Annotated in this window: 52 protein-coding genes and 1 other RNA gene (1 of these 53 running past the window's edge); 34 read left to right on the top strand and 19 right to left on the bottom strand. The window is 35.2% G+C overall.

The features are described from left to right. Both tilS and VK161_RS09145 read left to right on the top strand, forming a co-directional pair. On the top strand, positions 1 to 10 hold the final stretch of the coding sequence (gene tilS / locus VK161_RS09150; protein ID WP_324214470.1) for a tRNA lysidine(34) synthetase TilS. 1,298 nt of this gene lie to the left of the window's left edge; the window shows 10 of its 1,308 coding nt (coding positions 1,299–1,308); the start codon falls outside the window, past its left edge; its stop codon occupies positions 8 to 10. Continuing rightward, positions 11 to 2,032 (top strand): protein-disulfide reductase DsbD family protein, encoded by a 2,022-nt coding sequence (locus tag VK161_RS09145; RefSeq protein WP_324214469.1) that lies wholly within the window; start codon positions 11 to 13, stop codon positions 2,030 to 2,032. Positions 2,033 to 2,063: 31 nt separating this feature from the next. Here the strand turns inward: VK161_RS09145 and VK161_RS09140 are convergent, their stop codons facing one another. After that, positions 2,064 to 3,251, bottom strand: a complete 1,188-nt coding sequence (locus tag VK161_RS09140) for a sensor histidine kinase (protein WP_324214468.1) — start codon at positions 3,249 to 3,251, stop codon at positions 2,064 to 2,066. Positions 3,252 to 3,382: 131 nt separating this feature from the next. Here VK161_RS09140 and VK161_RS09135 point away from each other — a divergent pair, with 131 nt between their 5' ends. Then, positions 3,383 to 4,918 (top strand): YifB family Mg chelatase-like AAA ATPase, encoded by a 1,536-nt coding sequence (locus tag VK161_RS09135; protein WP_324214467.1) that lies wholly within the window; start codon positions 3,383 to 3,385, stop codon positions 4,916 to 4,918. Positions 4,919 to 4,949: 31 nt separating this feature from the next. Here VK161_RS09135 and VK161_RS09130 read toward each other — a convergent pair whose 3' ends face one another. From VK161_RS09130 to panB, 9 genes are all read right to left on the bottom strand, one after another. Further along, entirely contained in the window at positions 4,950 to 6,281 is a 1,332-nt protein-coding gene (locus tag VK161_RS09130; protein ID WP_324214466.1) for a hydroxymethylglutaryl-CoA synthase family protein, read from the bottom strand. A 339-nt stretch (positions 6,282 to 6,620) separates the two neighbouring features. Beyond that, on the bottom strand, positions 6,621 to 7,478 hold the full coding sequence (gene ypfJ, locus VK161_RS09125) for a KPN_02809 family neutral zinc metallopeptidase (protein ID WP_324214465.1): 858 nt from the start codon (positions 7,476 to 7,478) through the stop codon (positions 6,621 to 6,623). Positions 7,479 to 7,521: 43 nt separating this feature from the next. Further along, positions 7,522 to 11,562: a PAS domain S-box protein gene (locus VK161_RS09120; protein WP_324214464.1), complete on the bottom strand. Its 4,041-nt coding sequence runs from the start codon at positions 11,560 to 11,562 to the stop codon at positions 7,522 to 7,524. Then, entirely contained in the window at positions 11,562 to 12,344 is a 783-nt protein-coding gene (locus VK161_RS09115) for a hypothetical protein (protein ID WP_324214463.1), read from the bottom strand. The genes VK161_RS09120 and VK161_RS09115 overlap by 1 nt, the downstream gene beginning before the upstream one ends. A 21-nt stretch (positions 12,345 to 12,365) precedes the next feature. Next, on the bottom strand, positions 12,366 to 13,694 hold the full coding sequence (locus tag VK161_RS09110; protein WP_324214462.1) for an aldehyde dehydrogenase: 1,329 nt from the start codon (positions 13,692 to 13,694) through the stop codon (positions 12,366 to 12,368). 3 nt (positions 13,695 to 13,697) lie between these two features. Beyond that, on the bottom strand, positions 13,698 to 15,077 hold the full coding sequence (locus VK161_RS09105) for a hypothetical protein (protein ID WP_324214461.1): 1,380 nt from the start codon (positions 15,075 to 15,077) through the stop codon (positions 13,698 to 13,700). A 78-nt stretch (positions 15,078 to 15,155) separates the two neighbouring features. Next, positions 15,156 to 15,851, bottom strand: a complete 696-nt coding sequence (locus VK161_RS09100; protein WP_324214460.1) for an RNA pseudouridine synthase — start codon at positions 15,849 to 15,851, stop codon at positions 15,156 to 15,158. A gap of 78 nt (positions 15,852 to 15,929) precedes the next feature. Beyond that, a complete protein-coding gene (locus tag VK161_RS09095) occupies positions 15,930 to 16,280 on the bottom strand; it encodes a four helix bundle protein (RefSeq protein ID WP_324214459.1) in 351 nt (116 codons plus the stop codon). Positions 16,281 to 16,384: 104 nt separating this feature from the next. Next, positions 16,385 to 17,203: a 3-methyl-2-oxobutanoate hydroxymethyltransferase gene (gene panB / locus VK161_RS09090; RefSeq protein WP_324214458.1), complete on the bottom strand. Its 819-nt coding sequence runs from the start codon at positions 17,201 to 17,203 to the stop codon at positions 16,385 to 16,387. Between the two features lie 151 nt (positions 17,204 to 17,354). Between panB and VK161_RS09085 the strand changes: the two genes are divergently transcribed. Further along, a complete protein-coding gene (locus tag VK161_RS09085; protein WP_324214457.1) occupies positions 17,355 to 17,786 on the top strand; it encodes a nuclear transport factor 2 family protein in 432 nt (143 codons plus the stop codon). A 152-nt stretch (positions 17,787 to 17,938) separates the two neighbouring features. On the opposite strand, the gene VK161_RS09080 is transcribed toward VK161_RS09085, so the two are convergent. Then, positions 17,939 to 18,334, bottom strand: a complete 396-nt coding sequence (locus VK161_RS09080; RefSeq protein ID WP_414655424.1) for a ferritin-like domain-containing protein — start codon at positions 18,332 to 18,334, stop codon at positions 17,939 to 17,941. Between the two features lie 227 nt (positions 18,335 to 18,561). On the opposite strand from VK161_RS09080, the gene VK161_RS09075 reads away from it, so the two are divergent. The 11 genes from VK161_RS09075 (at position 18,562) to VK161_RS09030 (ending at position 30,715) form a co-directional block, all read left to right on the top strand. Beyond that, on the top strand, positions 18,562 to 19,902 hold the full coding sequence (locus VK161_RS09075) for a sigma-54 dependent transcriptional regulator (protein ID WP_324214767.1): 1,341 nt from the start codon (positions 18,562 to 18,564) through the stop codon (positions 19,900 to 19,902). Between the two features lie 18 nt (positions 19,903 to 19,920). Continuing rightward, positions 19,921 to 20,970 (top strand): DUF389 domain-containing protein, encoded by a 1,050-nt coding sequence (locus tag VK161_RS09070; protein ID WP_324214456.1) that lies wholly within the window; start codon positions 19,921 to 19,923, stop codon positions 20,968 to 20,970. Positions 20,971 to 21,130: 160 nt separating this feature from the next. Further along, positions 21,131 to 21,412, top strand: a complete 282-nt coding sequence (locus tag VK161_RS09065) for a DUF7674 family protein (protein WP_324214455.1) — start codon at positions 21,131 to 21,133, stop codon at positions 21,410 to 21,412. Positions 21,413 to 21,495: 83 nt separating this feature from the next. Then, entirely contained in the window at positions 21,496 to 21,573 is a 78-nt protein-coding gene (locus tag VK161_RS15395; RefSeq protein ID WP_414655423.1) for a potassium-transporting ATPase subunit F, read from the top strand. A gap of 3 nt (positions 21,574 to 21,576) precedes the next feature. Further along, positions 21,577 to 23,277: a potassium-transporting ATPase subunit KdpA gene (gene kdpA / locus VK161_RS09060; RefSeq protein ID WP_324214454.1), complete on the top strand. Its 1,701-nt coding sequence runs from the start codon at positions 21,577 to 21,579 to the stop codon at positions 23,275 to 23,277. 10 nt (positions 23,278 to 23,287) lie between these two features. Next, positions 23,288 to 25,306 (top strand): potassium-transporting ATPase subunit KdpB, encoded by a 2,019-nt coding sequence (kdpB, locus tag VK161_RS09055; RefSeq protein ID WP_324214453.1) that lies wholly within the window; start codon positions 23,288 to 23,290, stop codon positions 25,304 to 25,306. A gap of 72 nt (positions 25,307 to 25,378) precedes the next feature. After that, on the top strand, positions 25,379 to 25,939 hold the full coding sequence (locus VK161_RS09050; protein ID WP_324214452.1) for a K(+)-transporting ATPase subunit C: 561 nt from the start codon (positions 25,379 to 25,381) through the stop codon (positions 25,937 to 25,939). A 151-nt stretch (positions 25,940 to 26,090) separates the two neighbouring features. Next, positions 26,091 to 27,173 carry a porin gene (locus VK161_RS09045; protein WP_324214451.1) on the top strand — a complete coding sequence of 361 codons (1,083 nt, stop codon included), beginning with the start codon at positions 26,091 to 26,093 and terminating at the stop codon, positions 27,171 to 27,173. 50 nt (positions 27,174 to 27,223) lie between these two features. Next, on the top strand, positions 27,224 to 28,351 hold the full coding sequence (locus VK161_RS09040) for a sensor protein KdpD (RefSeq protein WP_324214450.1): 1,128 nt from the start codon (positions 27,224 to 27,226) through the stop codon (positions 28,349 to 28,351). A gap of 118 nt (positions 28,352 to 28,469) precedes the next feature. Further along, on the top strand, positions 28,470 to 30,179 hold the full coding sequence (locus VK161_RS09035; RefSeq protein ID WP_324214449.1) for a HAMP domain-containing sensor histidine kinase: 1,710 nt from the start codon (positions 28,470 to 28,472) through the stop codon (positions 30,177 to 30,179). Between the two features lie 101 nt (positions 30,180 to 30,280). Beyond that, the gene (locus tag VK161_RS09030) at positions 30,281 to 30,715 is read left to right on the top strand and encodes a hypothetical protein (protein ID WP_324214448.1); all 435 of its coding nucleotides are present in this window, start codon (positions 30,281 to 30,283) and stop codon (positions 30,713 to 30,715) included. Between the two features lie 102 nt (positions 30,716 to 30,817). On the opposite strand, the gene VK161_RS09025 is transcribed toward VK161_RS09030, so the two are convergent. Next, positions 30,818 to 32,242 (bottom strand): L-serine ammonia-lyase, encoded by a 1,425-nt coding sequence (locus VK161_RS09025; protein ID WP_324214447.1) that lies wholly within the window; start codon positions 32,240 to 32,242, stop codon positions 30,818 to 30,820. Between the two features lie 190 nt (positions 32,243 to 32,432). Here VK161_RS09025 and VK161_RS09020 point away from each other — a divergent pair, with 190 nt between their 5' ends. The 3 genes from VK161_RS09020 (at position 32,433) to dnaK (ending at position 36,270) form a co-directional block, all read left to right on the top strand. After that, entirely contained in the window at positions 32,433 to 33,062 is a 630-nt protein-coding gene (locus VK161_RS09020) for a hypothetical protein (RefSeq protein WP_324214446.1), read from the top strand. A gap of 39 nt (positions 33,063 to 33,101) precedes the next feature. Beyond that, entirely contained in the window at positions 33,102 to 34,016 is a 915-nt protein-coding gene (locus VK161_RS09015; protein WP_324214445.1) for an EamA family transporter, read from the top strand. 361 nt (positions 34,017 to 34,377) lie between these two features. Further along, positions 34,378 to 36,270, top strand: coding sequence for a molecular chaperone DnaK (gene dnaK, locus VK161_RS09010; RefSeq protein WP_324214444.1), 1,893 nt, complete (start codon positions 34,378 to 34,380; stop codon positions 36,268 to 36,270). Positions 36,271 to 36,426: 156 nt separating this feature from the next. On the opposite strand, the gene VK161_RS09005 is transcribed toward dnaK, so the two are convergent. Beyond that, complete coding sequence (locus VK161_RS09005) at positions 36,427 to 37,311, bottom strand: Brp/Blh family beta-carotene 15,15'-dioxygenase (RefSeq protein ID WP_324214443.1); 885 nt, start codon at positions 37,309 to 37,311, stop codon at positions 36,427 to 36,429. Between the two features lie 107 nt (positions 37,312 to 37,418). Between VK161_RS09005 and VK161_RS09000 the strand changes: the two genes are divergently transcribed. Together VK161_RS09000 and VK161_RS08995 are read left to right on the top strand one after the other, a co-directional pair. Next, entirely contained in the window at positions 37,419 to 38,141 is a 723-nt protein-coding gene (locus tag VK161_RS09000) for a bacteriorhodopsin-like (RefSeq protein ID WP_324214442.1), read from the top strand. Positions 38,142 to 38,257: 116 nt separating this feature from the next. Then, complete coding sequence (locus VK161_RS08995; RefSeq protein WP_324214441.1) at positions 38,258 to 38,863, top strand: hypothetical protein; 606 nt, start codon at positions 38,258 to 38,260, stop codon at positions 38,861 to 38,863. A gap of 57 nt (positions 38,864 to 38,920) precedes the next feature. Here VK161_RS08995 and VK161_RS08990 read toward each other — a convergent pair whose 3' ends face one another. From VK161_RS08990 to VK161_RS08980, 3 genes are all read right to left on the bottom strand, one after another. Further along, the gene (locus VK161_RS08990; RefSeq protein WP_324214440.1) at positions 38,921 to 39,640 is read right to left on the bottom strand and encodes a hypothetical protein; all 720 of its coding nucleotides are present in this window, start codon (positions 39,638 to 39,640) and stop codon (positions 38,921 to 38,923) included. Positions 39,641 to 39,702: 62 nt separating this feature from the next. Continuing rightward, positions 39,703 to 40,398, bottom strand: a complete 696-nt coding sequence (locus VK161_RS08985; RefSeq protein ID WP_324214439.1) for a carboxypeptidase-like regulatory domain-containing protein — start codon at positions 40,396 to 40,398, stop codon at positions 39,703 to 39,705. A 6-nt stretch (positions 40,399 to 40,404) separates the two neighbouring features. Further along, positions 40,405 to 41,445: a glutaminyl-peptide cyclotransferase gene (locus tag VK161_RS08980; RefSeq protein WP_324214438.1), complete on the bottom strand. Its 1,041-nt coding sequence runs from the start codon at positions 41,443 to 41,445 to the stop codon at positions 40,405 to 40,407. A gap of 87 nt (positions 41,446 to 41,532) precedes the next feature. On the opposite strand from VK161_RS08980, the gene ffs reads away from it, so the two are divergent. From ffs to fsa, 6 genes are all read left to right on the top strand, one after another. Beyond that, an RNA gene (gene ffs, locus VK161_RS08975) (signal recognition particle sRNA small type) lies at positions 41,533 to 41,631 on the top strand. Between the two features lie 49 nt (positions 41,632 to 41,680). Further along, positions 41,681 to 42,679, top strand: a complete 999-nt coding sequence (locus VK161_RS08970) for an enolase C-terminal domain-like protein (RefSeq protein WP_324214437.1) — start codon at positions 41,681 to 41,683, stop codon at positions 42,677 to 42,679. Positions 42,680 to 42,713: 34 nt separating this feature from the next. After that, complete coding sequence (locus tag VK161_RS08965; protein WP_324214436.1) at positions 42,714 to 43,079, top strand: VOC family protein; 366 nt, start codon at positions 42,714 to 42,716, stop codon at positions 43,077 to 43,079. Positions 43,080 to 43,158: 79 nt separating this feature from the next. Next, positions 43,159 to 43,962, top strand: a complete 804-nt coding sequence (locus VK161_RS08960; protein WP_324214435.1) for an SDR family oxidoreductase — start codon at positions 43,159 to 43,161, stop codon at positions 43,960 to 43,962. 10 nt (positions 43,963 to 43,972) lie between these two features. After that, a complete protein-coding gene (locus VK161_RS08955; RefSeq protein WP_324214434.1) occupies positions 43,973 to 44,650 on the top strand; it encodes a hypothetical protein in 678 nt (225 codons plus the stop codon). A gap of 231 nt (positions 44,651 to 44,881) precedes the next feature. Then, entirely contained in the window at positions 44,882 to 45,538 is a 657-nt protein-coding gene (gene fsa, locus VK161_RS08950; RefSeq protein WP_324214433.1) for a fructose-6-phosphate aldolase, read from the top strand. Between the two features lie 109 nt (positions 45,539 to 45,647). Here the strand turns inward: fsa and VK161_RS08945 are convergent, their stop codons facing one another. Together VK161_RS08945 and VK161_RS08940 are read right to left on the bottom strand one after the other, a co-directional pair. Beyond that, complete coding sequence (locus tag VK161_RS08945) at positions 45,648 to 47,054, bottom strand: thioredoxin-like domain-containing protein (RefSeq protein ID WP_324214432.1); 1,407 nt, start codon at positions 47,052 to 47,054, stop codon at positions 45,648 to 45,650. Between the two features lie 102 nt (positions 47,055 to 47,156). Next, complete coding sequence (locus tag VK161_RS08940) at positions 47,157 to 48,707, bottom strand: SulP family inorganic anion transporter (RefSeq protein ID WP_324214431.1); 1,551 nt, start codon at positions 48,705 to 48,707, stop codon at positions 47,157 to 47,159. 157 nt (positions 48,708 to 48,864) lie between these two features. On the opposite strand from VK161_RS08940, the gene VK161_RS08935 reads away from it, so the two are divergent. Beyond that, positions 48,865 to 50,484 carry an ABC-F family ATP-binding cassette domain-containing protein gene (locus VK161_RS08935; RefSeq protein WP_324214430.1) on the top strand — a complete coding sequence of 540 codons (1,620 nt, stop codon included), beginning with the start codon at positions 48,865 to 48,867 and terminating at the stop codon, positions 50,482 to 50,484. A 31-nt stretch (positions 50,485 to 50,515) separates the two neighbouring features. On the opposite strand, the gene VK161_RS08930 is transcribed toward VK161_RS08935, so the two are convergent. Then, complete coding sequence (locus VK161_RS08930) at positions 50,516 to 52,501, bottom strand: gliding motility-associated C-terminal domain-containing protein (protein WP_324214429.1); 1,986 nt, start codon at positions 52,499 to 52,501, stop codon at positions 50,516 to 50,518. A 134-nt stretch (positions 52,502 to 52,635) separates the two neighbouring features. Between VK161_RS08930 and pyrR the strand changes: the two genes are divergently transcribed. From pyrR to VK161_RS08895, 7 genes are all read left to right on the top strand, one after another. Beyond that, on the top strand, positions 52,636 to 53,175 hold the full coding sequence (pyrR, locus tag VK161_RS08925) for a bifunctional pyr operon transcriptional regulator/uracil phosphoribosyltransferase PyrR (RefSeq protein ID WP_324214428.1): 540 nt from the start codon (positions 52,636 to 52,638) through the stop codon (positions 53,173 to 53,175). A gap of 103 nt (positions 53,176 to 53,278) precedes the next feature. Continuing rightward, positions 53,279 to 54,205, top strand: coding sequence for an aspartate carbamoyltransferase catalytic subunit (locus VK161_RS08920; protein WP_324214427.1), 927 nt, complete (start codon positions 53,279 to 53,281; stop codon positions 54,203 to 54,205). 61 nt (positions 54,206 to 54,266) lie between these two features. Beyond that, positions 54,267 to 54,599, top strand: coding sequence for a ribonuclease Z (locus VK161_RS08915; RefSeq protein WP_324214426.1), 333 nt, complete (start codon positions 54,267 to 54,269; stop codon positions 54,597 to 54,599). A 3-nt stretch (positions 54,600 to 54,602) separates the two neighbouring features. After that, the gene (locus tag VK161_RS08910) at positions 54,603 to 54,806 is read left to right on the top strand and encodes a hypothetical protein (protein ID WP_324214425.1); all 204 of its coding nucleotides are present in this window, start codon (positions 54,603 to 54,605) and stop codon (positions 54,804 to 54,806) included. A 39-nt stretch (positions 54,807 to 54,845) separates the two neighbouring features. Further along, complete coding sequence (locus tag VK161_RS08905) at positions 54,846 to 55,754, top strand: ribonuclease Z (protein WP_324214424.1); 909 nt, start codon at positions 54,846 to 54,848, stop codon at positions 55,752 to 55,754. 328 nt (positions 55,755 to 56,082) lie between these two features. Further along, a complete protein-coding gene (gene pdxH, locus VK161_RS08900) occupies positions 56,083 to 56,727 on the top strand; it encodes a pyridoxamine 5'-phosphate oxidase (protein ID WP_324214423.1) in 645 nt (214 codons plus the stop codon). A gap of 181 nt (positions 56,728 to 56,908) precedes the next feature. After that, a complete protein-coding gene (locus VK161_RS08895; RefSeq protein WP_324214422.1) occupies positions 56,909 to 57,403 on the top strand; it encodes a CAP domain-containing protein in 495 nt (164 codons plus the stop codon). The last annotated feature ends 268 nt before the right edge of the window (positions 57,404 to 57,671 follow it).

Below are 57,671 nucleotides of genomic sequence, written 5' to 3'. Positions count from 1 at the left end.
GCTTCAATAAATGAGAAAGTTAATTTTCAGCTTATTTGCCTTTTTAGTGCTTACTACTGTAAATGCACAAGTCTTAGATCCAGTGAAATGGAAAACCAGAGTAGAAAAGAAATCAGATACCGAATTGGTATTGATTATGGATGCAAAAATCGATAACGGTTGGCATTTTTATTCCCAATATACTCCCGATGGTGGTGCACTTCCAGCGGTTTTTACTTTTAAAGATTCTAAAGGAAACTATCAGTTAGTAGGTAAAACTACTGAAGGAAAATACGAGAAACATTACAATGATGTTTTTGAAGTAGACGAGTACTTTTTTACCAAATCAGCACAATTTAAGCAAACTATTAAGGTACTAAATCCGAAGCTTAAAACAATCAAAGCCGAACTCGACGGGCAAACGTGTATTGACGGAAAATGCATTCAAGAATTTGAAGCTTTCACCTTTACTTTACCCGAAATAAAAGTGGAGGAAGCTGCCATTGGTGAAGATACTACAACTGTCGCTCCAACCACGGTTGATACTATAAAAAATACCATCGAAACTGTAAAAACAGAAACTACTTCAACTGAATCAACAGAACCTGTAAAGAAAGAAGAAAAAGGGTTTTGGACCATCTTTTTGTTGTCGTTTTTTGGAGGTTTATTGGCTACATTTACTCCTTGTGTATTCCCAATGATTCCTATGACAGTGAGCTTTTTCCTAAAGCAATCGGCCAATAAATCAAAAGGTAAATTCAATGCGTTGTTTTATGGATTGTGCATCGTTTTAATCTGTTTATTTTTCACATTACCATTCCATTTACTAGAAGGTGTCAACCGTGATATATTTTCAGAAATATCAACTAATGTATATTTGAACACTTTCTTCTTTATCATATTTGTAACTTTCGCTATTTCATTTTTCGGAGCTTTCGAAATTACTATGCCAAGCAAACTGTCCAATAAAGTGGATAATGCTTCGAATTCGGGTGGATTACTCGGAATCTTTTTCATGGCATTAACTTTAATAATAGTATCCTTTTCGTGTATTGGTCCGGCTTTAGGATTTGTATTTGGAACGTCTTTAAATTCAGACGGTGGAGCTTCAATTTTGTCTATGGCAATGCTCGGGTTTGGTTTGGGATTGGCGTTACCATTTATGTTCTTTGCTTTAGCACCAAGTTTGTTAGGAAATCTTCCTAAATCGGGCGGTTGGTTGAATACAGTTAAAGTGGTTTTCGGATTTATTGAATTAGCTCTTGCTTTCAAGTTTTTATCAAATGCCGATATCGGAATGGATTTACATTGGCTGGAAAGAGAAGTGTTTATCGCCTTTTGGATAGCTATTTTTGGAGCATTATCATTGTATTTATTCGGAAAAATCACCTTGCCGCATGATAGTCCAATGAGTCATATTTCGGTGGGAAGAATGTTATTAGGATTAGTGAGTTTAACGTTTACGGTGTATTTAATTCCCGGACTTTGGGGCGCGCCATTAAAATTGATTTCTGCTTTTCCACCACCAATGACCTACAGTGAAAGTCCGCAAGGGTTTGGGAAATCAATAACCACAACTACAAACGAAAGTTTGCCAAAAGGTGCTGTTTATACCGTTCACAATTTAGTGTCTTTCGAAGATTATGAAGAAGGTTTGGCTTATGCAAAAGAGGTAAATAAACCTATTTTAATTGATTTTACAGGAAAACAATGTGTGAACTGTCGATTAATGGAAAACAACGTTTGGTCGGATCCAAAAGTGTTGGAAATCTTGAAAAAGGATGTGGTTTTGATTTCGTTGTATGGAGATGATAAAAAAGAATTGCCAAAAGATGAATGGTATATTTCTAAGGAAAACGGAAAAGAAGTGAACACAGTTGGTGAAAAATGGAGTGAATTTCAAATCCAAAAATACAACAACAATGCCCGACCATATTATGTTTTACTCGACCCAAAAGACGATAAAAACACATTGAATACTCCGGTTCCATACACGCCCGATATTGAAGAATACAAAGCGTGGTTATTGGACGGAATTTCAAAGTTTAAATAATAAAAAAGCCATCTCAAACGGATGGCTTTTTTTATTTCTTAAGCTGAACAGTAAATGTAGTTCCTTTGGTTAATTCGGATTCAATTTCGATGCGACCGCCTAATTTATCTACAATTTTTTTTACAGTTGATAAACCCATCCCTGTACCGTAATTACCAAATCGGTCTTTAATGTTCAAGTTTTTGAACGATTGATAAATTTCCTCAAAATGCTCCGATTTCATCCCGATTCCGTTATCCGAGACTTTGATGATGTAATCATTTGAGTTTTCTTCAAATCGGATACTAACTTCTGCATTTTCTTTGTCGTTGTATTTAATTCCGTTGCCAACTAAATTCATTAATATTTGAATTAGTGCGTATTTACTAATTACTAAAGATGAATATGCAGTGTGATAACTAATGGAAACTTTCGAATTCAGATTGATCATCGACTTAATTTCATCAATTAAATCATTCACTTTAATATCACTTTTGACAGAAAGATCCATGCTGTCTAACTTATAGTAATTCAAAACGCCATCAATGTAATTTTTCAATTGAAATGAGCATTCTTCTATCATATTTAAATATTCAAAATCTTCTTCTTTAAAGGCCGTTTCGGAGTTTTCTTTGATTAATCCTATCAATGAAATAATGCTGTTTAAAGGCGATTTGATATCGTGCGAAATCACTCCAGCAAACTTCTCCAACTCCGAATATTTTAAATGCAAAGTCTCATTATTATCGGATAATGATTTAAATCTTCTTCTCAGTTCAAACAATTTAGAAGTTTGTTCGGCCAAAATCTCTAACGATTTGATTTGTTGCTCAGTCAATGTCTTATTTACATAATCAATAACACACAAGGTTCCTAATGTCAGACCCGAAGTTTTGTCTTTTATAGGAACTCCAGCATAGAAGCCAGAATCGGTCAATCCGTTGAGTAATCCAATTTTTCTGAAATCTTCATCTTCCATCAGTCGTTCAATAACTACAGTTTCTTCTGATTTTTCAATGGCCAAAGAGCAAAATGAATATTCTCGTGGACTTTCAGAATTGGTTAAACCGATTTTTGATTTAAACCACTGTCGGTACTGATCAATTATTGTAATTGTTGAGATTGGAGTATTGCATAGTGTTGATGCTAAAAAAGTGATGTTGTCAAATTCACTCTCTGGTTGAGAGTCTAGAATGTCGTACTGATGCACTACCTCTAGCCGTAGGTTTTCGTTTGTCATTAGTATGTTTTTTGTTTGATTGATTTACGAATTCTGTTAACATTTGGTTTTAAAGAATGAAAAAAAGATATAGGTTTCAAAACTTTTTTATATTTGTAACAGTATTAGCCATTTAATTTAAAGTACAAGCCATGTTAGTAAAAGTCTTTGGAAGCGCCGTCTTTGGCGTTGAAGCTACAACAATCACTGTTGAAGTAAATATTGATAAAGGAGTTGGTTATCATTTGGTCGGTTTGCCTGATAACGCCATAAAAGAAAGCAGTTACCGAATTGCAGCTGCTCTCAAAAATAACGGTTACCAACTTCCCGTTAAAAAAATTACAATCAACATGGCGCCAGCCGATTTACGAAAAGAAGGTTCTGCCTATGATTTGACTTTGGCGATTGGAGTTCTCATTGCATCGGGACAAATTGCAGCCGATGAAGTTGAAAAATACATCATTATGGGCGAATTGTCTCTTGATGGAGGTTTGCAACCCATAAAAGGAGCATTATCCATTGCTATTAAAGCAAAGGAAGAAGGTTTTAAAGGATTTTTTCTTCCGATTCAAAATGTAAAAGAAGCAGCAATTGTGGATGGTTTGGAAGTGTACGGAATTGAAAATGTTACCCAAGTCATTGATTTTTTCTGCGGAAAAGCCACTTTAGAACCTTTTGTCATCGATACTCAACTCGAATTCAATAAAACACTCGATTTTCCAGAGTTTGATTTTGCCGATGTAAAAGGACAGGAAAGCATCAAAAGGTGTATGGAAATTGCCGCAGCTGGCGGACATAACATTATTTTAATCGGACCACCAGGTTCAGGAAAAACCATGCTCGCCAAGCGATTACCAAGTATTTTACCGCCAATGACGTTGAAAGAAGCTTTGGAAACAACCAAAATTCACAGTGTAGCTGGAAAAATAAAAGAAGCTGGTTTGATGAGTCAACGGCCTTTTCGTTCGCCACACCATACAGCATCGAGTGTTTCATTAGTTGGTGGTGGAAGTTACCCACAACCAGGTGAAATTTCGCTTTCGCACAACGGAGTGCTTTTTTTAGATGAGTTACCCGAATTCAAGCGGGAAGTACTCGAAGTCATGCGTCAACCTTTAGAAGATAGAGAAGTGACCATTTCGAGAGCCAAATTTACCATTACGTATCCATCTTCGTTCATGCTAGTAGCAAGTATGAATCCGAGTCCGGGCGGTTATTTTAATGATCCCAATGCGCCCGTTGGTTCGTCACCAGCCGAAATGCAACGGTATTTGAGCAAAATTTCTGGACCATTGTTGGATCGAATTGATATTCACATCGAAGTGACTCCAGTTCCTTTTGAAAAATTGACCGAAACAAGAAAAGCCGAAAGTAGTGTCGAAATTCGGAAACGTGTTATTTTGGCACGTGAAATCCAATCGAAGCGATTCGAAGATTTTGATTCAATTCACTACAATGCCCAAATGGGAACCAAGCTTATTCGGGAGTTTTGTGCTTTGGATGATAATTCCTTGCAACTACTGAAAAATGCTATGGAACGACTCAATTTATCAGCTCGAGCGTACGACAGAATTTTAAAAGTGGCCCGAACCATAGCCGATTTGGAAGCATCAGAAAAAGTATATTCCCCTCACATTGCCGAAGCCATTCAATACCGCAGTTTGGATAGAGATGGTTGGTTGGGTTAGTTTTAGGACTCAGTGTTCAGTGACAATTTTATTATTCACTAAATTTGTAGTACCGCGCGCCCAATAAAACCGGACTTTCTTTTTCAATGTGGGTTAAAGCAAATTCACTTTGGGGTTGTAGAACCGATTCTTTACGCTCTTTTTTGTGAAGTGCAATGTACGTTCCAAAGTCGATTTCGTGGCTTTCGCTTAATGTTTGAAATAATTGAACCTTTTCGATTACAGATTGCCAACCGTTTTCTACTTCAGCCTCAAAAACTTTTGATTTGGAACCGCTACCGTACGCTATGAATCCGAATTTTTTGTTTTGTAAATTGGTTTCGTTTTGATAATGAAAGCACAAAGTAGAAAGCAATCCTAAGAAAATAGAACCAGTATACATATTTCCGACTTGTCCTGAGGCAATTTCAGAAGGAAAGATTTTTTGGTTTACAAATTCTAAATATTCGGCGCTTTTTGAAAGTGTTTTAATGTCAACCTCTTCGTTTTTGAACAGTTCGGAAGCATAGATTTCTATAAATGTTCGGCGTGCTTGAAAGCAATAGGGAAGATGCATTAGAATATTTTCCCAGTTGTGGAATAACACTCCATTTTGATGGGTGATTTCTTTGTAATGTGAATACGCTTCAGTAGTTCGGTTGATGTAGCATTGATTGGAATACTGACCATCAAAAACAGGCTGTTCTTTGTAAAAAGCGACTTCGTTTTCTAGAATTCCGAACCATTCTGGGTTGTCAGTTGTATTTAGAATTTCGTTTTTTGATACGTAACGACGCGGTTTAAAAAAATCAAAAACACCTTGAGAAGAAACTCCGACTTCATTTGTAAACGATAACACTCTTGGATTCGACGTAATTAGCATAGCAATAGCGCCTGCACCTTGAGTATATTCGCCTGTTGATGCTAAATCGTATTTGGCGTTATCACTGGCAACAACAATCGCTTTTTTAGTTGGATTGAGTCGGATGAAATCGAGTGTGTTGTGCAATGCATCGACAGCTCCAATACAGGCAAAAGTCATGTCGAGTGTGTCGCAATACCGAAAACTTCCTTCTCCGTAGTGTTGTTCTAAAAGAGCTGAAACGTAGGATGCAACGGGTTTTGATGCATCAATTCCGCTTTCTGTTCCAATATAAATTCGCGCAATTTCATTCGGATTTAAATTTTCTTGCTGTATTAATTTGAATACGGCATTGGCTGCAAAAGTAACTACATCTTGATGCACATCGGGAAATGTCATTTTGTGTAAACCGAGACCTTTTATGAGTTTATCGGGATCGATATTGCGGTTTTCGGCCAAGGTTTTTATAGGAAGATGTAGTTTAGGTACATCAAAAGAGATGCTGTCAATTCCGACTTTCATGGTGCAGTATTTTTAACAAAATTAAGGATAGAAAATAAGAATTTAAGCGAACCAAAAATAAATTTTAAGCAATCGTTTTCGTATTGTGAATGTGGTAAAAACTAAGATTGTTTTTTTTGAATTATTGAATTTATTGGTGATTTTTTTGTTTTCTCCAGCTAAAGCTGGAGGGAATTCAGACTTCGTCAATGAAGATTAACCCAGACCGAAGTGGAAAGCAAAACGCTGCAACCCGACTAATTTTTAATAAAAAAAAGAGCGACTGTTAAGAAGCTCCTTTTTTTTATATAAAAATGTTGGGTTGTGGTGTTTTCTTGAAACGTAGTGCTGGATTGGTTTCTAATCTAACAAAGCAGCAAAAGTATCACCTTGTTTCATATCGCCTGATTCGTAGCCTTTTTTGAACCAATAAATACGTTGTTCTGAAGTTCCGTGAGTGAACGTATCCGGTTGAACATGTCCTTGCATTTTGCTTTGAATGGCATCGTCACCAACCGCGTGAGCAGCGCTTAATGCTTCTTCAATATCGCCTACTTCTAAATACTGTTGGTTATAATGCGCCCAAACTCCGGCGTAAAAATCAGCTTGTAACTCAAGGCAAACCGACAGTTTATTGGCTTCAGTTTGGCTTTTGCCTTCTTGTAATTGACGTACTTTTCCGGAAGTTCCTAAAATGGTTTGAATGTGATGACCTACTTCGTGAGCGATTACATAAGCAATGGCAAAATCACCACCTTTAGCTCCGAAACGTGTTTTTAATTCTTCAAAAAAGCGCAAATCCATGTATACTTTTTTATCGCCCGGACAGTAAAAAGGTCCGGATGCAGAAGTTGCCGAACCACAAGCAGTTTCTACAGCATCGGAGAACAAAACCATTTTTGGTTGTTCGTATTCTCTTCCATTTTCTTGAAATATTTGTCCGAACGTATCTTCAGTATACGCAAAAACAGTTTTAGCAAAATCGCCAATTTCTTTTTCTTCGGGTGTTAATTCGCGTTGTTCAACAGTTTCAGTTGTCTGACCTTGGTTCATTTGTTCGAGCATTGGAGTAATCATTTTGGCGTTTTCACCTCCAAAAACATTCAGAAGTAAAATTACAATACCGATTAAACCACCACCAACGATTGCTTTTCCGCCGCCCGACATTCCTCTGCGGTCTTCTACATTGTCACTTTGACGATTTCCTCTCCATCTCATGGTTTGATATATTTTAGGTTAGTACAAATTAAAATATTTTTTTTTAATGATTGAGCCACTTTGTCACTTTTGTTTGTAGAATTTCTTTGATGATGGGTTTTGAAAGGTAATCATCCATTCCGGCTTCAAGGCATTTTTCTTTTTCACCTACAATCGTTCCAGCGGTCAAAGCAATAATGGGTACAAATTTGCCTTTGGTTTTGTTTCGTATGGCTTCGGTGGCTTCATAACCATTCATTATTGGCATTTGAACGTCCATCAAAATTAAATCGGGTTTGATAATGTCGAATTTTTCGACTGCAAGTTTACCGTTTTCTGCTTCATAAATAGTAGCGTTAGGAACGATTTGTTTGACGAGTGTTTTTGCCAGAAGCATGTTGATTTTATTATCTTCAATGATGAAAATTTTGTAGTTTTTGATGCCCGAAAGTTTGTTCTCTTTTTTGACAACTTCTACTTTTTTGTTTTCGATGATGTGAACTACCGAATCATTAATGGTTTCGTCGGATGCTTGTATAGTAATTTCAAAGAAGAATTCGCTTCCCAAATCGGGTTGACTTTTCAAATTAAGTTTACTATTCATAAGGTTCAACAGATTGTTAGAAATGGACAAACCTAAACCTGTTCCACCAAATCGACGAGTAGTAGATGAATCTCCTTGTGAAAAGGCTTCGAATATTTTTTGTTGATGTTCTTTTTCAATACCAATTCCAGAATCAAGTACAGAAAAATGGAATGTAGCAGAGTTGTCGGTTTTATTATTGGCCGCAATTTTAAGTTCGACTGTACCTTTTTCAGTAAATTTTACAGCGTTGCTTAATAAGTTCACGAGTACTTGTTTCAAACGTAAGGCATCGACCCAAATGTACTTCGGTATATTGTTTTCGATGGTTAATTTGAGTTCGATTTCTTTCGATTCGGTGTTGTATCCAAACAAATCGATGACTTCTTTGGCAAGCGGAATGAGTTCGTATTTCTTAATTTCCAATTCTAATTTACCCGATTCAATTTTGGAAAAATCGAGAATATCGTTTACAATTTCCATCAACGATTTTGCCGATTGATTGATGGTATTCATGTACTTGAGTTGAATTTCTTCTAGGTGAGTGTTTTTCAACAAATCGGTAAATCCGATGATTCCGTTGAGAGGAGTTCTGATTTCGTGACTCATATTGGCCAAGAAATCGGATTTTGCTTTGCTGGCAGCTTCGGCGTATTCTTTTGCTTTTATAGCATCTTCAGCTTCTTTTTGTTTGGTAATGTCAATGTAAATTCCACCTACAAACTCAATTTCATTGTCTTTCTTAATAGCATCGGCAAACTCTTCAATCCAAATGTAGTTTCCGTTTTTATGTTGAATACGGTAGCGCGAATGAATTTGTTTTCCGCTATTGATATTGGCAACTTGCTCATTGATGATGCTTTCTTTTTCATCGGGATGCATGAGCGATATAAAGCTGATTTTGCCTTGTAAAAAATCCTCTTTTGCATAACCCGTAAGTTCTTCAATTTCATCATTGAGGTATACTTTTGTCCCTTGTTCATCAAATTTTGACAGGTAAACTGTTCCAGGAATATTGTTAGCGATTAATCGGAATTTTTCTTCACTTTCGTAGATAATAGACTCGTTCAAATTACGTTCAATTGCCGATGAAATATTGTTGGTTAAGGTTTGAAGACTGGTAATTTCTTCAACAGACCATTCTCTTTCATACGTTGTATGATCAAAAACGATAAAACCATAGAAACTTTTTTTGACACGAATGGGTAAAAACAAAATGGATTTTGTATTGAGCTTTTCTAAAAATTCACGAGTAGTACCATCTTTTATATTTTTAACTAAAGCTTGATAGGGTTTGTTGGTTTTTAAAACTTTAATCACTTCGGGTACAGATGCATGTTGAACTGTTGCAAGAGTTGGATTTATAGGCGTAATTGACCTTTTCTCATTGGTCCAACGGTGTTTTTGCTCGATGGTTTTTTCTTCTTCATTATTAATGAAAAAAGACATCCGTTCGGTTTTTGTTACTCTACCAATGGCATCGATTATACCTTCGAATATATCAGTGTTGTTTTTACTGATGAGAACTTTATCGGTTATTTGAGTGATTACGCTTAAAATTTCAGTTTTGTAGGCGAGTTTCTTTTCGGCTTCGAGACGTTTTTGCGTTTCGATTGAAATGGCAATAAAATCGCAAATGGTACGTGAGAAGTTGATGTCTTCAATGTCCCAATTTTTGATTTTTGTTGTCGATTCAAAGCATAAAATCCCCATCAATTCACCATTAGAATAAATTGGAGAATCCAGCATCGATTGAATATGGTTTTTCGGAAAATACTCTGGCCAAAACTCTTTGGTGTCATTATTTTCAAAAACATTACTGGCTACAATTTGATTTTCTTTTTCAATAGCCTCGAAGTAAATTGGAAAATCTTTTTTGTACAGTACAAAACCTTTTTCGTAAGAGTTTTTGTTGGCTAAATACAATTCCGCACAAACAATTTTATCTTTATGGTAGTTCCAGAAACTGACTCTGTTGATGTCTACTTTTTCGGCAACTGTTTTTAATAAGTAGCACAAAAAATCATCAAATTTTTCTTGGTTGGAGAAACTTTTTATGGTCAGTTGTTTGATGACTTCATTGTATTTTCTGATTTTCTTTTCGCGTCGAAGGGTTTCAATTTCGATGTTTTTGATGAGAGTGATGTCGCGCGCAATAACAGTAAAACCGATTACTTTTTTACCAAATTCGTCTTTTTTGATGGATACATTTTGCGATAACCAAATGGTTTCACCTTTCTTATTCAATACCGGAAAAATAAAAGTCGGAAAATCTTTAATGTCTTTTAGTGACACATTATAAAATTCATGAACTTTTTCTTTGAAGTCTTTTCGGACAAAAAAAGTAAAATGTTTTTGATACATTTCCTCCAAAGTATAGCCCATTATTTTTTCTGCATACTTATTAATGAAAGTGTAATTTCCTTCGGTGTCCGTTTCATAAATAATATCAGTAGCGCTTTCTATTAAATTGCGGTGTTGATTTTGAATATGAATTTGTTCGGTAACATCTTGACCAATTCCTATTATTAAATCATCTGAAAATTTTTTATCTTTCCATTGAATGTATTTAAACTGACCGTTTTTACACTTTAACCGTCTGACGTATAAACGGTTGTCTACGTAATTTTCATGATATTGTTCTCCAATGAATTCAGCATCTTCGGTTAATTCCCAAAATCGCATTCCCATTACTTCATCTGGCGCATATCCTAAAAAATCTTTTACTTGTTCACTACAATAGGAAACTTCACCTTTTTTATTGGTTGCAATGGTAATTGAATTTCCTTTATTCACAATTTCATTAGCAAACAGAAATTTATTTTTAGTTTCAAGCAAAGCAAAGTGTCTTGCCAAGTGTATTCCGGATGAAATCAAAAAGGAATTAAAAAGTATGATGGATAAATTTTTTGTAAGAAACTCAAAATAGTAAAAAACAAAGCAAAGTGTCAATGCATACGCTAGGAATATCAAATAATGAGTAAACCGTTTGAAAAGGAAATACGAGATGAAAAATGCAATGATTAGACTAACGTACGACACTAATTCAAAGGGTTTAAAAGCGATGTTGAACGCAATAAAATGAAAATACCCAATAAAAATACTTAAGAAGATATAATTGATGTTTTTATTGAACCATTTGTTTTTTAATGTTAAAATGTAAATTAGAATGAGTACAATACCAACACTAACGTTGATCTTCAGTAAACTTATAGAGCGAACATTATTGATCTCGTAAATGATTTCCATTACTGGAATTATAATTCCCATTGCAAGAAAGTACATTCTGAATTGTCTTTCTTTGGGTTCGAGCTCAGAGTAATTTGTTTTGATGTTGAATTTTGTTTTTGAGAAACGATACATCAGCAATGATACTACTAAAAGCAATACTAAAACAATGCTCGTTTTTAAAAGGTTAGAACCCATAAAACCTATGCTAAAACGATTCAAATGCAATAAGTAGTTCACATCTTTTTGTAAAAGAGATGTCCAATTATTGATTATTTGAATAAAAGCAATCATTATTCTTCGGTTGTACCAATTTCGTCTATAATATTAGTTTCTCTTATTGGTAAAATCTCATTGTATATACAAAAAATGGTTGAATATATTAGAGGTAAAGTGAAGAAAATACCAATACACAATCCAACAAGACCAAGCATGGATAAAATAAAGGCAACAATTACTAAACCTAGAATGATTAGAAAATTATTTGCAATTAGTTTGAGGCTTAAGGTAATAGCGTCAATGGCTTTTAAATTAGAAAAAATGATAATTGGAATTGTCAACATGGTAAAAAAGGTGATTGTGTAGGTAACAATCACACCGATTAATTCCGTATTTAAATATTGAAACAATAAAGTTAAACAACCCGTAATTACTGCTATAATAACACCAGACAAAAATAATTCTTTAAAATACTTGGTTTTAAAATAGTAAAAAAGTGTACCAACTTCGTATTGTTTATTACTATTGGCAGCATAAGCCATTTGGTAAATTCCAGCAGTAAAATTGGCAGATATACCAGAGAAAATAGCCATAAAGAGTAAATATCCTATAATTATAGTAATGGAATAATCCGTTATTTTAAAAGTAGTCATTGCTTCGTTAAAACCTACAAATCCAAAGGCAGCTGCAATTAAACCGAAAACTAGTGCAAAATAGATGATTACCAAAATTAATATGGAAACTCCAGCAATTCCTACTATTTTTTTATAATTATTGAATGATTTTTCAAGTATAATTCCAAAATCCAATTCGTTTGAATAATTATTGTTTTTTTGAGGTTCTTTGTAATTGTTCATTATGTTTGAGTTAGTGTTAATTTAAAACCAATTTAGTAATTTTTTTAATAGGTTAATTTTATTTTTATAGGGTGCATAACGAAAAGGTAAATCAAGCCAATTGGCTTTTTTTACTATTGATTTTCTGTGCGAAAAAGTATCAAAACTCAATTGACCGTGATAAGCTCCAATTCCGCTATTTCCAACTCCTCCAAAGGGTAACCGTTTGTTTGAAAAATGAATTACCGTATCGTTAATGCATCCACCACCAAATGAATAGGTGTTCATTATTTTTTTTGTCCAAGCTGTATTGTTTGAAAAAACGTACAATGAAAGTGGCTTTTCGTAATGTGAAATTATTGATTCTATTTCTTGTTCGTTATCATAACTCAAAATAGGTAGAATTGGCCCGAAAATCTCCTCTTTCATAACACCGCTTTCTAACTTTGGTTCATCCAAAAGTGTAGGAGCAATGTAGTTGTCATTTTCGTTGGTTTGACCTCCGTAAAGAATGGTTTCATTTTTCAATAATTCAACCAAACGCAACCAATTTTTGTTGTTTATAATTCGAGGAAAATCGCCTGATAATTCTGGATTTTCGCCATAGGCTAACTGAATTTCGTCAATCAAAGCAGCCACAATTTTCGGTTTAATTTTTGAATCCACCAAAAGATAATCAGGAGCGATACAAGTTTGTCCAGCATTTAGGAATTTTCCCCAAATGATTCGTTTAGCGGTTAATTTTACATTGCAGTCAGCACTAATGATACACGGATTTTTTCCGCCCAACTCTAAAGTCACAGGCGTCATGAATTCGGCAGCTGCTTTAGCTACAATTTTTCCAACAGCAACGCTTCCGGTGAAGAAAATATAATCCCAGCGTTGATGTAAAAGTTGTTGTGCGATTTCAATTCCGCCTTCTCGAACTTCAACATGGTTTGTATCAAAAACTTCAGCAACAATTTTTGAAATGATTTTTGAAGTATTCGGAGTTAATTCGGATGGTTTTAGCACAACCTGATTTCCAGCAGCAACCGCAGCAATCAAAGGGCAAAAGGCAAGTTGAAACGGGTAATTCCAAGGAGCAATAATTAAAACTTTTCCGTAAGGTTCATTTATAATGTAATCACTCGATGGAAAGTTCAACAAAGAAGGAAAAACTCGTTTAGGTCGTGACCACTTATTGATGTTTTTTAGGGTATGTTTTAAATCAGAAATAACAAAACTAGTTTCTGTGACGATGGCTTCAAATTCTGGCTTTTTGAAATCATCATACAAAGCCGACACGATTTCGTTTTCGTACTTATTGATGCACTGTAAAAGCTGTTTTAACTTTTTTTTTCTATACCTAATACTTGTTTTGTACTCCATATTTTATAAAAATGCCCATCGGAAGCCCGTATAAACATCAGCTTGTTTGCTATCGTTTATCAAAGCAGTAAGAATTGAACCTGAGCCTAAGTAAAATCCACCCAAGCGAAAGCCAACTCCAGTATTGAATCCCGAAATTTCACTATTTGAAAATGGAACATATGCTTCAAAAAAGCCTAAATTTACTCGCGGCGTAATGGTGAAAATATTTTGAACGGTAATTTGATCATTATCGTTGTCATCTTTCATTTTTTGTTGCAAATAACCCGAAACAAACAAACTTGGAATGATTTTTAAATCGGCATACAAAGTAATTGTAGTAGGTAAATTTACCTTAAAATCTTTGTTGGAGGTTTCTTTGGTCAAATAACCGCTGTTCAAGAGTATCGTTTCAATTTCTTGCAAACTATCTACATTTTCAAACTGATTCAAGTTCAAACTTTCACTTCCTTGAATTACTAAACTGTAATTTGTAGACTGATTGTTATCGTCTTTGAAGGTCATTGAGCCTAAGTTTCGAATGGAAAACCCTGCGTTTAATTTGTATGTGTTTTTATTGCTTTTCCCTTTATCAATGGCATTATCCAATGCTTTGGTATCTTTTAATTGGTAGTTAAAACCAATATCACCAGCAAACCCGTTTAAACCACCAAAAATCGATTTTGTATAATCGTCAAAATTTGAAAAACTATCGGCTAAACTTCCCGAATAGGAAAAATTTACTATTGCGTTGGTTTGTGTCAGTGAAGCTTGTCCTGCCGTCTGAACAATTGTTCCAGTGAATTGATCAGCACCTAAATTGGCATACGAACCTGGGAAAAGTAGTTTTAAAGTTACAGCAGCATTTATTTTGTGCTTGGTATTATCGATCAAAGTTCGGCCTGCAACCAAGTTGAATTCGCCCCAAGTGGTTCCGTTGATTCTTTGATTATAGTCGTTACTTATTGTTGTAGTTGATAAAAGGCTACTCAAGCCCGAATTATTGATTGCATCACCTAATTTTGTGTCAACGTCAACGATATCCAGTTTAGCATTGGCTTTAGTGTAAAAACCAAATGCCCACTTATTGTGTTTTAGGGCCAAACCCGGACCATAAATTTCGGCATCAATACGCATGTTTACAGGTTCATCTCCAACAAAAATCAAATCTTCAATATCTTTATCAGAAGTAATGTCACTAAAACCAATTTTATTATTTGCGACATTAAAGCTGAGTCCTAAAATATTGGTTTCGAATTTGTTGGACATGTTAAGCAATTCGGCTGGATTCATTCCAGCTGTAATAATTCCGACACGATTCGAAGTGTTTAAACCCGAAAAATGTTCCTGTGAATAGGATTGGATAGCAAATAAAGCAGCGGAAATTAAAAAAAAATTTTTCATAGTAATGTTTGTAGATTTGGATACATAACAGTTGAATTGCTTGAAACCCTAAGCAATTACGTAGTAAAAGTACACTTTTTATAGAGAATTCCAAATTGCATCGCTTGGAGTAGGAGCGACTAAAGTCAGTTCTTCTTTCGAAACAGGATGAATGAAAACTAATTTTCGAGCATGGAGATGAATGCCTCCATCAGGATTACTTCGATCAAAACCGTACTTCAAATCGCCTTTTATCGGACAACCAATGGCTGATAATTGTGCTCTAATTTGATGGTGTCTTCCGGTGTGAAGGTTAATTTCTAATGCAAAATAATTGTTTAGCTCTTTGATGATTTTGTAATCTAAAGACGCTTTTTTACTGTTCGGAACTTCTTTTGAATGTGCTTTTGAAGTATTGTTTTTTTCATTGCGAACGAGAAAATGAACAAGATTGTCTTCGTCTTTCGCAGGACGATTTTTCACTACTGCCCAATAGGTTTTTTGAGTTTCTCTTTCGCTGAACATTTTATTGAGTCGTTCCAATGCCTTGCTTGTTCGAGCAAAAACCACAATTCCGGTTGTAGGCCGATCCAAACGATGCACCACACCCAAAAAAACGTCTCCCGGCTTGTTGTATTTTTCCTTGATGTACTCTTTTACCACTTCGGAAAGCGGTTTGTCACCCGTTTTGTCGCCTTGTACAATGTCGCCCACGCGTTTGTTAATCACAATAATATGATTGTCTTCGTGAAGAATCTGGAGGTTGGTTTTGTTGGATACTATTTTGTCTGCCATTTGGTTGGACTTCTTAGATTTTAAGACTATAAGATTGTAGGACTGTAAGACTGTAAGACTGTATGACTATATGATTGTTTACTTTAATGTTACTTGAAAATTATACATCATCTTTGTCATTATATCAATTTTTGATAGTAGCGGATTTAAATTTTCCTCTGTAATAAATCCAAGATCATTAGAAATCAATAATTGTGTTTCAATTTCGTAGGCTGAACCAATTGCTATTTCAAGAAATCGAGCAAAATCTTTGTTTGACTTTCTCGATGATCCTTCAGCTATATTGGAAGGAATTGAAACCGATGATCGTCTCAATTGCGTTGTTAAACCAAACCTTTCCTCACTCGGAAAATGGTAAGTAACTAAATAAATTTGTGTACAAAATTGTCGACTTTGTTTCCAAATCTCTAATTGTTTGAATCTGTGCATGTAATTAATTTTTAGGCGTTTATAATTGTTTAAACAAGCTTTTCAATCTAATCGTATAATAACATCAAATCATACAGTCTTAAAATCTTACTGTCCAAAAAACACTAATACTGCTCATTCGCATTCGGAAAATCCTTACTCTTCACATCCTCAACGTATTTCCCGATAGCTGAAGTCATTTGTTCATATAAATTGAGGTATCTTCTAAGAAAACGCGGACTGAATTCATTATTCATTCCCAACATATCGTGGATGACTAAAACCTGACCGTCAACACCACCACCAGCACCAATTCCGATTACTGGAATTGATATGCTTTGCGCTACTTTTTCAGCCAAAGCCGCTGGAATTTTTTCTAAAACCAAGGCAAAACAACCAATTCGCTCGAGCATTTTGGCATCTTCCATTAACTTTTCAGCTTCAGCTTCTTCTTTGGCGCGAACAGTGTAGGTTCCGAATTTGTAGATCGATTGCGGAGTCAAACCCAAATGTCCCATCACTGGAATTCCGGCGTTTAGTATTTTTTTTATAGAGTCTTTAATTTCGCTTCCGCCTTCCAATTTTACCGCATGACCACCACTTTCTTTCATAATTCTGATAGAAGAGCGCAACGCTTCTTTGGAATCCGATTGATAACTCCCAAAAGGCAAATCCACTACAACCAAAGCACGGTCAATCGCACGAACCACACTCGATGCATGATAAATCATCTGATCTAAGGTTATGGGTAAAGTCGTTTCGTGTCCGGCCATAACATTACTAGCCGAATCACCAACTAATATTACGTCAACGCCAGCAGTGTCTACTATTTTGGCCATGGTGTAATCGTAAGCGGTTAGCATCGAAATTTTCTCACCATTGGCTTTCATTTCGATTAATGATTTGGTCGTGATTCTTTTGTAATCTTTTTTGGCAACTGACATAGTTATTTTAGATTTCAGAAATTAGATTTCAGATTGTGTAAATAATCGTTTCAACTTAATTCTTGTTAATAAGCCGTAAAAGTACTAAAATCGATTAGTTTTGTAATAAATTGAGTGAAAATTATACTAATTCAGAAAATAATTTCAACAGATGAAGAATACCGTTTTGACTTTAATTTTCTTTTTTACGACTTTCATCCAAGCGCAAAACAAAGAAGTGCAACAAACCATTGAAACTTTTTTTGAAGGATTTCATCAAAGAGATTCTATTAAAATAAAGTCGGTTTGTGCTGATGCAATGATTTTGCAATCTATATCAGAAGGAAAAAAAGGAACAAAATTAGAAAATGAAAAACCTTCAGAGTTCTATAAATCCATAGCCACAATTCCGAGTAGCATGCAATTTCAAGAGAAGATTTTGAGTTTCAATATTCAAGTTGATGGTACAATGGCACATGTTTGGACGCCTTATGAATTCTACGTTAATGGGAAACTCAGTCATTTGGGAGTTAACGCTTTTACACTTTTTAAAGAGGATAACGTTTGGAAGATTATCCATTTAATTGATACAAGACGGAAATAAATCGCAGTTATTTTCTTTTAGCTAAAAAAAAAAATCTACAAAATGGATGTTTTTTGTAGATTTTTAAATTCATCTAAAGCTATTTAATTAACCAGAAATTAAAAACATTAGGTTCTTCTCTTAAATAAAAGAAAAAGACAATTTTTTGATTACTAATTGGCCATTGCATCACGCAACTGTTTTACTTTGTCGTGATCTGATTTCAATAATGCATACTGTTTGTTTAGCATAGCTTGTTCACTAAAATTAGTATCTTGGTGATCATGAATTAATGTTTTTTTGTAGGTTTCGAGTATCACATCTTCTCCATATTCACAAGAATCAAGTATGGTTTTTCTGTCGTTGCCCGTAAAAGCTGCTTTTACATCCATCCAAACTCTAAAGAACTTTCCAGTCACTCTTGTACCTTCATCAGGTGTTCCACCAAGGTTTTTAACTTCTTCCACCAATTCTTTTCGATTTTGTACACTTGTTTCCATCATATCTGAAAAAAGCATTTTTAAATCGGTTTCTTGAGCTTCAGCTTCTGCAGTTTTGTATCCTTCAATTCGGTCATTATTGATTACAATTAATGAGTTGAATACTTCAATTTTTTTTTTCGTTGTCCATTGTACTTAATTTTTGTGTTTTTACTGTATGTAAAATTCACTGTTTTCTTCATTCAAAGTGTTATACATACTTTACGATAAGTTGTAATATTCATACATGGCTGTTGAGTACTTTTTTTCTGAAACTAATTTTTAGCTACTTTTACACTTTAATTCTATAGCAATCAATCTTGAAAAATATTCTCATTATAGACGACGAAGAAAAACTCCGTGGACTCTTAGCACGCATTGTCAAATCAGAAGGTTTTGATGTTCTTGAAGCTGGCGATTTAAAATCGGGTTTCAAAAAATTAGAGCACAATGAGGTTGATGTTGTTTTGTGCGATGTAAAATTGCCCGACGGAAATGGAGTTGATTTTGTTGAAACAATTAAATCCAGTTTTCCTTTGACCGAAGTGATTTTACTAACGGCTTTCGGAAAAATATCGGATGGTGTTACAGCCATGAAAAACGGCGCTTTTGACTATATTGTTAAAGGCGATGATAATGATAAAATCATTCCACTCCTATACAAAGCCATTGAAAAAGTTCAGTTGCAAAAAAAGGTAAAACACCTCGAAAAACGCATTTCGGATAAGTATTCGTTTGAAACCATTATAGGAAAATCCAAATCAATTGATCAAGTAATTGAATTAGCTAAGAAAGTCGCCAAAACAGATTCAACCATTTTATTAACCGGTGAAACAGGAACGGGTAAAGAGGTTTTTGCTCAAGCGATTCATGAGAATAGCACTCGTGTAGGAAAATCATTCGTTGCTTTGAATTGCAGCACATTTGGCAAAGAAATTTTAGAAAGTGAATTATTTGGACACAAACAAGGCGCATTTACAGGAGCTGTAAAAGATAAAAAAGGATTCATTGAAGAAGCCAATGGCGGAACCTTATTTTTGGATGAGATTGGTGAAATGCCCATCGATTTACAAGCTAAATTGCTTCGTGTTTTAGAAACCAATGAGTACATTCCGGTTGGCGAAACCATTCCGAAAAAATCAAATTTTCGTTTGATTGCGGCCACCAACAAGGATTTAAAAACAGAAAGTGAAAACCACAATTTTCGTTCTGATTTGTATTTTAGATTGAATATTTTTGAAATTAATATTCCGCCTTTACGCGAAAGAGTAAAGGATATCGCTCCTTTGACCACTTATTTTGTCAAGCAATTTTCAGATAAAACAAACAAAAAAGAACTTCAGGTTTCTCCTGATTTTCTACAGAAGTTAGAAGCGTATCAATGGCCTGGAAATGTACGTGAATTGAAAAATGTTATTGAACGTTCGGTAATACTATCCAATGATGATGAACTTACACCAGAGGTTTTGCCTTATGAAATTCAACATCAAATCACTAATTCTAATAAATCATTGTCTGCTTTTTCTATGCAAAGTATCGAGAAATTGCACATTCAAAAAGTTTTGAATTACACCAAAGGAAACAAAGCCGAAACCGCTCGTTTGTTGGAAATCGGAATAGCAACTTTGTACCGAAAGATTGAAGAATACGGACTTTAGTTAATACACAACTCAATTATGACGAGCAACTTTGCAGTAATAAAAAGGTATTTACGAACCATTATAAATCTAAAAACGGATCAAGAAGCCGAGCAAATTACCCACGATGAAATAAAATCGGGTGCTATTTTCAAAGGTACCAATTTGTGGATTATGGCTTTTGCAATTTTTATTTCTTGCATTGGTTTGAATATTAATTCGAAAGCGGCTGTTATTGGTGCAATGATTATATCGCCGTTGATGGGACCGATTTTTGGCATCGGGTTTTCACTCGGAACTTCCAATGGTGATTTGTTGAAATTGAGCGTTAAAAATGTTATTCGAATTGTCCTAGTTTCGATACTTTGTTCGACGTTATACTACTTTCTTTCGCCTTATCATATAGCAACCGACGAATTGTTGTCGTTTTCTAAACCTACTATTTTTGATATTTTTCTTGCTTTTATTGGAGGAATGGCCGGAATGATTGCGATTTCGCGTCATGATGGTAATCGGGTTTTGGTGGGAATTGCTGTGGCAACTGCTTGTATTCCGCCGCTTTGCACTGCTGGATACGGAATTGCAACATTGCAATGGGAATACGTTTTAGGTGGATTGTATACTTACTTCATCAACGCTCTTTTTATTTGTTTAGGATGTTATTTGATTACTCGTTATTTAAAGTTTTCACGATTTTCGGATGAAAACATTAAACACATCAACAGTTACTTCGGAATTTTAGCCTTTATTGCCATTATTCCGGCACTTTATTTAGCGTATAATTTGTGGATTGTTAATGTATACAATGATCGAGTGAAGTACTTTGTAGCTAATGAAATCGAAAAATTCCATCATGTCATTCATACTTCCATCGATGCAGAAACGAAAACGGTCATCATCGATATTGTTGTAGATGAATACGATGCAAACCTTACTCAATCCATTGCGTCAAAGCTCAAACAACACCATTTGCAAGACAGTAAAATTAAAATTTTCCAAACGCTAAAAGCAATCAATAACCGTACTGAAATTCAAGCGTTGCAAAAACAAGTGAACGAACTCAAAGCAGAACTCAATCAATTAAAATAAAAACTTCTTATTTTGATAAAAGCCTATCATTTTGATAGGTTTTTTTATACTCATTTTTTTGCATATAATTAATAGAGTCAATATTTACAGCGATTTACAGTTTTTTGTTTTTAATGGAACAACTTTTGGCATTAGCGCAATGAACATAAAATTCATTCTAATGAAAAATAAGGTTACTACCATTTACAAACAAGCCGAGCGCTTTGCAGAAATCACCAACAAAGCCATTATTTCGGGAAACATTTCTAGAGCCAAAAGACTTTTAAACATTGCCGAAAATCTACTCAAAACAGGAAACAACGAAACAAAAAACGTCATTTCTACTATTTATGTCTATTCCGTTTCTTCTTTTATGGAATTGAGACATTGTAGTGTTTCGAATCTTTTTCCCCAATCGCTTAAAGCAGAATACATCAAACAAATTAACACTTCAGGCGTATGATGACAATTATCCTTTCAGTAAGCGGATTAGTGCTTTTCGCTTTGTTTTTTAAAATGATTACTGTTTTTGAAAAAATCTAAATTATGACACTACTTTTTATTATCGCCATAGCCGTGTTCATTTACATCTGCTATGTTTTAGTTAAACCCGAAAAATTTTAAGATATGAATTCTGAATTACTAGGAATCATCACTATGTATGGTTTGGTTATGCTTTTAGCCATTCCGTTGGGTCGTTACATCGGCAAAATTTTCAATTATGAAACTACTTGGTTGGATAAAATCTTTAATCCAATCGATGCATTATTTTATAAAATTGGAGGAATAAATCCAACTATTGAAATGAATTGGAAGCAGCATTTGGTGGCACTTTTGTCAATCAATGCAGTTTGGTTTTTTATTTCAATGTTGGTCTTAACCAATATGGCTTGGTTGCCTCTAAATCCGGATGGAAATCCATCAATGACGGGCGATTTAGCCTTTAATACAACAGTAAGTTTCATCACCAATACCAACTTGCAACATTATTCGGGCGAAAGCGGTTTGTCGTATTTTGGTCAATTAACGTTGATGCTTTGGCAATTCATAAGCGCTGGTTGCGGAATGGCCATTTGTGCTGTGGTTTTTAAGGCGATGAAGGAAAAAACATCGCAAACTTTAGGTAATTTTTACAGCTTTTTTGTACGCTCATGTACTCGAGTTTTATTGCCTTTATCGTTTGTAGTAGCTGTAATTTTAATGATGAATGGCACTCCAATGACTTTGGAAGGAAAAGATACCATCACTACTTTAGAAGGAAATGAACAAAATGTAAGTCGTGGTCCTGTTGCTGCTTTTGTAGCCATCAAACAATTGGGAACCAATGGAGGTGGATTTTACGGTCCGAATTCAGCCAACCCGATGGAAAACCCCAATTATTTAACCAATATCGTCGAAAATGTTTCCATCGTTTTAATTCCGATTGCAATGGTATTTGCCTTGGGATTTGTACTCAAACGTAAAAAACTATCATGGACAATTTACAGCGTAATGACACTCGGATTTCTATTGTTGTTGATTCCGACTGTAATCAGTGAAATGAACGGAAATCCTGCTATTTCTCAAATGGGAATTGCTCAAAATATGGGAAGTATGGAAGGAAAAGAAGTGCGGTTTGGTTCGGCCGCTTCTGCTAATTGGGCAACCTATACCACATGTACTAGTAATGGTTCAGTGAATGCAATGCACGATAGTTTTACACCTATTGGTGGATTGACTACTTTACTCGGAATGATGGTGAATTGCTTTTATGGCGGAATTGGAGTTGGATTTTTGAACTTCTATATTTTCATCATATTAGGTGTATTCATCAGCGGATTGATGGTAGGAAGAACTCCCGAATTCCTTGGTAAAAAAATCGAAGCCAAAGAGATGAAAATCGCCATGATTATTGCGCTGTTGCACCCATTTTTAATATTAGTAGGAACTGCTTTAGCAAGTCATTTGTATGCATCTGATCCAGAAGCTTTATCGGGTTGGTTGGCCAATCCGGGTTATCACGGATTTAGTGAAATGTTGTACGAGTTTACTTCGTCTTCAGCCAACAACGGAAGCGGATTCGAAGGTTTAGGCGACAACACTCCGTTTTGGAACATCGCTACTGGAATTGTGATGTTGTTAGCGCGTTATTTACCTATTATTGGTCCAGTTGCCATTGCAGGTATTTTAGCTCAAAAGCAATACACTCCTGAAAGCAATGGAACGCTAAAAACCGACACATCTACCTTTGGTTTAATGGTTTTTGCAGTCATTGCTATTGTAGCGGCATTATCATTCTTTCCAGCGTTAACATTAGGTCCAATTGCTGAATATTTTTCAGCTCAATAATTAAAATATCATGAGTACATCTCAAAATAATTTATTTCAAAAAGAATTGGTTAGCGAAGCGTTCAAGCAGTCATTCGTGAAACTCAATCCCAAAATAATGTTCAAAAACCCGGTAATGTTTACTGTCGAAATTGGAACAATAGTAATGCTTTTTGTATCGATTTGGATTTTATTCGGAGCGCAATCGCAAGGAAGTTTTGCGTATAATTTTACTGTTTTTTTGGTGTTATTCATCACCTTGCTTTTTGCCAATTTTGCCGAAGCCATTGCCGAAGCGAGAGGAAAAGCGCAAGCCGATAGTTTGCGAAAAACTCGTGAGGAAACACCAGCCAAATTAGAAAATGGACAAACGATTTCGTCCGCACAATTGAAAAAAGGCGACGTTTTTATTTGCGAAGCGGGCGAAATTATTGCCACAGATGGCGAAATCATTGAAGGTTTAGCTACCATTGATGAAAGTGCAATTACAGGCGAAAGCGCTCCAGTAATTCGCGAAGCGGGCGGCGATAAATCATCAGTTACTGGCGGAACAAAAGTGCTTTCGGACAAAATTAAAGTAATCGTAACTTCTGAACCTGGTGAAAGTTTTCTCGATAAAATGATTGCTTTGGTTGAAGGCGCGAGTCGTCAAAAAACGCCCAATGAAATCGCCTTAACTATTTTATTGGCCGGATTTACTTTAGTATTCATTATCGTGACTGTGACTTTGGCTCCGTTTGCAAAATACGCCAACACTCCAATTACGATTGCGGCTTTTATTTCACTGTTTGTATGTTTAATTCCGACAACTATTGGTGGACTTTTATCTGCCATCGGAATTGCGGGAATGGACAGAGCATTGCGCGCCAACGTAATTACCAAATCGGGGAAAGCGGTAGAAACGGCTGGCGATATTGATGTGTTGCTTTTAGACAAAACCGGAACCATTACTATTGGAAATCGAAAAGCAACGGCTTTTTATCCAACCAAAGGTATTTCGCAAGATGATTTTATCAAATGCGCAGTGTTGAGTTCTCTTGCGGATGATACGCCAGAAGGGAAAAGTATAGTAGAATTAGCTGGACTTGATCTTGCTAATAAACTCTCCATTGATGGTGCAACTTTAATCAAATTTACTGCCGAAACTAGAACTTCTGGAGTAGTTTTAAAAGACGGAACTAACATCAGAAAAGGTGCACAAGATGCAGCAAAAAATATAGTTATTCAGGCAGGAAATAGTTTCCCAGATGATATTAAACAGCAAGTCATAGCGATTTCATCCAATGGCGGAACTCCGTTAGTAGTAATCAAAAACAACGAAGTTCAAGGTGTAATCGAATTGCAAGACATCATCAAAACCGGAATGAAAGAACGTTTTGAGCGTTTACGCAAAATGGGAATTAAAACGGTGATGGTGACTGGAGATAATCCGTTGACGGCCAAATTCATTGCTGAAAAAGCAGGTGTAGATGATTTTATTGCCGAAGCCAAACCCGAAGATAAAATGAATTACATCAAAAAGGAGCAAGCCGAAGGAAGATTAGTGGCGATGATGGGCGACGGAACCAACGATGCACCCGCTTTAGCACAAGCGAATGTTGGTGTAGCCATGAACAGCGGAACTCAAGCTGCCAAAGAAGCTGGAAATATGGTCGATTTGGATAATGATCCAACGAAACTTATTGAAATTGTTGAAATTGGAAAACAATTATTAATGACCCGAGGTACGTTAACCACTTTTTCTATTGCCAATGACGTTGCGAAGTATTTTGCTATTATTCCGGCATTGTTTATAGCAGCAATTCCAGCTTTGCAAAGTTTGAATATCATGGGATTACACAGTCCGGAAAGTGCCATATTATCGGCGGTGATTTTCAATGCGATTATCATTCCGTTTTTGATTCCGCTCGCATTGCGCGGAGTTGCTTACAAACCAATTGGAGCTTCGGCGTTGTTGCGTAGAAATTTATTCATCTACGGAATTGGAGGTGTAATCATTCCGTTTGTCGGAATCAAATTGATTGATTTAGTAGTGTCGTTATTTGTTTAAAGAAAATAGAAATTATGAAATGAGCATTTTTGCGAATTACATAACACCATTAAAAAAAATAAAAATTTAGTTATGAAAGAAAATATAATCCCTGCCATCCGATTAACCCTTTTTTGTGCGGTGTTTTTCTCCGGAATTTATACGTTGAGTTTACTCGGAATTGCGCAATTGGCTCCCAATCAAGGGAAAGGTAAAATAGTTACTGTAGATGGGAAAAATCACCACATTAATGTAGCTCAAAAATTTACAGAAAATAAGTATTTTTGGTCTCGACCATCGGCAGTTGATTGCAATGCAGCTGGTTCGGGAGGAAGTAATAAAGGTCCGAATAATCCCGATTATTTAGCCGATGTAAAAACCAGAATTGATTCATTTTTGTTGAAAAATCCTAGTGTGCAACGCAGTGAAATTCCATCAGAATTGATAACGGCTTCAGGAAGCGGATTGGATCCACATATATCTGTTCAAGGTGCTAAAGTTCAGGCGAAACGCATTGCGGATGCCCGAAAAATTTCGAAAGAAAAAGTGTTGGAATTGATTCAAAAAAACACAGAAAAACCTCTTTTAGGAATGTTGGGTACAGAAAAAATAAATGTGTTGCAATTGAATATTGAATTGGATCAATTGAAATAAAAGTTCTTAAAAAACCGAATGCCCTAGCCCAGATTGAAGGGAAAATCCTGGCATTGCGAAAGACAATCGTACAACATGAGATTGCTTCGTTCCTCGCAATGACAGATTGGAATGAAAGCTGGATTAGCTTCAAATAAAATAATTAACTACAATGAAAAAAATAATAATTGCAGCTTTAGTAGCTTTTGGATGTACAATAAGTAACGCCCAAGAAGCGGAAAAAGAAAAGAATCCGTTGACCTTTTCGGGTTATATAGAAACGTATTACAGTTATGATTTTGGGAATCCGGAAAATCATTTGCGTCCCGGATTTGTTTACAGTCACAACAAACACAATGAGTTGAACCTGAATTTAGGTTTGGCTAAAGTGAATTATGTAAAAGCCAATGTTCGTGCTAATTTAGGTTTGATGGCCGGAACGTATCCTGAATACAATTTGGCAGCTGAACAGGATTTGTTGCGTAATGTGTTTGAGGCCAATGTGGGTGTGAAAATTTCTTCAAAACATAATCTTTGGGTTGATGCCGGAATTATGCCTTCGCACATTGGTTTTGAAAGTGCCATTGGTAAAGATTGTCAAAATTTAACGCGTAGTATTTTGGCCGATAACTCTCCGTATTACGAAGCAGGAGTGAAGTTAGGATATACTTCAAAATCGGAGAAATGGTATTTGGCTGCGATGTATTTGAACGGATGGCAACGCATTCAGAAAATTGATGGCAATCAAACGCCCGCTTTCGGAACTCAAATCACGTTCAAACCTAGCGGAAAAGTAACATTGAATTGGAGTACATATGTAGGAAACGAGCAACCCGATGTGGATCGAAAATGGCGTTATTTTAACAACTTTTACGGACAATTTAAACTCTCAAATAAAACCAATGTAACGGCTGGTTTTGACATTGGATCACAAGAAATTGGCGGAGATGAAAGTGGCTCAGATGTTTGGTATTCGCCAGTTGTAATAGTACAACACAAACCCACTTCAAAAGTTCAGTTGGCGGTTCGTTGCGAATACTATCAAGACGAGAAAGGCGTGATTATATCAACTGGAACCGAAAACGGATTCAAAACCTTCGGATTATCAGCCAATTTTGATTACTTAGTTAGTGACAATGTGATGTTCCGAATTGAAGCTCGAAATTTATCAAGCAAAGACGAAATCTTTTTAAAAGATGAAAATCCAACGAGTTCGAATACCTTTTTGACGACTTCATTGGCAATTTCATTTTAGAATGCAATACGCTTTAAGCATGTTGCCTAAAGCCTAAAGCTTACTGCTTTATGGAACAAGAAAAACAACATAACGCCCAACATTTCCTCGATTTAATTCAGAAATCACGCAAAGGAAAATTTAAAGTCTACATTGGCATGAGTGCTGGTGTGGGCAAAACTTTTCGTATGCTACAGGAAGCACATACGTTACTGAAAAACGGAATTGACGTGAAAATTGGCTACATCGAAACGCATTTTCGTAAAGAAACGCATGAATTGTTGGATGGTTTGCCCGTTATTCCGCGAAGAACCATTTTCTACAAAGGAAAACAATTGGATGAAATGGACGTTCAGGCGATTATTAATTTGCGTCCCGAAGTAGTGATTGTTGATGAATTGGCGCATACCAACATTGAAGGCAGCAAAAACGAAAAACGCTGGCAAGATGTTGTTGAAATTTTAGATGCTGGAATCAATGTGATTTCGGCGGTGAATATTCAGCACATTGAAAGTTTAAACGAAGATGTGAAGCAAATTACGGGAATTGAAGTTCAAGAGCGAATTCCAGATAGTGTTTTACGAATGGCCGACGAAGTGGTGAACATTGATTTGACTTCAGAAGATTTGATTGCCCGATTGAAAGAAGGTAAAATTTATACTCAAGATAAAATTCAAACCGCATTAGCTAACTTCTTTAAATCGGATCAGATTCTGCAATTGCGTGAATTAGCATTGAAAGAAGTGGCAAGTCAAGTGGTTCGAAAAGTAGAAAATGAGGTTCCGAAAAATACCGCTTTAAAACACGAAAAGTTGTTGGCCTGCATCAGCAGTAATGATAAAACGGCCAAAACTGTGATTCGGAAAGCAGCACGATTGGCGAGTTATTACAACAGTATTTGGTATGTTTTGTACGTAGAAACGCCAAAGGAAAGTCCGAATAGAATTGCACTCGACAAGCAACGTCATTTGATTAATAATTTTAAACTGGCAACACAATTGGGTGCCGAAGTGATTAAGGTAGAAAGTTCCAACATCACTGATGCCATGCTCACTGTAGTTCAACAAAAAGGAATAACAACAGTGTGTATTGGTAAACCACACTTCAATTTATTTAAAGTAATTTTGTCAACAACCATCTTCAGGCGATTATTGAATAGTTTGTCGAAATCGAATGTGGATTTAGTGATACTTTCTTGAAAATTCACCGCAGATTCACAGATTTCATTTGTAAAAAAATCTAAAATGATTAAAATCGGAGGAAATAAATAATAATTTAAATTTGAGTATGAGAATTGTTTTCTCATCGAAATGACTTATGAAAATCAAAACCAAATTAAATCTCGGAGTAGGATTGTTATTTATCTTGATAATTATTCTATCGTTGGTGAGTGCGTATTATATATTTTCTATTAAAAAAGACACTCAAAATATTCTGAAAGCCAATTATGTCACTTTAGAATATTCAAGAAACATGTTGATTTCGTTGGATAAAATGGAAGTTGATGAAAACAAATCAATTGCCTTGTTTGAAACAAATTTAAAGAAACAATTGGCTAATATTACCGAAGTTGGCGAGGATAAAGTCACTTATAACTTGCAAAGAAATTTCAAACTTTTAGTGAAAGATAAAACTTCTGATAGCATTAAATCTCAAATCAGAAACGACATATTTGAGATTATGAAACTCAACATGAATGCGATTAAAGTAAAAAGTGATATTGCTAAAAGTACGGCAGAAGAAGCCAATTTATGGATTGCCATAGTAGGAACTTTGTGTTTTTTGATTGCCTTCAATTTGTTGGTGAACCTTCCCAATAATATAGCCAATCCAATTAAAGAGTTGACGGCGAGTATTAAAGAAATTGCCAATAGAAATTACAAAGAACGCGTTCATTTTCAGAATCATAACGAATACGGTGATTTGGCGAAATCGTTCAATACGATGGCCGAAAAACTCGAAGAATACAGTAACAGTAGTTTGCACAAACTTTCTTTTGAAAAGAAACGACTAGAAACGCTCATCAATAACATGCACGATCCAATAATTGGTTTGGATAATCAAGGTTCAATTTTGTTTGTTAATGATGAAGCACTTACAATTATTGGATTAAAAAAGGATGAAGTCATAGGTCAAATGATTGCGACTTTAGCATTGAAAAATGATTTATTGAAATCGTTAATTATTAATGAATTGGAAAGCCCGAAAGCACATCCGATGAAAATTTTTGCCGACGGAAAAGAAAGTTATTTCGAAAAAGAGATCGTCACTATTACCATAACTCCAACAGGTGAAGAGCAAACAATTGACATTGGAAATGTAATTATTTTGCGGAATATCACTCTTTTCAAAGAATTGGATTTTGCTAAGACCAATTTCATTGCAACAGTTTCACACGAATTAAAAACGCCCATTTCATCCATTAAAATGAGTTTGCAATTACTAGAACAATCCAAAACTTTGAACGATGATCAGAAGCAATTGATTGAAAGCATAAAAGATGACAGCCAGCGTTTGTTAAAAATTACAGGTGAATTGTTAGAATTATCGCAGTTGGAAACGGGGAATATTCAATTGAATATAGAAAAAAGTAATCCGTATGATATTGTAAAATACGCCACTGAAGCCGTCAAAATTCAAGCTGATCAAAAGCAAATTGAATTGGTGATTGATGCTGAGGATAATCTTCCAGATGTAAAAGCAGACAGTGAAAAAACGTCTTGGGTTTTGATTAATTTTCTAACCAATGCCATTCGATATTCTTCTGAGGACAGTACAATAGTAATTCGGCTAAAAACCGAAACCAATCAAATTGTGTTTCAGGTTGTTGATAAAGGAAAAGGAATTGACAGTCGTTACAAATCGAAGGTTTTTGATAAGTATTTCCAAATTCCCGGCAGCCATAAATCGGGAACAGGCTTAGGCTTAGCGATATCCAAAGAATTCATTGAAGCCCAAAACGGAACCATTGGTGTTGAAAGCGAATTGGGTTTAGGAAGTACTTTTTATTTTAAATTGAACGTTTAAACGACAATTCAATTAATTATGAAAGTTTACGGTATAATCATGTAACATAGTACGAGTACTTGGCAGTTAACTTTGTACTATAACAATTTAAAATTGAAAACATGAAAACAGTAAGCTTAGTAAAAAGAAGTATGATGGTTGCCTTAGTATTGGGAATGGGATTTTTAGGAAGCTCTTGTAGTGATGACGATAATGGAGGAGAAACAGTTGCACCATTAGCTGGGAAATGGAGATTTAGTAAAGTAGGAACAACAGTTAATGGTGTAGAAACTTTAGTTGACGCACCGCAAAATCAAGCAGGCTGTGAAAGAGACTTTATTGAGTTAAAAGCTGACAACACTCTTGTTGAAGGTGACTATGATTCGACCATAGATGCTTGTGCATTGTTTACAGATAACGGAATTTATTCTAGATCGGATAACAATTTAACACGTGTGGTTGATGGAGTTACAACAGTTCAAGATATTGCTAATTTAACACTTAGTGAACTTAAATTAAAAAATGCTAGTGGTAATATTGAATTATACATCAGATAGTTTATCTGAATGATTCTTTTACTCTTGCCTTTTTGAGGAAACTGAGTTTGAAACGGAGACGACTTACCAAAGTTGTTTCCGTTTCTTTTTGTAAAAGACTTTCTAACAGTCGGCTACATTTACCGCAACTGCCAATCCACCTTCGGAAGTTTCTTTGTATTTGGAGTTCATGTCTTTGGCCGTTTGCCACATGGTATTGATGACTTTATCCAACGGTACTTTAGCGTTTTTAGCATCGGTTTCCATGGCCAATTCGGCTGCATTAATCGCTTTGATTGCGCCCATAGTATTGCGTTCGATACACGGAATCTGGACCAAACCACCAATCGGATCACATGTTAATCCCAAATGATGTTCCATGGCAATTTCGGCGGCCATTTGTACTTGTTCTGGAGTTCCGCCCATGACTTCACACAACGCAGCGGCAGCCATAGCCGAAGAAACGCCAATTTCAGCTTGACATCCGCCCATAGCAGCGGAAATGGTGGAGCCTTTTTTGAAAATACTACCAATTTCGCCCGCTACCATCAAAAATTGTTTGATTTCTTTTTCGCCTGCATCGTGGTTTTCAATCACTAAATAATACATCAAAACGGCCGGAATTACACCAGCACTTCCGTTGGTTGGAGCAGTCACTACACGACCTAAAGCAGCATTGACTTCATTGACAGCCAAAGCAAAACACGAAACCCATTTGAGGATTTGGCGGAATTTTACTTCGGTTTTACGAATCGTTTCAAGCCATTCTTGAGGTGAATTATAATTTGACAAACCTATTAAACCTTGATGCATATCAAAAGCACGACGACGTACATTTAATCCACCAGGAAGAATGCCTTCGCTATGACAACCAATGTACATGCATTCGAGCATGGTGTTCCAAATGCGTAGTAATTCCGAGTGAATTTCTTCTTCCGAACGCATTGATTTTTCGTTTTCATACACCACTTCAGAAATGGATTTATTCATATCGTTGCAGTACGCCAAAAGTTCTTCCGCATTTTGAATCGGATAGGGAAACGCACATTTGATTTGCTGCTTTTTCTTGGCATTGACGCGTTCTTCTTTGACTACAAATCCGCCGCCAATAGAGTAGAAGGTAGAGGAAAATTCCTTGTCGGAAGTGTATGCTGTAAATGTCAAACCATTTGCATGAAAAGGCAAGAAGTTTTTATTGAAAACGATGTCAGTTTCGGGATTAAAGACGATAGTTAACTGATTTCCTAAAATGAGTTGTTGGTTGGAATTGATGGAAGTAATGATTTTATCAATGCTTTCCACCGGAATGTATTCGGGATCTTGACCGCTTAATCCGAGCATTACTGCCAAATCGGTGGCGTGACCTTTTCCTGTTAATGATAATGAACCGTACAAATCAACTTTTACGCGAGTGACTTTTTCCAATAACTGCTCTTGATTCAATTCGGATAAAAATCGTTCGGCTGCGCGCCATGGTCCGAGTGTGTGCGAGCTCGATGGTCCGACACCAATTTTCAACATATCAAAAACCGAAATGCATTCTTCCATACCTAAAGTTTAGTTTTAATTACAAATATAAGCGAAAGAATTGTTGAATTTTCACTCATAGAATTAAAAAATAGTTATTTGATAATTCAAATGTGTTTTTTTTGTTGATAGTGTAAAAATAAAAACCTGACTGTCATTTTTTTGGCATGAATTTGGCATCATTTTTAAAAACAAATTCAACCTCTTATTTATGAAATCAATAAGTTTACTTCGTGTTTTGTCGCTACTTGGATTTTTACTGTTAATAGCACCGTTTTACGACCAATGCAATGGAAAAGGAATGAAGTATAAAAAGGCTGAAAAAGCTGAAGTTTCTGCTATTGATGCTAAAGATTCAATTCCAGTTCAAAAGACAGCAACCAAAGAAGAAGTAGCTTTAAATTTAGAAAAAGAACCTTTTTTTACTCGAGCTTATGAATTTATTGATGATGAAGAAACTCAGAATGCATACGAACTAGCCGAGTTTTTAACTGTCTATTCCGATATGACTTACGCCGATTTTAAAAGTGAGATTGCAGAAGATTTTAAGAAGAACAAGCACGATTGTATTTCCTATCTTGTAAGATCAATAGCATTTTTATTAATCATTATTATTACTTTATTGCAACTTATTAGTTCTATTTTAAAAAACTATAAACGGTTGTACCAATTATCAACTTTTAATATTGGATTGCTATTTATAGCAACTATTTGCATTGTATTTTTCGATAGTTTGTTTGAAACGTACCGACAGATAAAATGGGGGTTTTATGTTTTCTTGTTCGTTCAAATTATAATGGTTTATTTCTCTAAAAAGCAGCTGCGCTCAATTCCTAATTAATTGTTATAAATTCGATAACTAAATCCCAATTCTCTATTTTTGCACCAAATTATTCGTGTGCAAATCAACAAATATTTTCTCGCAGCGCTTTCGTCCTTTATTATTTGGGGCTTTTTTAGTTTGGCATTAAAACCATTGCACGATTATCCGTCGTTGGATATTTTATTTTATCGAGTTTTTTTTGCTACTGTTTTGTTGCTGTTGATTTCTGCTTTTTTGAGGAGAAAAGTCGTGCTTCGCGATTGGCTGGCTTTGCAACAATTGACACAGAAAGAACGAGTAAAAGCGTTGTTTTTAACAGTTGTAGGCGGATTTTTACTCATCATCAACTGGTTTTTATTCATTTATGCCATTAATCACGTGAGTTTGCAATCGGCGTCGTTTGCGTACATGATTTGCCCGATAATCACTACTATACTGGCTTTTATTATTTTAAAGGAACAACTTTCCAATTGGCAATGGTTTTCGGTGGTGTTGTGTGTGATTAGTTGTGCCTTATTGTCTATGGGTCATGTAACCGAATTGATCTACAGTTTGACCATCGCTTTTTCGTTTGCTTTTTATTTGATCAGTCAGCGTAAGAACAGTTTATTTGATCGGTTCAACATCTTAACGGTACAAATGTTGATTGCTTCGTTGGTGAGTATTCCTTTTTTTCCTGAGTACAGCGGCCCGATTCCAACAGCATCACTATTTTATATTTTATTAATGGTGGTTGTAGTGGTTTTTACCATTATTCCGTTGTTTTTGAATTTGTATGCATTGAAAGGAATGAACTCATCGGAAGTAGGTATTTTGATGTACACCAATCCGCTGATTCACTTTTTTCTGGCTATTTTTTATTTTAAAGAAGAAATGAATGCAGTTCAAATAAGTTCGTATGTGTTGATACTGATTTCGATTGTTATTTTTAATGAGAAGGTACTTTTTAGAAGGCAATCGATTCAAGCATAATTTCTACTGAAAACCATTGCACTAGCCCAGATAGAAGTGGAAATCCTGACATTGCGAACGATAATTATTCTGAGATTAGCTAACGCTCAGTTCGCTTTGCTCGTGTGTCTTCGTTCCACGCAATGACAGATTGGAACGGATAGCTGGAAATAGCTTCAAAAAAAAAAAACTTCTTACTTCGTAAATCGTACCTCTTACTTCGTAAATCGTACCTCTTACTTCCTACTTCAAATGTCATCTTGTCATATGATTTACTTCAAAAACTGCCAAAATCACCATAATTCTCTATTGGCATAATGATTGCTTTTTGTGAATCAAGTTTTGAATAGAAATAAAAAACGCACAATAAAATAATAAAAAAATGGGAAAAATTATTGGTATCGATTTAGGTACAACCAATTCTTGCGTGTCAGTTATGGAAGGTGGAGAACCAGTTGTAATTGCTAATGCAGAAGGAAAAAGAACTACACCATCTGTAATTGCATTTGTAGACGGTGGCGAAATCAAAGTGGGTGATCCAGCAAAAAGACAAGCTGTAACAAATCCTACTAAAACAATAGCGTCAATCAAACGTTTTATGGGTAATAAATATTCTGAAAGTGCTAAAGAAGCATCGACAGTTGCTTATAAAGTGGTAAAAGGCGATAATGATACTCCACGTGTAGATATTGATGGTCGTTTGTACACACCACAAGAATTGTCGGCAATGACACTTCAAAAAATGAAAAAAACAGCTGAAGACTATTTAGGTCAAACAGTAACTGAAGCAGTTATTACAGTTCCAGCGTACTTTAACGATGCACAACGTCAGGCTACGAAAGAAGCAGGTGAAATTGCAGGCTTAAAAGTAATGCGTATCATCAACGAGCCAACGGCAGCAGCTTTGGCCTATGGTTTGGACAAACAAGGAAAAGATCAAAAAATTGCAGTATACGATTTAGGTGGTGGAACATTTGATATTTCAGTGTTAGAATTAGGAGACGGTGTTTTTGAAGTACTTTCTACTAATGGTGACACGCACTTGGGTGGAGACGATTTTGACCAAGTAATCATTGATTGGATGGCGAACGAATTCAACAGCGAAGAAGGTGTTGATTTGCGTAAAGATCCAATGGCATTACAACGTTTGAAAGAAGCTGCTGAAAAAGCAAAAATTGAATTATCATCTTCAACACAAACTGAAATCAACTTGCCATATGTAACGGCAACGGCTAGTGGTCCAAAACACTTAGTAAAAACACTAACAAGAGCAAAATTCGAGCAATTGGCTGAGACTTTAGTAAAACGTTCGATGGATCCAGTGGCAAAAGCATTGAAAGATGCAGGTTTGTCTACTTCTGACATTGACGAAGTAATTTTAGTGGGTGGTTCAACTCGTATTCCAGTGATTCAAGAGCAAGTAGAAAAATTCTTCGGTAAAAAACCATCAAAAGGAGTGAATCCGGATGAAGTTGTAGCGATTGGAGCTGCAATTCAAGGTGGAGTTTTAACTGGTGATGTAAAAGATGTATTGTTGTTAGACGTTACGCCTTTATCATTAGGAATTGAAACTATGGGTAATGTAATGACGAAGTTAATTGAGTCAAATACTACTATTCCAACCAAAAAATCACAAGTATTCTCAACAGCTGCGGATAACCAACCAAGTGTTGAAATTCACGTTTTACAAGGTGAAAGAACGATGGCGGGTGACAACAAAACAATTGGTCGTTTCCACTTAGATGGAATTCCACCAGCGCCAAGAGGTGTTCCTCAAATTGAAGTAACGTTTGATATTGATGCCAATGGTATCATTAAAGTTTCCGCTACTGACAAAGGAACTGGTAAATCACATGACATTCGTATTGAAGCGTCTTCAGGATTGACTCCGGAAGAAATTGAAAGAATGAAAAAAGATGCTGAAATGAATGCTGAAGCAGACAGAGCAGCTAAAGAAAAAGCAGATAAATTGAACGAAGCAGACAGCATGATTTTCCAAACAGAAAGTCAGTTGAAAGAATTAGGCGATAAATTATCTGACGATCATAAAGTAGGAATTGAAAGTGCTTTAACCGAATTAAGAGCAGCGCACCAATCGCAAGATTTAGACGCTATTCAAAGAGGTTTAGACGCTGTAAACGCTGCTTGGAAAACCGCAACTGAAGCAATGTATGCACAAGGTGGTGCAGATCAAGGTCAGGCTCACGAAGCACAACCTCAAGCTGATGCAAGTGGAGATCAAACACAAGATGTAGATTTTGAAGAGGTGAAATAAGCAGAGAGCCAAAATCTTTTTCAAAGATTTTGTGCGAATCGCTTATTCCGATGCCAATCGGAATCTTTCGAAAAAGACAATAGATTTAAAAGCTGGACTTCAGTCCAGCTTTTTTTTGAATGAATATATGGGTCGGATTTTAATCCGACCCTTTTTTTATGCTCGGTTTTGCATTTTAATGATGATTAAAGTATGTGGAAAAGTAATTGCCGCAAGGAAAGAAAAGAACAAAGCGTTGAATATTTTGTATTCTTTAAATAGCATGTACAAAATACCTATACCTATTAATGATGCTATCCAATACAGAAAAGCGGACTTAAAATAGCGTTTGAAATTTGTTACAGTACAATCGCCATATAAGAAGTGAATTTGTTCTTTCATCGACGGAATACTGTGCCACACCACAAAATAGATTGCAAACGCCCATATTAAATCGGCAGTTTTAAAAATAATAGCAAAAACCAATAAATAGAACAGGTTGAGCACTATCTCTGATTTGAACTTTTTTGAAATTCTATACATTACAATACCCAAAATCAACAGGATAAGACCTACTATTGAAATTATGATCTTGAAGTTTAATTCAGCAATAGATGTATTTGATATTTGTTGAATTATATTTTTCACTTCTATTTCGTGAAAACTAAATAAAAGAGATAGAATGAAAAGACCGTATACCGTTTGAAATAGTACTAGTATTTGGTTTTGATTGACTATTTCGAGTTCGTTCCAATGTTGTTCCCCAAAATGATATGAACTAAATAGAATAAAAAGGAGTAGAGCAAAAATGGGAATATAAAAAAACAGTAACGCACCTATGCTCACAATGAGAATGTAGTAAATGATCATTTTTTTTATTGATAGGTATACTTTATTCTCATTAATTTTTTGAAATAAAGCTAAATCATTGGCTCCATGTAAAATTCCAAATAAGAATATTACTACAAATCCGATAAGTTGTTGATACTTAAAGGAAAAGTTTGATGTAATCCAGATGGCAAAGAAGCTAAATAGGATTCTATAGCTATTGGTGTTTAACATAAATTTAGATATTATTTTTGTTTAAAGATAATTATAAAATGTTAAACACTTTTATTTTATTTGTTTAATCATTTTTAAATTTGGTTAAACAAATAAATTCTTATACTATGACAAATTTTCTTTCAATTTCATTAGTGTCAAAAATGTTACCAACTGATTATGTTGGATTTACATTTTTTATTGGATGCATGGCTATGATGGCAGCATCAGCTTTTTTCTTTTTATCTTTAAGCCAATTCGATAAGAAGTGGCGCGTATCCGTTTTAGTTTCTGGCTTAATTACTTTTATTGCAGCTGTTCACTATTTTTACATGAGGGATTATTGGGCAAGCTTTGGCGAATCACCAACGTTCTTCCGTTATGTAGATTGGGTTTTGACCGTTCCTTTAATGTGTTTGGAATTTTATTTAATTCTGAAAATTGCTGGTGCCAAAAAATCATTGTTATGGAAAATGATTATTTATTCACTTGTGATGTTAGTGACGGGTTATTTTGGCGAAGCCGTTGACCCAATTAATGCTTGGTTATGGGGATTAGTTTCGGGTATTGCCTACTTTGCAATTGTGTATGAAATATGGTTGGGTGAAGCTTCAAAATTAGCCGCAGCAGCTGGAGGTCAAGTTCTAGCAGCACACAAAATATTGTGTTGGTTTGTGCTGGTAGGTTGGGCCATTTATCCACTGGGTTACATGTTGGGTACAGACGGTTGGTATACCAGTATTTTAGGTAAAGGAAGTGTAGATGTAGCCTACAACATTGCTGATGCTATCAACAAAATCGGTTTTGGTTTAGTTATTTATAATTTAGCAGTACAATCTACTAAAGAATAAATAACTAGTTTTTAATAGTTGTAACCGCCTTGTAGCCATAACAAGGCGGTTTTTTTATTTAACATTATTTGAAATAATTATTTTATATATTAGCCATCTATTAAACCAAAAATGATATGAAAAGAATAGTTTTATTGGTACTGATGACACTAATTAGTACAACTACTTTTGCTCAGAAAAAAAAATCAACAGCAAAAAAACCAGCAACAGCAAGCACTACTGCAAAAGGAGTTCTTGCTAAAGCAGATAATTTGGTAGCTGAAGTAAAAGCAGGAAACTTTCAACTGACCATCAATGAAAATGGAAAGCAGAAAGACGCCTTGATGATTAAAACGGTTGATGCCAAATTTGCACCTACAAATGTTAAATTGACTTCATTTACAGCGAGTGGAACTAAATTGTATTTATTGACATGGACCGAAGTTGTGGTTATAAAATCGGATTTAAAAACCGAAAACCTGACCAATGTGTATTCGGTTGTGTATGAAATTCCGAATAAGAAGCAAGTATTCTCTAATACGCAAACTACCAATCATATTGTTGAGAAAGTCTTTTTAGATCGATTAAAAACGGCTTCAGAAACTCAAGAGAGAATCAGAAGAGAAGGCTTTGAGTTTATTTTAAATGCTGATGGTACCATCACACAAAAAAATAAAACCCAAGAAAACAAGTGGAAATACGATGCGGCAAGTATGGAGTTTGTTGATGCTAAGAGAAAATAAGCTTCCTGATTGAGACGCGAAAAATAAAAATAAAAAACGCCTTTTATAGGTGTTTTTTTATCGAAATAAGTTACCAATTGCATAGAAAATTCTACCAAAAAACGAACGCTTTTCAGAAGGTTGAGTATAAGTTTCTGTATCTACATAAGTAACCATACCGAGTATTATTCGTTGTTGAACTAGGATTTTGGTAGGGCAAACAATTTTAAGGTTTTTGTTTTCTGCTTTTACAATATGTGTCGAAATCTCATAATCAAAATCATCTGAAAAAAGAACGGTGGTTCCTCGGTTTACTTTTAGAGAGAAAGTTCCATCGTATCGAGTGTGAACAGTTTCATTGCCATTAAATTTGATCACTATTCCTGAAAGCGGAGTATCGTTTTCATCGACGACTATTCCAGACAACGCAACAATTTCATTTGTTACTGCATTTTTAGTGTTTTCGATTTTTTCTGTTTGAATCGTTGGTGTTTTTTCTTGTGCAACGAGATCATCTGTTCCCAATCCTAAAAAACTAATCACAGCCGAAGTAGTGGCCAACCAAATCGAACTTTTTTCTTTTGGAACTATCAACTCGCGATTTAATTGGGTGTTGGCAAATCGGCCACATAATGAATTATTCATTTGAAAAGCCTTTGCAATTTCTCTATCGGATGATTGCGTAAAGTCGTATACTTTTTTCTGGCACGATTGGCAAAAACGACCTTGTTCTACTACAGTCATTGCTGACCAGTTTTCGGAGCATGGTTTTGGTACAGTGATAATTGAATTTTTCATAATAAATAGCTTTTACTTATAGAGGCGATTTATTACAAAAAGGTTGGGAAGACAATTACTTTTTATCTAAATAAATTAGCGATGGAGTTGAAAAATTTACCTAATAAAGTTCTTCTTTCCTCATTTATCGCCGATTTTCCCATTATATCGTCGGGCCGAAATTCAGTTTCATTTTTTTCTAAAATAATAGACATATAAGCTGTTCTATTAGCATAAATTTCAACAGTTTTCAATCCATCATGATTGATGATAAGGACATCATTGGGTTTTATTTTGATTTTAAATTCACCATCTTCGTTAGTTAGTGTAGAAAATAATTTTTCTTTGACTAAGATTTTTAAATTAGGAAGAGGCGATTTGTTTTCATCCAACACAATTCCCTTCAGAACATACTCTTTGTTGAAATCAATCTCAGATGCATTTTTTTTATCAGTTTGCTCTATTTTGGTTCTCCCTTGTGAATAAACTTCTTGAGTTCCGAGTCCAATGAAACTAATAAAGGCTGATGAAGTAGCCATCCATAGTGAATTTCTTTTTTTTGGAATAATTAATTTACGATCCAATTGTGATCTTGAAAATCTTCCGCATAAAAACTGATTTTTTTCAAGTTTTTCAACAATTTCTCTATCGGAAGATTGTGTAAAATCAAATACATTTTCCTGACATAATTGACAAAATCTACCTTGTTCCGATGGTGTCATTTCGAGCCAATTTTCAGAACATGGTTTTGGAATCGTTACATTAATTTTTTTTGACATCAATTGTTATGGATTAATTCGAATCTCAAACATCTTATCCCAGTTTTTTCCAGTTATAAAAAAGGTTTTAGTAGCAGGATTATAAGCAATTCCGTTCAAAACGTCTGTCTCAGGTAGTTTTGTGATTTTTGTTTCTAAATCGGCCATGTTTAGTATTCCTTCTACCGCCCCAGTTTTCGGATTAATAACGGCAATGGCATCTTTTTGGTATACATTTCCGTATATTTTTCCGTCAACCCATTCCAATTCATTCACCGCTTCAATTCTAGTTTTCAAAGAATATACATTGATGTAATCCAATTCTTTGAATGTGTCTGGATCCAGTATATGAATGCGTTCCGATTTGTCAGTCATGTATAAATTTTTACCATCATTAGTCAAACCCCAACCTTCCAGATTTTGTGGATAGGTAAATTGTTTTTCTTTTTTTAATGTCTTAGCATCATACACAAATGCCGTGTTCTCTTGCCAAGTCAATTGATAAATTTTATCATTCAAAAAAGTAATTCCTTCTCCAAAGTAACGTGCTTCCAAATCTACTTTTAGGTCTACTTTTCCGGTTTTGTAATCGGTTTTACGAAGGGTAGATTCGCCGTATTGACCCGTTCCTTCATACAAAACTCCATTGTAAAATTCCAAGCCTTGAGTATAAGCAGAAGTATCATGTGGATAAGTATTGACAATAGTGTAACTTAATAATTTGGGTTGTACATTAGACACAATTTCAATTTGAATTGAATCTTTTTCTACTGCGCCATCATAATAGACTGAGGTTTTTACTTCTCCGAAACCTAATTTTTCATTTTTTAATTCGTAGGAAAACAAAGTTCCCTCTTTTTTCGAACCTACTCTTTTGTCATTGATAGCATACACAATACTATCAATTTTCTCCGATTTCGGATTTAACACCTCAATAGATAAGGATTCGTCTAACGAATACTGGGTTTTTAATTTCTTTTCATTGATGTTGAATACATCTTCTGTGCCTTGGCAATTGGTTAATATTAAACCTAATAAAATGAATGCTAATGCGTTATATTTTTTCATTGAAAACGGATTGTATTTTATAAAGACAAATGTATTATTTATGATGTTAATTTCTTGCAAAAATATAAAAAGATTGTATCTTTGCCGCGGCAAGTCCTACACGACCAGCTCCTGCAGAATCCTCCAGGATGGGAACATAGCAAAGGTATGCGGTTGTAGCGGTGCGATGTAGGTCGCTTGCCATTTTTTATTCCGATTCTTGTCGGAATTTTTTTTTAATTCCAATTTTCCTTTAATGAAATTATCTTGGCAAATAGTTCGATTTGTTTTAAAGGAAACCTTCTCCATTGCTTACGGCAATTATTCCCATCGTGATGCACTTATTGTTTCTCTAAAAAGTCACAATTGTACTGGTTATGGTGAATGTACCGCAATCGACTACTATCATGTTAATTTAGATGATTTTGTTGTTGATTTGCATCGCATTCAATCAAGAATTGAAAGTCAAGAGTTAGTGCATCCAACCGAGTTTTATTTGTTTTTGGTGCAATTGAATTTACCCAGTTTTTTGCGTTCGGCAATTGATTGCGCGTATTGGGATTTGTATGGAAAACTCGAAAACAAAAGCTTTTTAGAATTGAATTCGATTTTACTAAATCAACTTCCCGAATCTTCCATTACGATTAGTGTAGATGATATCGATAATCAAATCAAGAAAATTCAGCAATCTGAATGGGCAAAATTTAAAGTAAAATACAATCATTTTGATGAAGCAGCGATTTTAAAATTACTTACATTAGATTATGTTATTGCTCTTGATTCAAATGGTAGTTTTACCCAAGAAAATTGTTTGTGGTTACAGCAGAATGAACCGATTTCAAAATTCACCTATCTTGAGCAACCAATGAAAACAGGAAGTGAGAATTATTCCGTTTTAAAGGCAAACGGTTTTGCGAATTGGATGGCTGATGAAGATTGTCAGGATGTTTTGATGTTGCCACAACTGAAAGAACACTATCAAAGTATCAATATTAAATTGGTAAAATGTGGCGGATTGACTCCAGCGCTCGAAATGATTCAACAGGCTAGAAACTTGGATTTTAAAATCATGATTGGTTGTATGACCGAATCTACAGTGGGTATTTCAGCAGGAGCAGTTTTGGCTCCGCTTTGCGATTACGCCGACTTGGATGGAGCTAATTTGATTGCTAATGATATAGCCAAAGGAAATTACATCGTCAATGGTAAGTTGCATTTTAGTGAAAAACCAGGCTTAGGAATAGAGTTAATCTAAATCTGTTTTTTATCTTTAACCCAAATAATATAAAATGAAATTTCAGCCAATAGTTCCAATGATTTGGACTAATAAATTACAAGAAACTGTCGATTTTTATTGTGACTTTCTCGGGTTTTCTTGTGGTAATTTTAGTGAAGAATGGGGTTGGGCAGCCGTTAGCAAAGATCAATGCGAATTGATGATTGCCGAACCAAACGAACATACACCATTTGAACGCCCGTATTTTTCAGGAACGTTTTACATCAAAACGGATGATGTGGATGCATTGTGGAATCAAATAAAAGACAAAGTCAAAATTGCCTACGATATTGAAGATTTTGATTGGGGAATGCGTGAATTTGCCATATACGACAACAACAGTTACATGATTCAGTTTGGGCAGGATTTGTTGAGATAGAATAGAGAACGGAGATAAAATAGATAACAGATTAAAAAATAAAAGAGGAATAGATTGCTTCGTTCCTCGCAAAGACTATATGAGTAAAGTAGTATTAATTACAGGTGGTTCTTCAGGAATTGGGAAATCAATAGGCGAGTTTTTACACACTAAAGGATTTACCGTTTATGGAACCAGTAGAAATCCGGAGCGCGTTTCAGGTTCCGTTTTTCCTTTAATTGCTTTGGATGTTAGAGATAAAAATAGCATTCAGCAAGCAGTAGCAGAAGTAATTACCAAATCGGGTAGAATAGATGTTGTGGTCAACAACGCTGGAGTAGGAATCACCGGACCGATTGAAGAAATTCCGACTGAAGAAATCAAGAATAATTTTGAAACCAACTTGTTTGGACCAATCGAAGTGATGAAAGCTGTTTTGCCGCAAATGCGCACGCAACAATCGGGTTTGATTATCAATATTACTTCAATTGCTGCTTATATGGGTTTGCCTTACCGCGGAATTTATTCCTCATCAAAAGGCGCACTCGAGTTGATTACCGAAGCTTTGCGAATGGAAGTGAAGTCGTTTGGAATTCATATTACCAATGTCGCGCCAGGTGATTTTGCGACTAATATTGCAGCCGGACGCTATCATGCGCCGCTGGTAAAAGGTTCGGCTTACGAAATTCCGTATGGGAATACGTTAAAAATGATGAACGAACACGTTGACAGTGGAAGTAACCCAAATCAAATGGCGGAAGCGATATACAAAATCATTCAAAATCCGAATCCGAAGATACATTACAAAGTAGGTGTTTTTATGCAGAAATTTTCGATTGTTTTGAAACGAATTTTGCCCGACAAAGTCTATGAAAAAATGCTCATGAATCATTATAAATTATAAGTATACACCTATGAAAAAGACAATTGCACTATTATTTTTAATTGGTTGTTCTGTATTTGGACAATCCAAAAAAGACACACGATTTATTGTAAACGCCAATGTCGGTCCAAGTTTTAGATTGGCTAAAAATCCGGAAGGATTGCCTTCAGAGTTCGAAGATTATTACAAAGAAATAAAGTCAGGGTTAAGTTATGATATTTCGGCATATTATGTTGTACACGACAGAGGATATGGTTTGAAATACAATGTTTTTCATTCTAAAAATGACTACAGTAGTTCCACTAATTTGGATCCTATAATCAATTACCCATACAACTTTAGTGACGATATCACTATTTCGTACATTGGACCGTCTTTTATTTACACTGAATTGCCAAGTGCCGATGTGGGTGAGGCTTTTTTAGAGTTTTCTCTAGGATATGTTTTTTACAAAAATAAAGCGATGTTGAATTACGAACGATTCACCTATAAAGGAGGAAATTTAGGAGTTGTCGCTGGTGGAGGCTATCATTTTAGACTGACCAAACAGTTTTTGGTTGGTCCACAAGTTTCTTTTATAGGCGGAACATTGAGAAAATTAAAAGTAGAGAATAGTAATGGAGCATCTCAAACTATTTCGTTAAACGAAGATGAGTACGAAAGTTTATGGCGCATCGATTTGAGTGTTTCGGCTAAGTTTCGATTTTAATAATCAATGTCAATATCAATGTCAAAAGTCAATAGTAACTATTGAATTTGATATTTGTAATTGCTATTGCAATTGATTTTCGTAATTTTGCACTCGATTGCGTTAGGGATAGAGGCAAGCACCGTGTGCAGCCGATAGCCCGACGCGAGGTACGAAGCGGAACGCCCAAAAGAATTCAGTCGTTCAGCAACTCAGTCACTCAAAAAAATAAACACAACTTAATTATATACTATGAAATTTTTTATTGACACTGCCAATTTAAACGACATTAAAGAAGCGCAATCGTTAGGCGTTTTGGATGGAGTAACTACTAATCCGTCGTTGATGGCAAAAGAAGGAATCACGGGTAAAAACAACATTTTGAAGCATTACGTTGACATTTGCAACATTGTAGATGGTGAAGTAAGTGCCGAAGTAAATGCCGTTGATTATGAAGGAATGATTAAAGAAGGCGAAGAATTGGCCGAATTACACGACCAAATTGTGGTTAAATTACCCATGACCAAAGAAGGTGTTAAAGCGTGTAAATATTTTTCGGATAAAGGAATTAAAACGAATGTTACGTTAGTGTTTTCGGCTGGTCAAGCGATTTTGGCTGCCAAAGCGGGAGCAACATTTGTATCGCCATTTATTGGTCGTTTAGATGATGTTTCAACCGATGGTTTGAATTTGATTCAGGAAATCAGAGAGATTTATGATAACTACGGTTATGAAACTCAAATTTTAGCGGCTTCAGTGCGTCATACGATGCACATTGTAAATTGTGCCAAAATTGGTGCTGATGTTATGACTGGACCATTATCTGCAATTTTAGGACTATTAAAACATCCGTTAACGGACATTGGATTAGCACAGTTTATTGCTGATTTTGAGAAAGGGAATAAATAGAATACAGAATGCAGATTTAAGAATGCAGTTTGTGTAAATTAAAAAGCCGATTTCATTTAGAAATCGGCTTTTTAATTCTGCTTTCTGCCATCTGTTTTCTGCGGCCTGACTACCTCAAATTCTCTTCAAACTTCACATCCATAATGTTGGTGAAGGCATTTTTTATTGTACCATTATTATTCGTTACGATAGTTCGGTGTATTTTAGTAATGGCCCATTTGGCTTTGATGTCTTCAAAATCAGCACATCTAAGTTCGGTTATGTCTTTAAAATTATATTTGGTAAGCGATTTTTTCCAATCTTCGTCTTTGTCTAAATTGACAGCTATAAAATGGTAATTGGGGAATTTTTTCTTGAATTCAGCTATTTTTTTATGAGCCAAAACCATATGTGAGTTAGCGTTTTCAGACCAAAAGAATATAACCGTGTTTTTGGTAATTAAATCGTCCGAATTGTGTTTTTTACCATTGGCATCAACCAATTCTACCGAAGGTAATTTCTTACCTTTAATCAATAGTTGAATGGCATCTCCAATTTTATTGATTTCGTTTTTTTGACTTCTATCTGTTGAATACTTGTGGTATATTTTTAGAAATTCTTGGTTGTTAACAACGTTTTGATCTTCTAATAAATATTGAAAGGCAATATTATTTAAAATTTTATTTTTTACTTCTGAGTTTTTAATGAGTGTATCGGCAATGTTCAGTTTGTTGATGTTGGTTTTTAGTGCCAAATCCACTTCAGAGAAATGATTATGGTATTTGATGGTTGAAACATTATTGAGCATGTGATTCAAGTACATCACAAAAGGAGAATAATCGGCTAGTGCAACATTGTTAAAATCGATGCTCTCTCGATAGGAATAATACGATTTTGGTAATTTCTCATATACATCTTTCCCAGTTCGCATATTGTGAATCATAGGATAGATTTCTTTTTTGGTGTAATGTGGGTATAAATAAGAGGCTTTAGCAAATGTATCAAATTCGTCACTCCATTTAGCACTTTCTTTCTTTTTCGTGTAAAATTGTTCGTTTTTTTTATGGAGCGAATCAATAACTTTATTGAATCGATCTAAATCATAATCAAAAGCTTCAAATAGAAAGTCTTTGTCTTTTTCATTTTTTAAAAACATTTCCATCAAGAAGTTATTTTTTTCATCGCCACGCCCACAAAAAACAACTGATTCATCGAAGTCTTTAGAATTGACATGAACCATAATACTGTCGTTTTTGTCAAAATAAACGTATTGGTATTCAGGTTCGTGTTTAAAAGTGTATAAACCAGGTGCGAGTGAGTCGAATTTCTTGAAAAAAGTATTGTCTTTGTTTAACGCAATCGTGTCAATGACTTCATTGTTCTTGCAAAACAAAACATAACGATTGTTAGGATTGGTAACTTCACCTCCAAAGTAAGCTACAAAATTATCATTTTGAAACTCTTTCTTACACGAGGATAAAAAGGGTAGAAGTAGACCTAAAAAAAGCAATGTAGAAATATGGGGTACTCTTTTCATTCAAATAAAATTGATAAACAAATGTATTTAGTACTTTTCAATATTATTGTTAATCAATAGTTAAATAAAATGTAAACCTAAAAGGCAACAAAAAACTATTTATCAGTGAATTGCAGAGGTTGAAACAGTTTTAATTTGAATGAGATTCAATTGTATGTGTCGAATGTGTGCTTTGTTGGCAAACTCACTAATTACCTCTAAAATATCGTGATCTATAAAAGTACAATCGGTTCCGTCAATTGTTAAAATACTGTATTTAGGTATGTTATCTAGAATAGTTCTGAATTTTACTTTATTCAGAAACGACACATTATCGTTGAGTTTTATGGTGTAAATCTCGGTTTCATGTTGTTTGGTTTGAGACACTTTATAATCTACTTGGAAGTTGTTTTGTATGATAACGTACAACGAAATCAGCAAACCAATTACAACTCCAATCAACAAGTCGGTTACTAAAATAAAAATAATGGTAATGATGAACGGAACAAACTGTTTCCATCCCAAATTGAACATGCTTTTGTACAATTTTGGTTGGGTTAGGTTGTAACCTGTAATTAGTAAAATTGCGGATAAAGATGCATACGGAATCGCATTGAGTAAAAAAGGTAAAAACAAAACAGCCAATAACAGAAATATACCGTGAGTAAATGCTGAAAGTTTGGTTCTACCTCCAGCATCAATATTGGCAGCACCGCGAACTACAACTGCCGTTATCGGAATAGCGCCTAGAATTCCGCACGACACATTTCCGATTCCTTGCGCTAATAACTCCCGATTGATGGGTGTAATTCGGTTTTGCTTGTCCAATTTATCAACAGCTTCTACGCAAAGTAAGGTTTCTAATGAAGCTAAGACTCCAATTAAAATTCCGGCTTTCCAAATTTCAATAGAGGAAAATAATTTTGACAAATCCGGAAAAACGATAGTATTGAAAATATCTTTGGGTATTGCAACTAATTGGTTTGGTTTTAGGTGAAAAAGGGAAGTACTGTTCGATAAAATAAGATGAATTCCGATTCCGACAACAACAATGAAAAGCGGAGTTGGAATGGCTTTTAATTTTTTGGCAAACGGACGATTGAGTAGTATCAATAGCAAAACCGAAATAGCAGAAATGATAATTGTGCCGCGCGTCAGGTGTTCATTCAGACGAGTGACATTGCCTAATACATTCGATTGAGTAAATAAACTGACAAATCCGCTGGTCCAAAAATCGGGTTGATCGTAACCCAAGGCAATCGGAATTTGTTTGGAAATTAATAAGATTCCAATGGCAGCCAACATTCCTTTGATTACTGCTGATGGGAAGTAGTTGGAAATCATTCCGAGTTTTAGCAAACCTAACGCAATTTGGAATAAGCCAGCCACTACAACAGCCAATAAAAAGGTTTGAAAGTCGCCCAATGAAATAATTGATGCCGAAACTAAAGTGGTTAAACCTGCTGCTGGACCCGAAACACCTAATTGTGATCCACTAATTAATGAAACCACGATTCCACCAATAATACCCGACATTAAACCTGAGTACAGTGGCGCTCCAGAAGCTAGTGCAATTCCTAAACAAAGTGGCAAAGCAACCAAGAATACCGAAAGTCCTGCTGGTAAGTCGTGCTTTAACCAAGTGAGTTGATAGTATTTTAGTTTTCGGTTCATAATTTAATTTGAAGTAATCAAAGATAATGCAAATGGTAAGTCATTATTTATGAGGTTTATCATATTAATTCAATTTTAATTAAAAAAGAAACAACTCTGTGCGAATCAAACGTCAGTTTTCATTACTTTTGCACCAAATTTCAAAACAACTTATTTCATGCTTACTGTTTCAAATTTATCGGTTCAATTTGGTAAACGAATTCTTTTCGACGAAGTAAACACTACCTTTACGCAAGGCAATTGTTACGGAGTAATTGGTGCTAATGGCGCTGGAAAATCTACTTTTTTAAAGATTTTAGCAGGCGATATTGATCCTACTTCGGGTAGAGTGATTTTAGAGCCAGGAAAAAGAATGTCGGTGCTGAACCAAAATCACAATATGTTTGATGAGCATACAGTTCTTGAAACGGTGATGATGGGAAATAAAGTGTTGTTTGCCGTTAAATCGGAAATGGACGCTTTGTATGCTGATTATGATGATAAAAATGCGGATCGAATAGGTGAGTTACAAGTTCAATTTGAAGAAATGAACGGATGGAATGCTGAGTCTGATGCAGGAGCAATGCTGTCCAATTTAGGAATTACAGCTGACATGCATTATACTTTGATGTCTGAAATGGAAGGAAAGATGAAAGTACGTGTGTTATTGGCACAAGCGCTTTTTGGAAATCCAGATGTTTTGGTAATGGATGAGCCTACCAACGACCTTGATTTTGAAACTATTTCTTGGTTGGAAAATTTCTTGGCTAATTATGAAAATACGGTGATAGTGGTTTCGCACGACAGACACTTTTTGGATTCAGTTTGTACGCACATTTCGGATATTGACTTTGGAAAAATCAACCATTATTCAGGTAACTATACGTTTTGGTACGAGTCAAGTCAATTAGCGGCTCGACAAAAGGCACAGCAAAACAAAAAAGCCGAAGAAAAGAAAGCTGAATTGGAAGAATTCATTCGTCGTTTTAGTGCGAACGTAGCCAAATCGAAACAAGCTACTTCTCGTAAGAAAATGATTGAAAAATTAAATCTAGATGAAATCAAACCATCCAGTAGAAGATATCCAGCCATTATTTTTGATGTAGAACGAGAAGCTGGAGATCAAATTTTGCACGTTCAAAATCTTGCAGCATCTGTTGATGGCGAAATCTTGTTTAAAAATGTCGATTTGAATATGGCCAAAGGCGATAAGGTTGTTGTTTTTTCTAAAGACTCACGTGCCACAACCGCTTTTTATGAAATTTTAAACGGAAATCAAAAAGCAGATGCCGGAACGTATGATTGGGGAATTACCACAACACAATCGTATTTACCTAATGACAATAGTTCGTTTTTTACCGATGGAAGTTTGAATTTAGTGGATTGGCTTCGTCAATTTGTGAAAACAGAAGAAGAAAGAGACGAAGTGTACGTTCGCGGATTCTTAGGAAAAATGATTTTCTCAGGGGAAGAAGCGCTAAAAAAATGTACCGTTTTGTCTGGAGGAGAGAAAGTGCGTTGTATGTTATCTCGAATGATGATGATTCGTGCCAATGTGTTGATGTTGGACGAACCTACCAATCACTTAGACTTAGAATCGATTACGGCTTTTAACAATTCATTGAAAAACTTCAAAGGTTCGGTTTTGTTCACTACTCATGATCACGAGTTTGCTCAAACCGTTGCCAATCGAGTGTTGGAAATTACACCCAATGGTGTTATTGATCGTTACATGACATTTGATGAATATCTGGAAGATGATAAAATTAAAGAATTAAGAAAGAAAATGTATTCATAAAAAAATCCCGTCAATTACGACGGGATTTTTTTTAATCATTTTTTTGTAAATATACCCAACCTGTCTTAGGATTTTCATTTTCAAATTCGATGTAATAATAATAAGTTCCATCGGGTAATTTTTCTCCTTTTTTACTCTGACCTTTCCATTCGGTAGTATAATTATCCAAGTCATATACCTTCATTCCATATCGATTGAATATGTCTAAATGAGTAACGTGTAATCCTCTTAAATCAAAAAAGTCATTCTGATTATCCTCATTTGGAGAGATGCCTTTAGGGATTTTACAATAAACTTTTTCAATTTCATAAGTAGCTGTAGTTTCACAGCCAAAATTATCACTAATAGTCAAACCATAAGTTAAAGGGAAATCTTCGTATTCTGGAGTTGCGTTAACAATTTCAGTAAGGTTTATTATAGTTTGATTGGTTCCAATCGGATTTCCATTGTAATCAAACCACTGAAAAGTTAGGTTATTCAAATCAAATGAACTGTTCGGAATGGCTTCTAAATAGTAATTTTCATTGCTGCATCCACCAATAAGTGAAAATTGGATGGGTTGTATTACGTTAATATTTAAGGTTTGACTGTAAGCACAAACATTAGAAGCAGGAGTAAAAACATAACTTCCACTCTCAGTTGAACTAATTGTTGAGGGCAGCCACGTTCCAGCAATACCATTAGGCGAAACAGAGTTTAAAACAGGTGTAGTTTCTCCAAAGCAAACTTGATTTATAGTGGGAAAATCAGGAATTAATAATGGGTTTACTACTACAGTAATAACCTCTCTAGGACTTTCCAATTGACACGTTTGACTAACATAAAAAGAAAAAGTTCCAGGTTGTGATGTAGAAGGTGTTGGTGTAGACGCACTTCCAGTTCCTCCCGTAGCAGTTGTATACCACAATAAATTGGTTCCATTTGCTGATAATGGAGTAGCAGTATCATTTTGGCAATACGTCAACGGACTTACAACTGTTGGTTTACTCGGAACAATAGAATTCAGTTGTAATGAATTACTAAGGTAACAATTTTCTCCTTCTACAATGCGCAATGAATAGACATCGTTGGCAGTATAACTAGCCACACTGTAAGTACTTGATGTTGCTCCCAGAATCGCTACACCATTCACATACCATTGATAAGTAAAAGGATTGGTTTGATTAACAACTGTACTGTTTAAAACCACATTATTTGAGCAAAAATCTCCAGTAGTGCTTATAGTAACATCATTAAAAAGTTCGGATTGGTTTAGAAGTAAATTATCAAAAAGAAAATAAGGGAAAGATAATATTCCATTAACATAACCGTCTTCATATTCAGGTGAAAGAGTACATGGGCTTCCCAAGATTATGGTGTTGATGTTCTGAGTTGGAGTAAAATTGATAGTGATGATTCCCCATTCGTCAATTGGTGTATAATTTGCACTACCCAAGACGACCCAATTAGGGCTTGCATTACTCGGACATCCTGTAGTTGAAATAGGCAGATTATTGCAATCTGAAGAACCATACAAAGTAATGTCTAGGGGAGAATAACCAATAGGAGGATAATAATTAAAATCTCCGTCAAAAAGCACTTCGCTTGAATAAATCATAAATTGCAGCTGATAGTTCGTGCCAGCAACCATCGGACTGGATAAACAAGTTCCAAGATATTCTTGCCAATCAATGCTGAAAATAGCGCCCACCATGCCTTCTCCATCACCAAAAGGAGCATTAAAATCGGAGCCGTATCCGCAGGTATTAAAATAATCTGTTGTTGCATCTGTTGCCTGAATCCAAGAAGTTGCAGCGTCTAATTGTGAGAAAAAATCAGGACAGTAATTCATTTCTTCAAATGATGGATTCGGAATTAAAGAAGGCACATTAACTAACTCTCCTGAACAACTGCAGTCAGAGTCATTTAAATCAATTAGACCATCTCCATCATCGTCTAATGCATTATCACATATTTCTTGAGAATAGGATAATGAAGTAAGGAAAAGTAATAAAACAAGTGTAAACGTCTTTTTCATAGCGAGTTTTTTATATAAATGTACAGAAAAATCGGTAAGAAAATAGTTTTGACGCCAACTTTTTTCTGAAGTTTAATAATTTAGAATGTTTAAAAAAAATGCTTACTTTTACACACCAAACACAGCACTTCATTATGAGTCAAAAAATACTACTCACGGCAAAAGAAGTTACTATCATTCTGCATCGTTTGGCTTGTCAGTTAATCGAAAAACACCTTGATTTTTCAGATACTGTTCTAATAGGTTTACAACCACGTGGAATTTATTTAGCCAACCGAATCAAATCGATTTTAGAAAATGAATATCAAGTAAAAAACATCCAGCTCGGATTTTTAGACATTACTTTTTTTAGAGATGATTTCAGAAGAGGCGAAAAATCATTGGAAGCTAACAAAACCAAAATTGATTTTATTGTTGAGGATAAAAAAGTTGTTTTCATAGACGATGTGCTTTTCACAGGAAGAAGTATCAACGCCGCTTTAACCGCCATTCAATCGTTTGGAAGACCATCTGAAGTAGAACTTTTAGCTTTAATAGATCGTAGATTCAGTCGCCACTTACCGATTCAGCCCGATTATCGCGGACGTCAAGTAGATACTATCGATGGAGAAAAAGTAAAAGTATGTTGGCAAGAAAATGAAGGTGAAGACGCTGTTTATTTGATTACTAATTAAGGATTGCGAATTAAATCTAGAAATAGAAAATTTATACAACATATCAACTAATAACTAACTGCTGACAGCTGTCAGCTTACAGCTAACAAAATAACCTAACCTAATGTCCGAACTATCCGTTAACCATTTATTAGGAATAAAATACCTCACTAAAGAAGACATTCAATTGATTTTTGAAACGGCCGATCATTTCAAAGAAGTCATCAATCGTCCCATAAAAAAAGTACCTTCATTGCGAGATATCACCATTGCTAATATCTTTTTTGAAAACAGTACTCGAACTAAATTATCATTTGAATTAGCCCAAAAAAGGCTTTCTGCCGACGTGATTAGTTTTTCAGCTGCACAATCTTCAGTAAAAAAAGGAGAAACACTAATCGACACGGTGAACAACATTCTTTCCATGAAAGTAGATATGGTAGTAATGCGTCACGCCAATCCTGGTGCAGCATACTTCTTGTCTCAAAATGTAAAAGCAAGTATTATTAACGCGGGTGATGGCGCTCACGAACACCCAACACAAGCACTTTTAGATAGTTTCTCCATCAGAGAAAAATTAGGTGAAGTAGCCGGAAAAAAAGTTGTAATTGTTGGTGATATTCTGCACTCACGTGTGGCTTTGTCCAATATTTTTGCACTGCAAATGCAAGGTGCTGAGGTAAAAGTGTGCGGACCCAAAACACTCATTCCAAAACACATTGAAAGTCTGGGCGTAAAAGTAGAATCCAATTTGCGAAAAGCACTCGAGTGGTGTGATGCCGCCAATATGCTTCGCGTACAAAACGAGCGTATGGATGTGAATTATTTTCCTTCCACTCGTGAATACGCTCAACAATACGGTTTGGATAAAGCCTTATTAGATTCACTCAACAAAGAAATTGTCATTATGCATCCTGGTCCAATTAATCGTGGTGTAGAAATCACTTCCGATGTTGCCGATTCGCAACAATCCGTAATATTAGACCAAGTTGAAAACGGTGTAGCGATTCGAATGGCAGTAATTTATTTGTTGGCATCAAAAATTAAGTAATGAATTAAGTGGTGATTTTCTCAGTAACTCATCAACTCAGTCACTCAGCAACTCAAAAAAAATGAAAGTAGACCAAAAAGGACATACCACAACCATCAAAGACACTCAAGGAAACGTACTATCATTTCTTGAAAAAGTATCTCATGAGCACAACAGTTTTAAATCACAAAATTTAATCCTCGATATTACTCATGATAAAAATGTAACGCTTAAAGAGATCAAGCTGTTTTCTGAATTGTCAAAAACGCACAAGAAAGGAAAAAAGTCATTTGTATTAGTTGCAGACGGAATTGACTTTAATGCTGTTCCAACAAAAATTATTGTTGTTCCTTCATTACAAGAAGCGCATGACATCATCGAAATGGAAGAAATAGAACGCGATTTAGGATTTTAAATTATGAAATTAAACAATAGAACATTAATATACATTTACGTCGGAGTGCTTTTTGTCTTGACGTATTTATTTGCTAGTAAAGTTATTTTGGGTTTAAAAACCCAAGAGTTTGATTGGTTGCGTTTATTAGTAAACCTTGGACTAATCATCTACATTGTAATCAAAGTCGTTAAGCTGGGCAAAATTGAAAACGATAAAACAGAATAATTTTTCAGTAGACCGACAACTGAGAACCGATAACTCAAAATGAAACTCACCATACTTGGCTGTTACGCAGCAACTCCACGCACCATTTCCAATCCAACATCGCAAGTCATAGAAATCAAAAACAGAGTATTTCTAATTGACTGTGCCGAAGGAACTCAAGTGCAATTGCGCAAAAGCAAAGTCAAGTTTTCCAAAATCAATCATATTTTTATTTCACACCTTCACGGAGATCATTTTTACGGTTTGGTCGGTTTAATTTCGACGTTCATGCTACTCAACCGCGAAAGTGATTTGCACGTCTACGGCCCAAAAGGCATCAAAGAAATTATTCTCCTTCAACTGCGCGCTTCAGGTTCGTTTACGGGTTACAATTTGTACTTCCACGAACTCGAGTCAAAACAATCCGAAACGATTTTTGAAGACGATAGAGTAGTGGTCAAAACCATTCCGCTCAACCATCGCATTTATACCAATGGCTTTTTATTTCAAGAGAAAAACATCGAACGGAAACTCAACATTGAAAAAGTTGAAGAGTACAAAATCGATAAACTGTATTTCAACAAAATCAAATACGGTGGCGATATCACCTTAGAAAACGGAACAGTAATTCCGAATGCAGAACTTACTTTTGATCCCATTCCTTCCAAATCGTACGCTTATTGTAGCGACACACAATACGACGAATCCATCATTCCCATTATTGAGAACGCCGATTACCTCTATCACGAAAGTACTTTTTTAGAAAACGAAGCCCATCTAGCCGAAAAAACCATGCATTCAACTGCCATTCAGGCGGCTACAATTGCAAAAAAAGCCAAGGTAAAAAATCTAATTCTAGGGCATTATTCTACGCGTTACGGCGATTTAAGTCTGTTCCAAAAAGAAGCACAAACAGTTTTTGAAAACGCTCTTTTGGCCGATGACGGAAAAGAATTCGAAATGGAATAGTTTTTTAAGAAGCAGATCATGAGAGTTTCATCACAACATTCGTCCCGCTTTCGGCTGTATCTGCCATTGCGAGGTACGAAGCAATCTAAGATTGATGTTCCTCGTTCGCAATGTCAGGATACTTGCCTCTATCGGGGCTAAAATAAAACCATAACAATTCTTTGAAACTTTCCTAAAACTTCCCGAACTTTGTTACTTGGTATCAGCTATCAGCTATCAGCTATCAGCTATCAGCAATTAGTCATAAAATCATATAGTCTTACAGTCATATAGTCTTACAGTCATATAGTCTTACAGTCTAAAAATCTAACAATCTCACAGTCCAAACATGAAAGACCTCAGTAATTACCGAAAATCCTACGAGAAAAGCGAACTACTCGAATCCAATATTCCAGAAGATCCCATCAATTTATTCAACCGTTGGTTTCATGAAACGGAAGATTTAGGCGGAATCGAAGAAGTCAACGCCATGACCATTTCAACCATTGGACTGGATGGTTTTCCAAAATCGAGAGTTGTTTTATTAAAAAAATTCAACGAAGAAGGATTTGTTTTCTTCACCAATTACGATTCCGAAAAAGGAATTGCCATTCAAAACAATCCCAATGTATGTCTTTCTTTTTTTTGGCACAGTGTAGAACGTCAAGTCATCATCAAAGGAACAGCCCAAAAAACCTCAGAAATAGTTTCTGACAATTATTTCAATTCACGTCCCGATGGTAGTAAATTGGGTGCCATTGCTTCCGACCAAAGTAGGGTAATTTCCTCAAGAGCTGTTTTAGACCAAAAGTTATTTGAATTAGAACAGCAATATAAAGGGAAAGAAATTCCTAGGCCATCCAATTGGGGTGGATTTATTGTTGCTCCTGTTGAGGTTGAATTTTGGCAAGGAAGACCGAATCGATTACACGATCGAATTCGATACACTCTTCAAGATGATTTTTCATGGAAAATTGAAAGATTATCTTCTTGATTTGTAAGAAATATACTTGTTTTAATTCTTAATCGATGTATTTCATCGATTTTTTTTTGCAGTTTGACGATATAGTAGTAACATTGTCTCACCCAAATCAACAATACGTTCTTTACAGTTAAATAAGTATAACCCTTAAGATATTTGCCCCACATCTATCTTTAAAACTTAACCTACTACTATGAAAACAAATTTACTACGTTTGTTTGTGCCATTTATTTTGGTATTAACTTTAGTTTCATGTTCTAAAGATTCACAAGACGAAGCTGAGAATTTAGAATTAATTACGAATTACGATTATAGCACAGAAGAAGTTGATCTTGCTAATAGAATTAATGATTACAGAGAATCAGTTGGAAAAAACAGATTAGAATTGATTAATCATATTTCTTACAAATCGTTAGAGCATAATGAGTACATGATTGAAAATAATGTAGTAAATCATGATTATTTTGATTCAAGAGCCAACAATATCATGCAAGTTCTTGGAGCAGTAAGAGTAGGAGAAAATATTGCTTACAATTTTTCTACGCCTAACTCAGCATTGAATGCGTGGTTGAATAGTCCAGGTCATAAAGACAATTTAGATGGCGACTATACCCACTTTGGAATTTCGATTACAATAAACCCAACTAATGGGAAAAGATACTATACTAATATCTTCATGAAGAAGTAATAATTTGTTTTGTTTGATTTTTTAAAAAAACCATCGATACTCTTTTTCGGTGGTTTTTTTGCATAAAAAAACGAGCATCTAACTAAATAGATGCTCGCCGGGTTTAAATAATTGTATATTAAAAAATTTACAATTTCGTAATAATAAATTCGGATCTTCTGTTGGCTTGATGTTGTTCTTCAGTACAATTCGAAGCATTGGTTGGTTCACAACCACAATCGTTTACTAATTGCGATTCACCGTAACCTTTAGCAGTCAATCTTGATTT

The sequence above is a fragment of the Flavobacterium sp. genome (assembly GCF_035299245.1).
Lineage (GTDB): Bacteria > Bacteroidota > Bacteroidia > Flavobacteriales > Flavobacteriaceae > Flavobacterium.
Note: the sequence above shows the minus strand (reverse complement) of the source record. Positions and strands in the feature narration are given on the sequence as shown.

Excerpts from the sequence above, each read along its gene's own strand:
- VK161_RS09145 (WP_324214469.1), top strand. The coding sequence starts at position 11 with ATGAGAAAGTTAATTTTCAGCTTATTTGCCTTTTTAGTGCTTACTACT.
- VK161_RS09140 (WP_324214468.1), bottom strand. The coding sequence starts at position 3,251 with ATGACAAACGAAAACCTACGGCTAGAGGTAGTGCATCAGTACGACATT.
- VK161_RS09135 (WP_324214467.1), top strand. The coding sequence starts at position 3,383 with ATGTTAGTAAAAGTCTTTGGAAGCGCCGTCTTTGGCGTTGAAGCTACA.
- VK161_RS09130 (WP_324214466.1), bottom strand. The coding sequence starts at position 6,281 with ATGAAAGTCGGAATTGACAGCATCTCTTTTGATGTACCTAAACTACAT.
- ypfJ (WP_324214465.1), bottom strand. The coding sequence starts at position 7,478 with ATGAGATGGAGAGGAAATCGTCAAAGTGACAATGTAGAAGACCGCAGA.
- VK161_RS09120 (WP_324214464.1), bottom strand. The coding sequence starts at position 11,562 with ATGATTGCTTTTATTCAAATAATCAATAATTGGACATCTCTTTTACAA.
- VK161_RS09115 (WP_324214463.1), bottom strand. The coding sequence starts at position 12,344 with ATGAACAATTACAAAGAACCTCAAAAAAACAATAATTATTCAAACGAA.
- VK161_RS09110 (WP_324214462.1), bottom strand. The coding sequence starts at position 13,694 with ATGGAGTACAAAACAAGTATTAGGTATAGAAAAAAAAAGTTAAAACAG.
- VK161_RS09105 (WP_324214461.1), bottom strand. The coding sequence starts at position 15,077 with ATGAAAAATTTTTTTTTAATTTCCGCTGCTTTATTTGCTATCCAATCC.
- VK161_RS09100 (WP_324214460.1), bottom strand. The coding sequence starts at position 15,851 with ATGGCAGACAAAATAGTATCCAACAAAACCAACCTCCAGATTCTTCAC.
- VK161_RS09095 (WP_324214459.1), bottom strand. The coding sequence starts at position 16,280 with ATGCACAGATTCAAACAATTAGAGATTTGGAAACAAAGTCGACAATTT.
- panB (WP_324214458.1), bottom strand. The coding sequence starts at position 17,203 with ATGTCAGTTGCCAAAAAAGATTACAAAAGAATCACGACCAAATCATTA.
- VK161_RS09085 (WP_324214457.1), top strand. The coding sequence starts at position 17,355 with ATGAAGAATACCGTTTTGACTTTAATTTTCTTTTTTACGACTTTCATC.
- VK161_RS09070 (WP_324214456.1), top strand. The coding sequence starts at position 19,921 with ATGACGAGCAACTTTGCAGTAATAAAAAGGTATTTACGAACCATTATA.
- VK161_RS09065 (WP_324214455.1), top strand. The coding sequence starts at position 21,131 with ATGAAAAATAAGGTTACTACCATTTACAAACAAGCCGAGCGCTTTGCA.
- VK161_RS15395 (WP_414655423.1), top strand. The coding sequence starts at position 21,496 with ATGACACTACTTTTTATTATCGCCATAGCCGTGTTCATTTACATCTGC.
- kdpA (WP_324214454.1), top strand. The coding sequence starts at position 21,577 with ATGAATTCTGAATTACTAGGAATCATCACTATGTATGGTTTGGTTATG.
- kdpB (WP_324214453.1), top strand. The coding sequence starts at position 23,288 with ATGAGTACATCTCAAAATAATTTATTTCAAAAAGAATTGGTTAGCGAA.
- VK161_RS09050 (WP_324214452.1), top strand. The coding sequence starts at position 25,379 with ATGAAAGAAAATATAATCCCTGCCATCCGATTAACCCTTTTTTGTGCG.
- VK161_RS09045 (WP_324214451.1), top strand. The coding sequence starts at position 26,091 with ATGAAAAAAATAATAATTGCAGCTTTAGTAGCTTTTGGATGTACAATA.
- VK161_RS09040 (WP_324214450.1), top strand. The coding sequence starts at position 27,224 with ATGGAACAAGAAAAACAACATAACGCCCAACATTTCCTCGATTTAATT.
- VK161_RS09035 (WP_324214449.1), top strand. The coding sequence starts at position 28,470 with ATGAAAATCAAAACCAAATTAAATCTCGGAGTAGGATTGTTATTTATC.
- VK161_RS09030 (WP_324214448.1), top strand. The coding sequence starts at position 30,281 with ATGAAAACAGTAAGCTTAGTAAAAAGAAGTATGATGGTTGCCTTAGTA.
- VK161_RS09025 (WP_324214447.1), bottom strand. The coding sequence starts at position 32,242 with ATGGAAGAATGCATTTCGGTTTTTGATATGTTGAAAATTGGTGTCGGA.
- VK161_RS09020 (WP_324214446.1), top strand. The coding sequence starts at position 32,433 with ATGAAATCAATAAGTTTACTTCGTGTTTTGTCGCTACTTGGATTTTTA.
- dnaK (WP_324214444.1), top strand. The coding sequence starts at position 34,378 with ATGGGAAAAATTATTGGTATCGATTTAGGTACAACCAATTCTTGCGTG.
- VK161_RS09005 (WP_324214443.1), bottom strand. The coding sequence starts at position 37,311 with ATGTTAAACACCAATAGCTATAGAATCCTATTTAGCTTCTTTGCCATC.
- VK161_RS09000 (WP_324214442.1), top strand. The coding sequence starts at position 37,419 with ATGACAAATTTTCTTTCAATTTCATTAGTGTCAAAAATGTTACCAACT.
- VK161_RS08995 (WP_324214441.1), top strand. The coding sequence starts at position 38,258 with ATGAAAAGAATAGTTTTATTGGTACTGATGACACTAATTAGTACAACT.
- VK161_RS08990 (WP_324214440.1), bottom strand. The coding sequence starts at position 39,640 with ATGAAAAATTCAATTATCACTGTACCAAAACCATGCTCCGAAAACTGG.
- VK161_RS08985 (WP_324214439.1), bottom strand. The coding sequence starts at position 40,398 with ATGTCAAAAAAAATTAATGTAACGATTCCAAAACCATGTTCTGAAAAT.
- VK161_RS08980 (WP_324214438.1), bottom strand. The coding sequence starts at position 41,445 with ATGAAAAAATATAACGCATTAGCATTCATTTTATTAGGTTTAATATTA.
- VK161_RS08970 (WP_324214437.1), top strand. The coding sequence starts at position 41,681 with ATGAAATTATCTTGGCAAATAGTTCGATTTGTTTTAAAGGAAACCTTC.
- VK161_RS08965 (WP_324214436.1), top strand. The coding sequence starts at position 42,714 with ATGAAATTTCAGCCAATAGTTCCAATGATTTGGACTAATAAATTACAA.
- VK161_RS08960 (WP_324214435.1), top strand. The coding sequence starts at position 43,159 with ATGAGTAAAGTAGTATTAATTACAGGTGGTTCTTCAGGAATTGGGAAA.
- VK161_RS08955 (WP_324214434.1), top strand. The coding sequence starts at position 43,973 with ATGAAAAAGACAATTGCACTATTATTTTTAATTGGTTGTTCTGTATTT.
- fsa (WP_324214433.1), top strand. The coding sequence starts at position 44,882 with ATGAAATTTTTTATTGACACTGCCAATTTAAACGACATTAAAGAAGCG.
- VK161_RS08945 (WP_324214432.1), bottom strand. The coding sequence starts at position 47,054 with ATGAAAAGAGTACCCCATATTTCTACATTGCTTTTTTTAGGTCTACTT.
- VK161_RS08940 (WP_324214431.1), bottom strand. The coding sequence starts at position 48,707 with ATGAACCGAAAACTAAAATACTATCAACTCACTTGGTTAAAGCACGAC.
- VK161_RS08935 (WP_324214430.1), top strand. The coding sequence starts at position 48,865 with ATGCTTACTGTTTCAAATTTATCGGTTCAATTTGGTAAACGAATTCTT.
- VK161_RS08930 (WP_324214429.1), bottom strand. The coding sequence starts at position 52,501 with ATGAAAAAGACGTTTACACTTGTTTTATTACTTTTCCTTACTTCATTA.
- pyrR (WP_324214428.1), top strand. The coding sequence starts at position 52,636 with ATGAGTCAAAAAATACTACTCACGGCAAAAGAAGTTACTATCATTCTG.
- VK161_RS08920 (WP_324214427.1), top strand. The coding sequence starts at position 53,279 with ATGTCCGAACTATCCGTTAACCATTTATTAGGAATAAAATACCTCACT.
- VK161_RS08915 (WP_324214426.1), top strand. The coding sequence starts at position 54,267 with ATGAAAGTAGACCAAAAAGGACATACCACAACCATCAAAGACACTCAA.
- VK161_RS08910 (WP_324214425.1), top strand. The coding sequence starts at position 54,603 with ATGAAATTAAACAATAGAACATTAATATACATTTACGTCGGAGTGCTT.
- VK161_RS08905 (WP_324214424.1), top strand. The coding sequence starts at position 54,846 with ATGAAACTCACCATACTTGGCTGTTACGCAGCAACTCCACGCACCATT.
- pdxH (WP_324214423.1), top strand. The coding sequence starts at position 56,083 with ATGAAAGACCTCAGTAATTACCGAAAATCCTACGAGAAAAGCGAACTA.
- VK161_RS08895 (WP_324214422.1), top strand. The coding sequence starts at position 56,909 with ATGAAAACAAATTTACTACGTTTGTTTGTGCCATTTATTTTGGTATTA.